The 57,671-nt window shown below is 39.7% G+C and carries 47 protein-coding genes, 3 tRNA genes, 3 rRNA genes and 1 riboswitch (1 of these 54 cut by a window edge); of the genes, 35 read left to right on the top strand and 18 right to left on the bottom strand.

Going from position 1 to position 57,671, the window contains the following annotated elements; genetic code table 11:
* The 5 genes from rpoB to ACSAMO_RS07935 all read left to right on the top strand — a co-directional run.
* Window positions 1-228, top strand: the 3' end of a protein-coding gene (gene rpoB, locus ACSAMO_RS07955) for a DNA-directed RNA polymerase subunit beta (protein WP_499209066.1). Its footprint begins 3,561 nt before the window's first position; the window shows 228 of its 3,789 coding nt (coding positions 3,562-3,789); its start codon lies off the left edge, out of view; its stop codon occupies window positions 226-228.
* Between the two features lie 34 nt (window positions 229-262).
* Window positions 263-4,066, top strand: coding sequence for a DNA-directed RNA polymerase subunit beta' (rpoC, locus tag ACSAMO_RS07950; RefSeq protein WP_499209065.1), 3,804 nt, complete (start codon window positions 263-265; stop codon window positions 4,064-4,066).
* A 240-nt stretch (window positions 4,067-4,306) separates the two neighbouring features.
* Window positions 4,307-5,320: a type I glyceraldehyde-3-phosphate dehydrogenase gene (gene gap / locus ACSAMO_RS07945; protein ID WP_022229272.1), complete on the top strand. Its 1,014-nt coding sequence runs from the start codon at window positions 4,307-4,309 to the stop codon at window positions 5,318-5,320.
* A gap of 249 nt (window positions 5,321-5,569) precedes the next feature.
* Complete coding sequence (locus tag ACSAMO_RS07940; RefSeq protein WP_499209064.1) at window positions 5,570-6,925, top strand: RsmF rRNA methyltransferase first C-terminal domain-containing protein; 1,356 nt, start codon at window positions 5,570-5,572, stop codon at window positions 6,923-6,925.
* 11 nt (window positions 6,926-6,936) lie between these two features.
* Window positions 6,937-7,290, top strand: coding sequence for a BlaI/MecI/CopY family transcriptional regulator (locus tag ACSAMO_RS07935; protein WP_022229270.1), 354 nt, complete (start codon window positions 6,937-6,939; stop codon window positions 7,288-7,290).
* A gap of 21 nt (window positions 7,291-7,311) precedes the next feature.
* On the opposite strand, the gene folE is transcribed toward ACSAMO_RS07935, so the two are convergent.
* From folE to ACSAMO_RS07905, 6 genes are read right to left on the bottom strand one after another with little or no spacing between them, the layout of a single operon-like run.
* On the bottom strand, window positions 7,312-7,890 hold the full coding sequence (folE, locus tag ACSAMO_RS07930; protein WP_022229269.1) for a GTP cyclohydrolase I FolE: 579 nt from the start codon (window positions 7,888-7,890) through the stop codon (window positions 7,312-7,314).
* The gene (locus ACSAMO_RS07925) at window positions 7,891-8,571 is read right to left on the bottom strand and encodes a radical SAM protein (protein WP_147514783.1); all 681 of its coding nucleotides are present in this window, start codon (window positions 8,569-8,571) and stop codon (window positions 7,891-7,893) included.
* 11 nt (window positions 8,572-8,582) lie between these two features.
* Window positions 8,583-8,939: a 6-carboxytetrahydropterin synthase QueD gene (queD, locus tag ACSAMO_RS07920; RefSeq protein ID WP_022229267.1), complete on the bottom strand. Its 357-nt coding sequence runs from the start codon at window positions 8,937-8,939 to the stop codon at window positions 8,583-8,585.
* Entirely contained in the window at window positions 8,927-9,598 is a 672-nt protein-coding gene (gene queC, locus ACSAMO_RS07915; RefSeq protein ID WP_308457140.1) for a 7-cyano-7-deazaguanine synthase QueC, read from the bottom strand. The genes queD and queC overlap by 13 nt, the downstream gene beginning before the upstream one ends.
* A gap of 13 nt (window positions 9,599-9,611) precedes the next feature.
* Window positions 9,612-10,082, bottom strand: a complete 471-nt coding sequence (gene queF / locus ACSAMO_RS07910) for a preQ(1) synthase (protein ID WP_022229265.1) — start codon at window positions 10,080-10,082, stop codon at window positions 9,612-9,614.
* A gap of 12 nt (window positions 10,083-10,094) precedes the next feature.
* Window positions 10,095-10,934 carry a prephenate dehydrogenase gene (locus tag ACSAMO_RS07905; RefSeq protein ID WP_337870577.1) on the bottom strand — a complete coding sequence of 280 codons (840 nt, stop codon included), beginning with the start codon at window positions 10,932-10,934 and terminating at the stop codon, window positions 10,095-10,097.
* A gap of 171 nt (window positions 10,935-11,105) precedes the next feature.
* Between ACSAMO_RS07905 and ACSAMO_RS07900 the strand changes: the two genes are divergently transcribed.
* The 24 genes from ACSAMO_RS07900 (at window position 11,106) to ACSAMO_RS07785 (ending at window position 37,852) form a co-directional block, all read left to right on the top strand.
* A complete protein-coding gene (locus ACSAMO_RS07900; protein ID WP_499209063.1) occupies window positions 11,106-11,984 on the top strand; it encodes a class I SAM-dependent methyltransferase in 879 nt (292 codons plus the stop codon).
* A 19-nt stretch (window positions 11,985-12,003) separates the two neighbouring features.
* Window positions 12,004-12,864 (top strand): energy-coupling factor transporter ATPase, encoded by an 861-nt coding sequence (locus tag ACSAMO_RS07895; protein WP_022229262.1) that lies wholly within the window; start codon window positions 12,004-12,006, stop codon window positions 12,862-12,864.
* Window positions 12,861-13,721 carry an energy-coupling factor transporter ATPase gene (locus ACSAMO_RS07890; protein WP_022229261.1) on the top strand — a complete coding sequence of 287 codons (861 nt, stop codon included), beginning with the start codon at window positions 12,861-12,863 and terminating at the stop codon, window positions 13,719-13,721. Before ACSAMO_RS07895 ends, ACSAMO_RS07890 begins: the two co-directional genes overlap by 4 nt.
* On the top strand, window positions 13,714-14,532 hold the full coding sequence (locus tag ACSAMO_RS07885) for an energy-coupling factor transporter transmembrane component T family protein (RefSeq protein WP_118446343.1): 819 nt from the start codon (window positions 13,714-13,716) through the stop codon (window positions 14,530-14,532). The genes ACSAMO_RS07890 and ACSAMO_RS07885 overlap by 8 nt, the downstream gene beginning before the upstream one ends.
* A gap of 16 nt (window positions 14,533-14,548) precedes the next feature.
* Window positions 14,549-15,283, top strand: a complete 735-nt coding sequence (gene truA / locus ACSAMO_RS07880) for a tRNA pseudouridine(38-40) synthase TruA (protein ID WP_118446342.1) — start codon at window positions 14,549-14,551, stop codon at window positions 15,281-15,283.
* Window positions 15,283-16,836: a DUF5711 family protein gene (locus ACSAMO_RS07875; protein ID WP_499209062.1), complete on the top strand. Its 1,554-nt coding sequence runs from the start codon at window positions 15,283-15,285 to the stop codon at window positions 16,834-16,836. The genes truA and ACSAMO_RS07875 overlap by 1 nt, the downstream gene beginning before the upstream one ends.
* 12 nt (window positions 16,837-16,848) lie before the next feature.
* Window positions 16,849-17,499 (top strand): CvpA family protein, encoded by a 651-nt coding sequence (locus tag ACSAMO_RS07870; protein ID WP_022229257.1) that lies wholly within the window; start codon window positions 16,849-16,851, stop codon window positions 17,497-17,499.
* Window positions 17,500-17,512: 13 nt separating this feature from the next.
* Complete coding sequence (ilvD, locus tag ACSAMO_RS07865) at window positions 17,513-19,177, top strand: dihydroxy-acid dehydratase (protein ID WP_022229256.1); 1,665 nt, start codon at window positions 17,513-17,515, stop codon at window positions 19,175-19,177.
* A gap of 119 nt (window positions 19,178-19,296) precedes the next feature.
* Entirely contained in the window at window positions 19,297-20,607 is a 1,311-nt protein-coding gene (gene rho / locus ACSAMO_RS07860; protein ID WP_412294438.1) for a transcription termination factor Rho, read from the top strand.
* A gap of 485 nt (window positions 20,608-21,092) precedes the next feature.
* Window positions 21,093-22,628 (top strand): 16S ribosomal RNA (locus ACSAMO_RS07855).
* A 295-nt stretch (window positions 22,629-22,923) separates the two neighbouring features.
* Window positions 22,924-23,000 (top strand) — tRNA-Ile (locus ACSAMO_RS07850).
* A gap of 188 nt (window positions 23,001-23,188) precedes the next feature.
* Window positions 23,189-23,264, top strand: a tRNA-Ala gene (locus tag ACSAMO_RS07845).
* A gap of 387 nt (window positions 23,265-23,651) precedes the next feature.
* A 23S ribosomal RNA gene (locus tag ACSAMO_RS07840) occupies window positions 23,652-26,504 on the top strand.
* 251 nt (window positions 26,505-26,755) lie between these two features.
* Window positions 26,756-26,872: ribosomal RNA gene (gene rrf / locus ACSAMO_RS07835) — 5S ribosomal RNA — on the top strand.
* Together the 16S, 23S and 5S rRNA genes with 3 tRNA genes alongside form the textbook arrangement of a ribosomal RNA operon.
* 78 nt (window positions 26,873-26,950) lie before the next feature.
* Window positions 26,951-27,026, top strand: a tRNA-Asn gene (locus tag ACSAMO_RS07830).
* A gap of 468 nt (window positions 27,027-27,494) precedes the next feature.
* Window positions 27,495-27,836 (top strand): arsenate reductase family protein, encoded by a 342-nt coding sequence (locus ACSAMO_RS07825; RefSeq protein ID WP_147514026.1) that lies wholly within the window; start codon window positions 27,495-27,497, stop codon window positions 27,834-27,836.
* Window positions 27,818-28,897: a flagellin lysine-N-methylase gene (gene fliB, locus ACSAMO_RS07820; protein ID WP_499209061.1), complete on the top strand. Its 1,080-nt coding sequence runs from the start codon at window positions 27,818-27,820 to the stop codon at window positions 28,895-28,897. The genes ACSAMO_RS07825 and fliB overlap by 19 nt, the downstream gene beginning before the upstream one ends.
* Window positions 28,898-28,914: 17 nt before the next feature.
* The gene (locus ACSAMO_RS07815; RefSeq protein ID WP_499209060.1) at window positions 28,915-29,082 is read left to right on the top strand and encodes a hypothetical protein; all 168 of its coding nucleotides are present in this window, start codon (window positions 28,915-28,917) and stop codon (window positions 29,080-29,082) included.
* Between the two features lie 180 nt (window positions 29,083-29,262).
* Complete coding sequence (locus tag ACSAMO_RS07810; protein ID WP_022229445.1) at window positions 29,263-30,798, top strand: amino acid adenylation domain-containing protein; 1,536 nt, start codon at window positions 29,263-29,265, stop codon at window positions 30,796-30,798.
* Window positions 30,799-30,808: 10 nt separating this feature from the next.
* Window positions 30,809-32,344: an amino acid adenylation domain-containing protein gene (locus ACSAMO_RS07805; RefSeq protein ID WP_499209059.1), complete on the top strand. Its 1,536-nt coding sequence runs from the start codon at window positions 30,809-30,811 to the stop codon at window positions 32,342-32,344.
* A gap of 76 nt (window positions 32,345-32,420) precedes the next feature.
* Window positions 32,421-32,666 carry an acyl carrier protein gene (locus tag ACSAMO_RS07800; protein ID WP_022229447.1) on the top strand — a complete coding sequence of 82 codons (246 nt, stop codon included), beginning with the start codon at window positions 32,421-32,423 and terminating at the stop codon, window positions 32,664-32,666.
* 19 nt (window positions 32,667-32,685) lie between these two features.
* A complete protein-coding gene (locus ACSAMO_RS07795) occupies window positions 32,686-33,834 on the top strand; it encodes an MBOAT family O-acyltransferase (RefSeq protein ID WP_022229448.1) in 1,149 nt (382 codons plus the stop codon).
* Window positions 33,831-34,694 carry a hypothetical protein gene (locus tag ACSAMO_RS07790; RefSeq protein ID WP_117968346.1) on the top strand — a complete coding sequence of 288 codons (864 nt, stop codon included), beginning with the start codon at window positions 33,831-33,833 and terminating at the stop codon, window positions 34,692-34,694. Before ACSAMO_RS07795 ends, ACSAMO_RS07790 begins: the two co-directional genes overlap by 4 nt.
* A gap of 260 nt (window positions 34,695-34,954) precedes the next feature.
* A complete protein-coding gene (locus tag ACSAMO_RS07785) occupies window positions 34,955-37,852 on the top strand; it encodes an FG-GAP repeat domain-containing protein (RefSeq protein ID WP_499209058.1) in 2,898 nt (965 codons plus the stop codon).
* Between the two features lie 309 nt (window positions 37,853-38,161).
* Here ACSAMO_RS07785 and ACSAMO_RS07780 read toward each other — a convergent pair whose 3' ends face one another.
* The 11 genes from ACSAMO_RS07780 to ACSAMO_RS07730 are packed head-to-tail and all read right to left on the bottom strand — an operon-like array spanning window position 38,162 to window position 47,245.
* Window positions 38,162-38,917: a sirohydrochlorin cobaltochelatase gene (locus ACSAMO_RS07780; RefSeq protein WP_022229451.1), complete on the bottom strand. Its 756-nt coding sequence runs from the start codon at window positions 38,915-38,917 to the stop codon at window positions 38,162-38,164.
* Window positions 38,914-39,501, bottom strand: a complete 588-nt coding sequence (locus ACSAMO_RS07775; RefSeq protein ID WP_499209057.1) for a precorrin-2 dehydrogenase/sirohydrochlorin ferrochelatase family protein — start codon at window positions 39,499-39,501, stop codon at window positions 38,914-38,916. Before ACSAMO_RS07775 ends, ACSAMO_RS07780 begins: the two co-directional genes overlap by 4 nt.
* Window positions 39,501-40,463 carry a porphobilinogen synthase gene (hemB, locus tag ACSAMO_RS07770; RefSeq protein ID WP_412577843.1) on the bottom strand — a complete coding sequence of 321 codons (963 nt, stop codon included), beginning with the start codon at window positions 40,461-40,463 and terminating at the stop codon, window positions 39,501-39,503. The genes ACSAMO_RS07775 and hemB overlap by 1 nt, the downstream gene beginning before the upstream one ends.
* Entirely contained in the window at window positions 40,460-41,893 is a 1,434-nt protein-coding gene (gene cobA / locus ACSAMO_RS07765) for a uroporphyrinogen-III C-methyltransferase (protein ID WP_499209056.1), read from the bottom strand. Before cobA ends, hemB begins: the two co-directional genes overlap by 4 nt.
* Before the next feature lie 5 nt (window positions 41,894-41,898).
* Window positions 41,899-42,765, bottom strand: coding sequence for a hydroxymethylbilane synthase (gene hemC / locus ACSAMO_RS07760; protein WP_499209055.1), 867 nt, complete (start codon window positions 42,763-42,765; stop codon window positions 41,899-41,901).
* Window positions 42,762-43,895: a glutamyl-tRNA reductase gene (gene hemA / locus ACSAMO_RS07755; protein ID WP_499209054.1), complete on the bottom strand. Its 1,134-nt coding sequence runs from the start codon at window positions 43,893-43,895 to the stop codon at window positions 42,762-42,764. The genes hemC and hemA overlap by 4 nt, the downstream gene beginning before the upstream one ends.
* A 19-nt stretch (window positions 43,896-43,914) precedes the next feature.
* Window positions 43,915-44,598, bottom strand: a complete 684-nt coding sequence (cobI, locus tag ACSAMO_RS07750) for a precorrin-2 C(20)-methyltransferase (RefSeq protein ID WP_499209053.1) — start codon at window positions 44,596-44,598, stop codon at window positions 43,915-43,917.
* A gap of 2 nt (window positions 44,599-44,600) precedes the next feature.
* On the bottom strand, window positions 44,601-45,443 hold the full coding sequence (locus ACSAMO_RS07745) for an ATP-binding cassette domain-containing protein (protein WP_117968337.1): 843 nt from the start codon (window positions 45,441-45,443) through the stop codon (window positions 44,601-44,603).
* The gene (cbiQ, locus tag ACSAMO_RS07740) at window positions 45,443-46,222 is read right to left on the bottom strand and encodes a cobalt ECF transporter T component CbiQ (protein WP_499209052.1); all 780 of its coding nucleotides are present in this window, start codon (window positions 46,220-46,222) and stop codon (window positions 45,443-45,445) included. The genes ACSAMO_RS07745 and cbiQ overlap by 1 nt, the downstream gene beginning before the upstream one ends.
* On the bottom strand, window positions 46,212-46,496 hold the full coding sequence (locus tag ACSAMO_RS07735) for an energy-coupling factor ABC transporter substrate-binding protein (RefSeq protein ID WP_022229460.1): 285 nt from the start codon (window positions 46,494-46,496) through the stop codon (window positions 46,212-46,214). Before ACSAMO_RS07735 ends, cbiQ begins: the two co-directional genes overlap by 11 nt.
* Before the next feature lie 14 nt (window positions 46,497-46,510).
* Complete coding sequence (locus tag ACSAMO_RS07730) at window positions 46,511-47,245, bottom strand: energy-coupling factor ABC transporter permease (protein ID WP_022229461.1); 735 nt, start codon at window positions 47,243-47,245, stop codon at window positions 46,511-46,513.
* A gap of 201 nt (window positions 47,246-47,446) precedes the next feature.
* Window positions 47,447-47,524: riboswitch (adenosylcobalamin-variant (AdoCbl-variant) riboswitch) on the bottom strand.
* A gap of 341 nt (window positions 47,525-47,865) precedes the next feature.
* Here ACSAMO_RS07730 and hemL point away from each other — a divergent pair.
* The 5 genes from hemL (at window position 47,866) to ACSAMO_RS07705 (ending at window position 53,066) form a co-directional block, all read left to right on the top strand.
* Window positions 47,866-49,155 carry a glutamate-1-semialdehyde 2,1-aminomutase gene (gene hemL / locus ACSAMO_RS07725; protein WP_499209051.1) on the top strand — a complete coding sequence of 430 codons (1,290 nt, stop codon included), beginning with the start codon at window positions 47,866-47,868 and terminating at the stop codon, window positions 49,153-49,155.
* Window positions 49,152-50,069 (top strand): radical SAM protein, encoded by a 918-nt coding sequence (locus ACSAMO_RS07720; protein WP_499209050.1) that lies wholly within the window; start codon window positions 49,152-49,154, stop codon window positions 50,067-50,069. Before hemL ends, ACSAMO_RS07720 begins: the two co-directional genes overlap by 4 nt.
* A gap of 71 nt (window positions 50,070-50,140) precedes the next feature.
* Complete coding sequence (locus tag ACSAMO_RS07715) at window positions 50,141-50,503, top strand: HIRAN domain-containing protein (protein WP_308455629.1); 363 nt, start codon at window positions 50,141-50,143, stop codon at window positions 50,501-50,503.
* Window positions 50,488-51,825, top strand: coding sequence for an MATE family efflux transporter (locus ACSAMO_RS07710; protein ID WP_308455630.1), 1,338 nt, complete (start codon window positions 50,488-50,490; stop codon window positions 51,823-51,825). Before ACSAMO_RS07715 ends, ACSAMO_RS07710 begins: the two co-directional genes overlap by 16 nt.
* 14 nt (window positions 51,826-51,839) lie before the next feature.
* Window positions 51,840-53,066, top strand: coding sequence for a hypothetical protein (locus tag ACSAMO_RS07705; RefSeq protein WP_499209049.1), 1,227 nt, complete (start codon window positions 51,840-51,842; stop codon window positions 53,064-53,066).
* A 391-nt stretch (window positions 53,067-53,457) separates the two neighbouring features.
* On the opposite strand, the gene ACSAMO_RS07700 is transcribed toward ACSAMO_RS07705, so the two are convergent.
* A complete protein-coding gene (locus tag ACSAMO_RS07700) occupies window positions 53,458-54,063 on the bottom strand; it encodes a ribonuclease H1 domain-containing protein (protein ID WP_147514011.1) in 606 nt (201 codons plus the stop codon).
* Window positions 54,064-54,601: 538 nt separating this feature from the next.
* Between ACSAMO_RS07700 and ACSAMO_RS07695 the strand changes: the two genes are divergently transcribed.
* A complete protein-coding gene (locus ACSAMO_RS07695; RefSeq protein ID WP_499209048.1) occupies window positions 54,602-57,586 on the top strand; it encodes an S-layer homology domain-containing protein in 2,985 nt (994 codons plus the stop codon).
* Window positions 57,587-57,671: the final 85 nt, after the last annotated feature.

Below are 57,671 nucleotides of genomic sequence, written 5' to 3'. Positions count from 1 at the left end.
AATCATAATATGGAAGAAATCGACCTTGACGCATCATTTGAAGATGAGGACGAAGGTGTTGTAAGCGAAGAACTTGTACAAACAATGGAGGACAAGGACGGAATTACAGATACTTTTGATGAAGATGATCTTAATGATGCAAGTATGGTTTTGGATGATTCAGACGAAAATGATTTCGGCGTTGATGATTCTGATGATATTGATTTCGGCGATGACGACGAAATATAATCATGACGTGTGAATAGACTATGGAGGTTTTTAGATGTTAGAATTTAACAGCTTTGAGGCAATTAAAATCGGTTTAGCTTCTCCCGAGACAATACTAAGTTGGTCACACGGTGAAGTTTTAAAGCCTGAAACCATAAACTACCGTACTCTTAAGCCTGAAAAGGACGGATTATTCTGTGAAAAGATTTTCGGTCCTACAAAGGATTGGGAGTGTCACTGTGGTAAATATAAGAAAATCAGATTTAAAGGAAAGGTCTGCGAACGCTGCGGAGTTGAAGTAACAAAAGCAAAAGTAAGACGTGAAAGAATGGGACATATTGCTCTTGCAACTCCTGTTTCACATATTTGGTATTTCAAAGGCGTTCCGTCATCAATGGGACTTATCATTGACCTTTCTCCAAGACAGCTTGAAAAGGTACTTTACTTTGCATCATATATTGTAACTGATCCGGGTACTTCAAACCTTATGCAAAATCAGATTCTTTCAGAGGCTGAATATCGTGAGGCATATGAAAAGTACGGCGATAAGTTCAAAGCAGGTATGGGTGCAGAGGCTATCAAGACTTTGCTTGAAAGAATTGATCTTGAAGAACTTTCAAGAGAATTAAAGGAAGAGCTTGACGCTACACAAGGACAAAAGAAAGCAAGAATTATTAAAAGACTTGAAATTGTAGAGGCATTCAGACTTTCGGGTAACAGACCTGAATGGATGATTATGACTGTTATTCCGGTAATTCCGCCGGAACTTAGACCTATGGTACAGCTTGACGGCGGACGTTTTGCAACGTCTGACCTTAATGACCTTTACAGAAGAGTTATAAACAGAAACAATCGTTTAAAAAGACTTCTTGAACTTGGTGCTCCTGATATTATTATCAGAAACGAAAAACGTATGTTACAAGAGGCTGTTGACGCACTTATCAATAACGGTCGTCGCGGAAGAACTGTAACAGGACCGGGTAACAGACCGCTAAAATCACTTTCGGATATGCTTAAAGGTAAGCAGGGACGTTTCCGTCAAAACTTGCTTGGTAAGCGTGTTGACTACTCAGGTCGTAGCGTTATCGTTGTAGGTCCGGAAATGAAGATTTATCAGTGCGGTGTGCCAAAGGAAATGGCTATCGAATTGTTTAAGCCTTTCGTAATGAAAGAACTTGTATCTCGCGGACTTGCACATAATATAAAGAGTGCAAAGAGAATGGTTGAGAGAACAAAGCCGGAGGTTTGGGACGTTCTTGAGGATGTAATTAAGGAGCATCCTGTACTTCTAAACCGTGCGCCTACACTTCACAGACTTGGTATTCAAGCATTTGAGCCAAAACTTGTTGAAGGACGTGCTCTAAAACTTCATCCGCTTGTATGTACGGCTTATAACGCCGACTTCGACGGTGACCAGATGGCTATCCACGTTCCTCTTTCACCGGAGGCACAGGCCGAGGCACGTTTCCTAATGCTTTCAGCAAATAACTTGCTTAAACCGCAGGATGGACACCCTGTAACAGTTCCTACACAGGATATGATTTTGGGTTCTTACTACTTGACAATTCAAAAGGAACATTATGACAGAATTATTGATACAATTCTTGATGATGAATCTAAAATAAATGTATTAATCGAAAGACTTTCTGATATGGAACAGGAAGAAAACGTTGTTATATACAATGAAGAAGAACCAATCAAGAGCTTTACTGATGTAAGAGAGGCTCTTAAATATATGAGAGAGTTGCCGGAAGTTGCAATGAATGAAACAGAAATTCACGCAAATCCTGTAACTTTGGTATTACCAAATAAATCACTTCAAATTTCACTAAAGAAATTAATAAGTGAGGCTAAGAAGCTTGTAATAAAGAAGTATACTACATTTGACGAGGCACTTCTTGCTTATTATAATCACGAAGTAACTCTACACGAAAGAATTCTTGTTGAAGTTACAAAGAAGATTAACGGAGTAGAAAAGTCAAAACTTATCGGTACAACTGTCGGTAGAATTATATTCAATAATAATATTCCTCAGCATATCGGTTATATTGACAGATCAAATCCTGAAAATGAATTTGACCTTGAAATCGACTTTGTTGTAGGTAAGAAACAGCTTGGTAAAATTATTGATAAGTGTATCAGAGTTTGCGGTACTTCAGAAACAGCCGAAGTGCTTGATAAGATTAAGGCTACAGGTTATAAGTATTCTACAAGAGGTGCTATAACTGTTGCCGTATCAGATATCGAAGTTCCTGAAAAGAAAAAAGTTATCCTTGCTGACGCTGAAAAGCAAGTCGAAGGAATTATGCAGAAGTATCAGATGGGTCTTCTTACAAATGAAGAACGTTATCAACAGACAATTAAAATTTGGGCAAAGGCTTCATCTGATGTCACAGACGCCATGATGGAACACCTTGGTGAGTTCAATCCAATCTTTATGATGGCTGACTCAGGTGCCCGTGGTAGCGTTAACCAAATTCGTCAGCTTGCAGCTATGCGTGGACTTATGGCGGATACACAGGGTAGAACAGTCGAAATTCCTATCCGTGCTAACTTCCGAGAAGGTCTTAACGTACTTGAATACTTTATTTCATCACACGGTGCGCGTAAAGGTCTTACAGATACGGCTCTTAGAACAGCCGACTCAGGTTATCTTACTCGTCGTCTTGTTGACGTATCACAGGATGTTATCGTTCGTGAAATCGACTGCGGTACTGATGAAGGTGAATGGGTAACTGAAATCACTGACGGTAAAGAAAGTATCGAACCGCTATATGACCGTATCGTCGGCCGTACAGCTATGCAGGATGTTATTCACCCTGAAACAGGCGAAGTTCTTGCAAAGAACGGTGAACTTATAACAGACGTACAGGCTAATAATATTGTTAATGCCGGTATCGAAAAAGTATATATCAGAAGCGTACTTACTTGTAAGTCAAAAATCGGTGTTTGTGCTAAATGTTACGGTACAAACCTTGCTACAGGTGAACTTGTTAATGTCGGTGAGGCAGTTGGTATTATTGCCGCACAGTCAATCGGTGAACCGGGTACACAGCTTACAATGCGTACTTTCCACGCCGGCGGTGTTGCGTCGGGTAGCGATATTACACAGGGTCTTCCTCGTGTCGAGGAACTTTTCGAGGCAAGACGTCCGAAGGGTCTTGCTATAATCTCAGAAATCGGCGGTACAATTACTGTAACAGAATCAAAGCGTAAGAGAGAAGTTACAGTTGCCAATGACCAGACAGGTGAGGCTAAGACTTATACAATTCCATACGGTTCAAGTATTAAAGTTCATGACGGTGATGTTATTGAGGCGGGTGACGAACTTACAATGGGTTCTGTAAATCCTAATGATATTCTTCATATCAGAGGTCCTCATGCCGTTCAGGTTTATATCGCGCGTGAAGTTCAGAGAACATACCGTATGCAGGGTGTTGACATCAACGATAAGCACGTCGAAGTTATCACACGTCAAATGTTGCGTAAGGTTAGAGTTGAAGAGGCAGGCGAAACTGATCTTCTTATCGGTTCACTTGTTGATAAGTTTGAACTTGAAGAGGCAAACGAGAGAGTTAAGGAAAAGGGCGGTACTGAATTTGCAACTGCATCTCCTGTACTTCTTGGTATCACTAAGGCTTCTCTTGCAACCGAATCATTCCTTTCAGCCGCATCATTCCAGGAAACTACAAAGGTTCTTACAGATGCAGCTATTAAGGGTAAGGTTGACCCGCTTCTTGGTCTAAAGGAAAATGTTATCATCGGTAAACTTATTCCTGCCGGTACAGGTATGAGTATGTATAAAGATATTAATATTACTATCGACGGCGAAGAAGTTGACAACGAAGAAATAGAATAAAATAATTATGAACTGCTGTGAATTTTCACAGCAGTTCATTTTGTTTAAAAAAATTATATATAAAACTGATATAAATAGGCTGCTTTTTGTGCAAAAGGAAGAATTAATCATTAAAATGATATAAATTTAACATATAGGCTTGTATATTTTATAAATTTGATGTAAAATATATATAAATGGGCATATACTATGCTCACTCAAAGATAAAAAAATATATATATTTTTTAGGAGGAATTTAAAATGGCAGTTAAAGTTGCGATTAACGGATTCGGACGTATTGGACGTCTTGCATTCAGACAGATGTTCGGCGCAGAGGGTTATGAAGTTGTTGCTATCAACGACCTTACAAGCCCAAAGATGCTTGCTCATCTACTAAAGTATGATTCATCACAAGGTAAGTATGAAAAGGCTGATACAGTTTCAGCAGGTGAAGATTCAATCACAGTTGATGGTAAGGAAATCAAAATCTACGCTTTCCCTGATGCAAATAATTGTCCATGGGGCGACCTTGACGTAGACGTAGTTCTTGAATGCTCAGGTTTCTATACATCAAAGGAAAAGGCTCAGGCTCATATCAATGCCGGTGCTAAGAAAGTTGTTATTTCAGCTCCTGCTGGCAACGACCTACCAACAATCGTTTACAACGTAAACCACGAAACACTAAAGAAGGGCGACAACATCATTTCAGCTGCTTCTTGTACAACAAACTGCTTGGCTCCTATGGCAGACGCACTTAACAAGTACGCTCCAATTCAGTCAGGTATCATGTGCACAATTCACGCTTACACAGGTGACCAAATGACTCTTGACGGTCCTCAAAGAAAGGGTGACCTAAGAAGATCAAGAGCTGCTGCTGTAAACATCGTTCCTAACTCAACAGGTGCTGCAAAGGCTATCGGTCTTGTTATTCCTGAACTAAACGGTAAGCTTATCGGCTCAGCTCAGAGAGTTCCAACTCCAACAGGTTCAACAACAATCCTTACAGCTGTTGTTAAGGGTGACGTTACAGTTGACGGTATCAACGCTGCTATGAAGGCTGCTTCAAACGAATCATTCGGTTACAACACAGATGAAATCGTTTCATCAGATATCGTTGGTATGAGATACGGTTCACTATTTGATTCAACACAAACAATGGTTGCTGAAATTGGTGACGGTCTTTATGAAGTACAAGTTGTTTCATGGTATGATAACGAAAACTCATACACATCACAGATGGTTAGAACAATTAAGTATTTCTCAGAAAATTGCTAATCACAATTTGAACTTTTTTAAACAACTGCCTTTATGGCAGTTGTTTTTTTATGCTTGAAATTTTCACAAAATTTCGTAGGGGCGATCATAGGTCGCCCTCTTATGCTTTAAGTTTGTCAAAAATAGTTTTATCACATACAAAACATCGTAGCGGAGATCATTGACCGCCACTTTTTTGTCTTTTATATTGACACGAATTAAAATTTAATTTATACTATTGTTATAGTAAAAAAGAAAAAGGGGATAAGTATGAGATTGCCTGAAAAATTTGAGGACAGAATGAAAAAAATGCTCGGAGATGAGTATGATGATTTTATAAAATCAATGGACGAAACTCCGATATTTACGGGAATACGCATAAATACATCAAAAGTCGGTGCAAAAGACGCAGTAATTAAGGAATTTGGTGAACTTCAGAATGTACCTTGGTGCAACGACGGATTTTATGCGGATAAGTCTAAAATTTCAGGTAATCACCCTTATCACCTTGCGGGACTTTTTTATTTTCAGGAGCCGTCCGCGATGTCAACCGTATCGGCTTTGAATATTGAAAGTGACGATTATGTGCTTGATTTGTGTGCCGCACCCGGCGGTAAGGCTACTCAGGCAGGTGCTTTTATCGACAAAAACGGATTGCTTGTAGCAAATGAAATTGTAAAAAATCGTGCAAATATATTGTCAGACAATATAGACAGATTTGGTTTGACTAATGCAGTAGTCACCAATGAAACACCTCAAAGGCTGGCTGAAAAATATGTGCATTTTTTTGATAAGATTATAGTTGACGCACCATGCAGCGGTGAGGGAATGTTCAGAAAAGAGCCGCAGGCAGTGGACGAATGGAGTGTTGAACATACGGTTTCGTGCGGTGTAAGACAGAAACATATACTTGATTGTGCAATGAAAATGCTTAAAGGCGGAGGATATATTGTGTATTCAACGTGCACGTTTGCACCGGAGGAAAATGAGCAGGTGTGTGCGTATATGCTTGAAAATTATAATGTGGAACTTGTAGAACCGAATAATCTTGATATGCTGTCTAAAGGCAGAGGAGAGTGGTCAAATTCCGATTATGATATGAGTAAAACACGAAGAATTTTCCCACATAAAAATAACGGCGAGGGACATTTTGTTGCACTGTTTCACAGCTTGTACAATTACGAAAGTGAAGTAAGTAAGCCTAAAAAAACAAGTATGACGGACGCCGAAAAGGTGTACAGACAATTTGAAAAAGAGTTTTTGAATACAGAACTTGACGGTGAATTTTGTCTGTTCGGAGAACAGCTTTACCTGAAACCGAAATGTATTGACGTTGATAAAATTAAGGTTGTCAGAAACGGTCTTAATCTCGGAATATATCGTAAAAACAGATTTGAGCCGTCATACGCACTTTGTCTGGCACTTAAAAAAGAAGATTTTAAGAATACCGTTGATTTTGAATGTGACAGTGAAGAACTTAAAAAGTATCTTATGGGTAATACAGTCGAATGTGATAAAAAAGGTTGGTGTGCCGTAACTGTAAACGGTTATCCGATAGGTTGGGGAAAAGCGTCAAACGGAATACTGAAAAATCATTTTCCTAAATATTTGAGATTGAAAAGATAGGGAGAAAAATTATGAATTTGTTTGAATCTGAACGTAAGGTTATGGACGTTTTGTGGCGTGAGGGCAGTATAACCGCAGGTGAAATTGCAAAAATACTGAATATTGATATTGGATGGAACAGAAACACTACATATACAGTGATAAATAAGTGCATAAAAAAGGGTTATATATCGCGTGGAGAGGATAAATTTCTTTGTACCCCTGTTATAACGAAAGATGAAGTAAAAAACGATGAATTGGAAGAATTGATGAAAAAATATTTTGATAATTCACCCGTAAAACTGTTTACTTCCGTTGTAAATCTGGCAGATAAACAGGAACTAAAGAAAATGAAGAAGATTATAAAAAATACCGCTAATCTTTAGATATTAGCGGTATTTTAATTTTTAATCTTTGATTAATTGATAAAATTCATTACGCAATTCGTGGTCGGTGTCAAAAAGACCGCGTATAGCACTTGTGCGTGTTTTAGCACCGCGAGCCTTGATACCGCGAGCTGTCATACAGCTATGCTCACCCTCAACAACAACGATTACGTCCTCAGTATCGCAAACCTTTTGGATAACTTCGGCAATATCCGAGCAGATACGTTCTTGAAGCTGAAGTCTTTTTGAAACCATATCGCATATGCGGGCAATCTTTGAAAGACCGATAACCTTGCCGTTCGGAATATATCCGACGTGGCAATGCATATTGTACATAAGTGCAAGGTGATGTTCACAGTGACTGAAAACTTCAATATCTTTAACGATTACAAGATCGTTTGAGTCAACCTCAAAGCACTTGTTAAACATTTCAGCGATTTCGTCATTGGTGTATCGCATACCCTCAAAAATTTCGTCATACATACGTGCAACGCGGTCGGGAGTATCCTTTAATCCCTCACGGTCGGGGTCGTCGCCAAGTTCTGTAAGAATTGTGCGTATAGCCTCTTTTATCTTTTCGTGATTAAATTCTTTTTTCATTTAAACACCTCTTTCTTCCGGATCCCAGATAACCTTGTGAAGTTGAATTTGAAATGTTGCGTCACAAAGCACAGGCTCTTTAAGCATTATATTGACAAGTTTTTGTGCGTCATACATTCCGTAAACCGCACCGAGATAAATATGCGGCATTTCGGTATAAACTTGTTTTAACTTCTTGACTATATCAATAGTCAAGTTCATATCTTCGTCAGAGCCTATAACGAATTTGATAACATCGCAAGGCCGTAGATTAATAAAATTATTCCAAATCATTTTGTCGGTCATACCGCTTGACGGAAGTTTGTAGTCGATAGTAAAAAACAAATTATCCGACTTTGGCACTTTGCCGAGAAAATCAACTATATCAACTGCGCCGTTCGTTTCAATATTAACATCACAGCCGATTTCGGTCAGTTTTGAAACAAGCTCCGCACTGTCGGTATGAACAAGAGGCTCACCGCCTGTAAGAGTGACACGCTTGTAAGTCATATTAACCTTTGAAATAATTTCATCAACAGTCATTTCAGTATATTCACATGGTGTTTCTTCACCAAACAGTGAATAAACCGTATCGCAGTACGAACAGCGTAGGTTACAGCCTGCAAGGCGTATAAATGTTGCACATTGTCCTGTTCGTATGCCCTCGCCGTCAATACTGTCAAAAATTTCGATTACTTTCATTTTGATTTTCCTTATAACAATTTTATTTTAACATCATCTTTGATGTAGCTTGCAATGTTGTCCTGACTTTCCTGTACGTCAACACGATAACAGAATGGTGCAAGCTCATCGCAAATGTATTTCGCCAAGTTTTCGGCAGTAGGATTGAACGGTACAACTTCATTAATAACCTTGTGGTCAAACTTGTCTTGAATTTTGCGTTTGATGTGTGTAAAATCAAGAACCATACCGTTTTTGTCAAGAGTTTCACTTTGAAGATATACGTCAATTATCCAGTTGTGACCATGAAAATTCGTGCATTTTGAGTCGTAGTCAAGGTCTAACTTGTGTGCCGCACTTATTTCAAATCTTTTCTTTACTTCGTACATTTTTTCATCTCCATATATTGTTCGTAACCGCGTCTTCTGAGCGTGCATGACGGACAGTGTCCGCAGCCTTCGCCGAGTACGCCGTTATAACAAGTAAGTGTTTCGTTGTAAATAGTGTCAAGTACACCCAAATCGTCAGCCATTTTCCAAGTTTCAGCCTTATTCAGCCACATAAGCGGTGTGTGGATAACAAAATTGTAATCCATAGCAAGATTGATTGTAACATTAAGAGATTTAACGAAAATATCACGACAATCCGGATAACCAGAAAAATCTGTTTCGCATACGCCTGTTACAAGGTCTGTTATGCCGTGAGTTTTTGCATATATAGCGGCATAGCTTAAAAACAATAAGTTTCTGCCCTCAACAAATGTATTCGGCGGTGCACCCTCCGGCTTTGTTTCCTCAACGGGAATATCTTCACGAGTAAGTGAATTTGCGGAAAGCTGATTTATAATAGGCGTCGGAACGATTTCATAAGGAATACCGACTTTTTTACAAATCTTGTCTGCACATTCAAGCTCAAGCTTGTGACGCTGACCGTAGTCAAAACCTATTGCAGATACATTTTCTTTACCAAATTTGTCTATTGCCCAGAACAGACAAGTTGTACTGTCCTGACCGCCCGATAAAACAACAAGTGCTTTTCTGTTTTTCATTTTAATCCTCCATTTATTTTAAGCTGTCAAACAATCTGTTTTCAGCGATTTTTTCATATTTAGTACCCGGTTGACCGTAGTTTGCAAACGGATAAATAGATATGCCGCCGCGCGGCGTGAAAATACCTTTAACTTCAAGATATTTCGGCTCCATAAGTTTAACAAGGTCTTTCATTATAATATTGATACAGTCCTCGTGAAAATCACCTTGATTTCTGAAACTGAAAAGATACAGCTTTAATGATTTTGATTCAACCATTTTCACGTTTGGAATATAGTTGATGGTGATTTTTGCAAAATCCGGCTGACCTGTAATCGGACAAAGCGACGTAAATTCTGGACAATCGAATGTTACCATATAATCGTTGCCTTGGTGCTTGTTTACGAATGTTTCAAGTACCTCCGGTGCGTATGTGTCCTTGTAGACTGTTTTTTTGTTACCTAAAAGTGATAAACCCTCTGTTTCTTCTTTGTTTCTCGGCATAATAAACTCCTTTTATTCCATTAACCATTTCATTTTTTGAGAGGTTGCGTGAGTCATAATTTCTTCAAGCTTTTCTCTGTCACTGTTTTCGACCGCTTCGGCAATCTTTCCGAGACTTGCCTGCATTTCGTGTATTCTGTTTACAAGCTGTTCCTTATTTTCAACGAAAAGTTCACTCCACATTTGAGCGTTTATAATCGCGACTCTCGTACAGTCACGCAAACTGCCCGCACTGAAAAACGTTGAACGCTCAATCATAGGATTGTCGCAAAGAGCAACGGCTACAACGTGCATAAGCTGACTTGTGTATGCGATTACCGCGTCATGTTCTTCCGGTGTTGTTGTGACAACGTGCTTACAGCCGATATATTCGGCAAGCTCACGAATAAGAGCAATATTTTCGGGTTTGTTTTTCTTTGTCGGCGTAATCAGAAATGACGCTTTGTTGAAAAGTGTGTCTGTCGAACTTTGATAACCGCCGACTTCACGTCCTGCCATAGGATGTGCGCCGATAAAGTCCACATTGTCGGGAAGTATTTTAGACATTTCATCAATCATAAAACCCTTAACACCGGAAACGTCTGTTATAACCGCACCCGGTTTGATGTGCGACAAGTTGTTTTTAACCATATCGACATTAAGCTGCGGATAAAGACAAAGTATTATTAAATCCGCGTTATCCATTACTTCGCCTACGTCCGAACTTCCTTCGTCTATTGCACCGTCCTGCTTTGCAAGTAAGACAGTTTCTGCTGTTCGGTTGTATGCTGAAATTGTGCAGTTGTGAAAACCGCGAAGTCTGCGTGCGATTGAACCGCCGATTAAACCCAAACCAATTATTGCTACTTTCATTTATTTTCACTCCGTTCTACCATAATTCAAACTATATTTTATCACAAAATTCGCAAATTGTGAATATATATATTAAAATTTTATATTTTTACCTGTCGGCTATTGACGATATATATGTTGAAATGATAAAATATTAAATTGAATACTTATAATTTGAAATAGGAGATTAGTATGTGGAGTGCAGATAAATGGGAACAGTACAGACTTATAGACAGTGCTGACGGAGAAAAACTTGAATATTGGGGAGATTATCTTTTAAGACGTCCCGACCCACAGGCAGTCTGGAGTTTAAAATCTGATAAAAAACTTTGGAATAAGGCTGACGCTTGGTATCACCGTTCAAAATCGGGCGGCGGAAAGTGGGAGTACTTGAATAAGAAACTTCCCGAGCGTTGGACTGTTAATTATCGCAATTTGACTTTTAATATAAAGCCTATGGGCTTTAAGCATACGGGACTTTTTCCTGAACAAGCTGTAAATTGGGATTGGTTTTCAGAGCTTATAAAAAAGGCGGACAGACCTATAAGAGTACTTAACCTTTTTGCATATACAGGCGGTGCAACAGTTGCGGCACTTGAAGCAGGTGCGGAAGTTGTACACGTTGACGCGTCAAAGGGTATGGTAACTTGGGCGAAAGAAAATGTTGTGTCGTCGGGACTTGGCGACAGACCCGTAAGATATATTGTCGATGACGTTGTTAAATTCGTACAGCGTGAAAACAGACGCGGTCGTCAGTATGACGCAATAATTATGGATCCGCCGTCATACGGCAGAGGTCCGTCGGGTGAGGTTTGGAAGATTGAAAATGAACTTTATCCGTTAATTGAAGAATGTATGAAAATTCTTTCGGATAAACCGTTATTTTTCCTTATAAATTCATATACGACAGGTCTTAGCGCACAAGTGCTTATAAATGTACTCTCTATGACCGTAGGCAGAAAATACGGCGGTAAAATCACTGCCGATGAGATTGGACTTACGATGAAATCAAATAATCTTGTTTTGCCGTATGGAATTAGTGGACGCTGGCAGGAACACAGTACAAAATAAATTTAAAGGAACAAATTAAATGATAGAAACAAAAAATCTTTCTTTTATTTACCGTGAAGAAGATATGGAAAGCGGAGAGATAAAAGAGGAAAAAGTTTTAAAGGATATTAACATTGAAATAGAAAAAGGTTCTTTTACCGCCGTACTCGGTCACAACGGCAGCGGAAAATCAACTCTTGCAAAACATTTTAATGCTATACTTTTGCCGTCGGGCGGTAAGGTATATGTAAAGGGTATGGATACGGCTGACGAAAATAATATATTTAATATACGTCAGTCGGCAGGTATGGTTTTCCAAAATCCCGATAACCAAATGGTTGCGGCACTGGTTGAGGACGAGGTGGCGTTTGCACCCGAAAATCTCGGTGTTGAGCCTAAAGAGATACGCAGACGTGTTGACGAGTGTCTTGAAATAGTCAATATGACAAAGTATGCCCAAAGTTCACCGTCAAAGCTTTCGGGCGGTCAAAAACAGAGAGTGGCGATTGCGTCGGTGCTTGCAATGAATCCCGAAATACTTATACTTGACGAGCCGACAGCAATGCTTGACCCAAAAGGCAGAAGTGAAGTTATAAAGACGATAAAAATGCTTAACGAAGAAAAAGACATTACAGTTGTGCTTATAACTCATTATATGGACGAAGCGGCACAGGCGGACAGAACCGTTGTTATTGACGACGGTGAAATTGTGCTTGACGGTACGCCGAAAGAGGTATTTAAAAATGTTGAAAAATTAAAGTCACTCGGTCTTGATGTTCCGCAGGTTACGGAACTTGCGTATGAACTTCGTAAAATGGGGATAGAAATTTCAGATGATGTGCTGACGGTTGATGAGTGTTTTGATGAAATTATAAGAATTTTGGGAGAAACAAAAAGATGATAAAAGCAGAAAACGTTAATTATATATATCAGCAGGGAATGCCTTTTGAACGTCAAGCACTTTATGATGTGAATATTGAAATTGAGGACGGTTCGCTTGTTGCACTTATCGGTCATACAGGCAGCGGAAAATCAACGCTTATTCAGCACTTCAACGCACTTGTAAAACCGACTTCGGGCAAAATTATTATTAACGGTATTGACGTTACCGCTCCGAAAGCCGATTTAAGACTTGTCAGAAAAACAGTCGGACTTGTGTTTCAATATCCCGAACATCAGCTTTTTGAAGAAACTGTATATAAAGATATTGCATTCGGTCCTAAAAATATGGGATTCAGTGATGAAGAAATTGATAAAAGAGTAAGAGAAAGTGCCGCACTTGTCGGACTTAAAGAAAAGCATTTAACGCGTTCGCCGTTCGACTTGTCGGGCGGTCAAAAAAGACGGGTTGCAATAGCCGGTGTGCTTGCAATGAATCCGAAAGTGCTTATACTTGACGAGCCGACCGCGGGACTTGATCCGAAAGGCAGAGATGAAATACTTGCAACGATAAAAAAACTTCACGAAGAAAACAAAGAAATGATAATTATATTCGTTTCACATTCAATGGAGGACGTTGCAAAAACCGCCGAACGTGTAATCGTTATGAATGACGGACACGTTGAAATGCAGGGAACGGTTGCGGAGGTGTTCGCACAAGCGGAGCATTTGCAGAAAATCGGTCTTAATGTACCGCAAGTAACATTGCTTACCGATAAACTGCGACTTGCCGGTTATGATTTGCCCGAGCATATTTATACGGTAAAATATGCCGCGGATGCAATTAAAAAATTAATCGGAGGTGGCGGCAATGTTTAAAGATATAATAATAGGACAGTACGTTCCGGGTAATTCACCGCTCCATAAAATGAATCCGCCCGTAAAAATAATAATGACGATACTTTACATAGTATTGTTGTTCATTTTAAAAAATCCGATTTCATATGTCGTATTTACGATTTACACAATAACATTAATTCTTATAAGCGGTGTACCTTTTAAAATGATATTAAAAGGCTTAAAGCCAATGCTTTGGATATTTATTTTTACGGCGGTACTTAATGTGTTTATGACGCCGGGTGATACGGTGTGGGCACTGAAGATATTTAAGTTTACTTTAAAGATTACAAAAGAGGGTATCGAATCCGGTTCACTTATGGTTATAAGGCTTTTGTATCTTGTAATGGGAACGTCACTTCTTACGCTTACAACGTCACCTTTACAGCTTACGGACGGAATAGAAAAACTGTTAAAACCTTTCAATAAAATAAAGGTTCCGTCACACGAAATTGCAATGATGATGACTATTGCAATAAGATTTATTCCGACGCTTGCCGAAGAAACGGATAAGATTATGAAAGCACAAATGGCAAGAGGTGCGGACTTTGAAACAGGAAATATAATAAGACGTGCAAAGGCTATGATACCGCTTTTGGTACCGCTTTTTGTAAATGCGTTCAGACGTGCCGACGAGCTTGCAACGGCTATGGAGGCAAGGTGCTACAACGGCGGCAATAACCGTACAAAAATGAAAGAAACGCATATGACTAAAGTCGATTTGGGAGCAAGTATCGTATTTGTTTTGGCGGCTGCTCTTATTATGGCGGTAGAATTTTTAATTGAAATTTAGTAATGGAAATGGTATAATGAGAAATATTAAACTGAAAATTCAATATGACGGTACTGATTATCACGGCTGGCAAATACAGAAAAATGACATAACAGTACAGGAAACAGTAAAAAAAGCCGTTCAGAAAATTGTGAATGAAGATGTACATTTGACAGGCTGCGGACGAACAGATACAGGTGTTCACGCCGAAAACTATGTATGCAACTTTTTCACAAATTCAAGAATACCGTCTGAAAAACTGCCGTATGCGTTAAACACATATTTACCGAATGACATTGTTTGTTTTGAGGCGGAAGATACTGACGAAAATTTTCATTCAAACAGCAGTGCGGTGAAAAAGAGATATGTTTATAAAATTTTAAACCGTGAATTTCCCGACGCGGTTATGAACAGATATTCGTGGCATTATAAATATCCTTTGGATATAGAAAAAATGCGGATTGCCGCAAAGGCGTTTATCGGTGAACATGATTTTATAGGTTTTGCGTCAAGCGGATTTTCGGTTAAAACAACTGTAAGAGAAATTTATTCGCTTGATGTTGATAAAAACGGGGATATAATAACGATTGATGTTGTCGGAAACGGATTTCTTTACAATATGGTAAGAATTATTGCGGGAACGCTTGTTTTTGTCGGCGGCGGAAAGATTAATCCGAACGATATGACAGACATAATAAATTCAAAAGACAGAGAAAGAGCAGGTATAACCGCTCCGCCACAAGGACTTTGTCTGAAGGAGGTGTATTACTGATGAAAAACGATGACGAAATAAATGAAAGTTCAATAAGTGACCTCATACATTATGCGGAGGACGAAAAACGTAATACATTTGACGATGAACCCGAAACAGATGATGAATTGGATGATGAAATAACGGAAACAGACGATGAAACTGTATCGGATAAGGAAGAACCTGTTTCGGAAGAAGTAAGTGAGGAAACCAAAAAAAACGAAGAAGAACCTGTTTCGGAAGAAGCAGAAGAAGAACCGGAAGACGAGCTTGCTTTAGAAGAAGCAGATGAAGAAAATAGTTCCGAAGAAGAAAAAACTTTAAGTAATAATGTAAATTACGATGATGATATAGATTATCCCGATTATGAAACGGATGTCGGATTTTTTGACGATTTAAAAATCGGAGACCACAAAGGTATAATTATAGGTGTGATAATAGGTATAATTGTTGTAATCGCTTTTATAACGATAGATACCGGAATAATCGGAAATTACAAAAATAATTTTTCAAACAATATATCTAAAGTGTTTAAAACGAGTAAAACAGACAAAAACCAATTACCCGACCCAACACAAAAACCTGACGAACAATATAACACAGAAATAAAGTCAAATGAAATTGTTTCTTTTGAGGGTGCGAATGAAACTGAATTTGTACCGTACAAAAACGGTGTTGTATGTGCGAAAATGAATCATATGTCGTATATTGACGGAACTGGAGCTGTCGTGTGGGAAATAGATACGGCGATAGTTGATCCGATATTAAAGGTAGACGGAAATTATATTTTGATTGCCGAAAAAGGCAGAAATAAAATTTGTTTGTACATTGACAATAAACTTCAATATGACGTAGACGATCCCGATACTGTTATGTCGGCGGAACTTTCTTCAAACGGTGATGTAGTGGTTGTTACGGATAAATCGTCATACAGAGGCGGTATATCTGTATATAATAAATCAGGCGAACAAATATTCTCGTGGGCGTCAGGAAGTGACGCGGTTATATGTGCCGATATTTCGGCGGCGTCGAGAAGTGTCGCAGTGGCGCTTTTAAATTCCGATGTAACCGCAAAAACAACCGTACAGCTTTTTAACGTAAATGAAACAGAAAGCTATGCAAAAATCGAAATGCCCGATACCGTTGTATATGAACTTCAGTTCGTGGGTGATAAGGTTAATGCGTTTGGCGACAACAGGGTTACGGGAATTTCATCAAGCGGAAAAATTGTTTATGACAACGATTTTTCAAATGTACAGCTTACACATTCGGCTATAGACTCAAACGGCAATAAACTGTTGGCATTTGACGACGGTAATATACCTATGCTGAATTTGTACAGCAAAAACGGTTTTTTAAAGAACAGTACAACCCTTATAGGCGTTACTGACTTTATAGACATAAATAAAAAATATATACTTTATAACATAGGCAGAGATATTTACTTTGGAAAAACAAATTCAAAAGTAATGTCAAAATATACTGCCGCAATGGATATAAAAAATCTGATTATAGTATCGGATACAACCTTTGTGGTGATTTATTCAAACAGCCTTGAAGTTGTAACCGTATAAAGGGGGTATGGCATGAATATAACTCTTGATATTATTTTATTGGCAGTGCTTGTCATATCGTTTGTTATCGGTTATAAAAAAGGATTTGTAAAATCGGTTTGGAAAATAGTCGCATTGGTTGTAACGATAGTGCTTGTTCTTGCACTTAAAACGCCTACGGTAAACTTTCTTGCAGGTTCGGCTTTGGCAAATAACATAAGCACAAAGATTGCGGAAAATGTCAATATTCCGCAGGGCGGAGGTGTTGATATTGCCGAAACACTGAATTTGCCGGAGTTTATTCAAAGTGATATGACAAATCAAATTGACAGCACTAACAATGCGGTTAATTCGATAAACGAAAAAACCGTAATGTGGCTTACAAATCTTTGCTTGACGGTTATCGCCTGCGTGGCACTGTTTATCATAATACGTCTTATACTTATGGCGGTGTATATGATAATAAACGGTATTACGGAAGCACCGATTATAAAAGGTGTAAATAAATTTATGGGTGGAATTTTTGCAACGATAAATATAATTTTTATTATATTTTTGTTGCTTGCACTTGTATCAATGTTTGCACCGGCAGAGAGCAATCTGTATGAAATGATTGACAAAACATATGCAGTAAAATATTTATATAATTATAATATATTACTTCAACTATTTATGAAAATCTAAGGAGGAAAAAGAAATGTACAGTGATATAGTAAAAAAAGGATTAGAGAAAACACCTCATCGTTCGCTTTTCAAAGCGTCCGGATTTACAGATGAGGAAATCGAAAGACCGCTTATAGGTGTTGTAAGTGCGAAGAATGAAATCATTCCCGGACACATTCACCTTGATAAAATCGCAGAGGCGGTAAAGACAGGTGTAAGAATTGCCGGCGGTACACCGTTGGAATTTCCTGCAATCGGTGTTTGCGACGGTATCGCAATGGGACATAAGGGAATGAAGTATTCTCTTGCAAGCCGTGAGCTTATTGCAGATTCAATCGAATCAATGACTATTGCACACGGTCTTGACGCTCTTGTACTTATTCCAAACTGTGATAAAATCGTTCCGGGTATGCTTATTGCGGCGGCAAGATTAAATATTCCTGCTATCATAGTAAGCGGCGGCCCGATGCTTTCAATTAATTATAAAGACAAGTATCGTGACCTTAATACTGCATTCGAGGCAGTCGGTGCATTTAAAGCAGGTAATATCGATGAGGACGAACTTCTAAGACTTGAAAATGCGGCTTGTCCGTCATGCGGTTCATGTTCGGGTATGTTTACTGCAAACTCAATGAACTGTCTGTGTGAAGTCCTCGGTATGGCTTTACCGGGTAACGGCACAATTCCTGCTGTTTATTCTGAAAGAATACGTCTTGCAAAGCATGCAGGTATGAAGATTATGGAACTTCTTGAAAAGAACATTAAGCCGAGAGATATTATCACTCCGGATTCAATTTATAATGCACTTCGTGTTGATATGGCACTTGGCTGCAGTACAAACTCAATGCTGCACCTTCCTGCAATAGCACATGAGGCAAAAGCACCTATAACACTTGATTACGCAAATGAAATCAGTAAAGAAACACCGAACCTATGTCACCTTGCTCCTGCAGGTGAACATCACGTTCAGGATTTGTATGCGGCAGGCGGTGTTCAGGCACTTATGAACGAGCTTTCAAAGAAGAACTTGTTAAAGCTTGATACAATTACCGCAACAGGTAAGACTTTGGGCGAAAATATTAAGGACTGCACTGTACTTGATTATAACGTAATCCGTCCGATAGATAATCCGTACAGCCAAACAGGCGGTATTGCCGTATTAAAGGGTAATCTTGCTCCTGACGGCTCTGTTGTTAAGAGAAGCGCCGTTGCAAAAGAAATGTTGCAGCACGAAGGCCCTGCAAAGGTTTATAACAGTGAGGAAGAGGCTATTGAGGCTATTTATACAGGTAAGATTGTAAAGGGTGACGTTGTTGTTATCCGTTACGAAGGTCCAAAGGGCGGACCGGGTATGAGAGAAATGCTTTCTCCTACATCTGCAATCTGCGGTATGGGACTTGATAAGGACGTTGCTCTTATTACAGACGGACGTTTCTCAGGCGCTACAAGAGGTGCGGCTATCGGTCACGTTTCACCGGAGGCTGTTGAAGGCGGTCCTATCGCATTTGTACAAGACGGCGATATTATTTCTATTGATATAGATAAATGCCAGATTAACTTTAAGGTCAGCGAAGAAGAATTGGCTAAGCGTAAAGAAAATTGGACTCCGCTTGAACCAAAGGTTAAGACAGGTTATCTAAGAAGATACTCAAAGATGGTTTCTTCTGCAATTCAAGGTGCAGTTATGTTAGACGACTAAAGAACAAATGATTATACAAAAAACGCATTTCTTATATGGAATGCGTTTTTTGTAAGGTTGACAAATCAAATCATTTAAAATATAATGTAGGTAATATATAATAGAAAGAGAGCAAGTATATGCAAGACGGAGTTAAACTTGAACGTAAGACTAAAGATGAACTGAAACAAATAGCGCAAGGTCTTGGAATAGAAAAAATTTCAGCTTTAAAAAAAGATGAAATAATTGTATTGATTCGCGAAAAACGTGAACAGATTGCAAATGAGGAAAAACAGAAAGTGCAACCGAAAAAACGTGAACGTCCGGCAGACGCAGTTGAAGTAAAGGGTGTGCTTGACGTAATGACAGACGGTTTTGGTTTTCTTCGTATGGAGAACTATATGTCGGGCAAAAACGATATATATGTGTCACCTACACAAATAAGAAGATTTAATTTAAAGACCGGTGATGAAATTGTCGGTGATTGCCGACCGTCACAAGATGAAGATAAGTTTTCTCCGTTACTGTTTGTAAAGACTATAAACGGCGACCCGCTTGAAATTGCTTTAAAACGCAGACCGTTTGAACGTCTTACACCGATATATCCGAAAGAAAAAATAAGCCTTGATACAGGTGACAGAACAAGAACCGCATCAAGACTTATAGATTTAATCGCACCAATCGGAAAAGGTCAGAGAGGTATGATAGTTGCACCGCCCAAGGCAGGTAAAACTACTATATTAAAACAAATTGCTCAATCTATATCCGAAAATTATCCCGATATTAAATTGATAGTACTTTTAATAGATGAAAGACCGGAAGAAGTTACTGATATAAAACGTTCAATAGACGGTGAAGTTATATATTCTACATTTGACCAAATGCCCGAAAATCATTGTAAGGTTGCGGAAATGGTGCTTGAAAGAGCGTCAAGACTTGTGGAGCAGAAAAAAGATGTAGTAATTTTGCTTGATTCAATCACAAGACTTGCAAGAGCATATAACTTGACGGTTCAGCCGACAGGAAGAACTTTGTCCGGCGGTCTTGATCCGGACGCATTGTATAAGCCAAAAAAGTTTTTCGGTGCGGCTCGTAATATAGAAGAGGGCGGAAGTCTTACAATTTTGGCAACCGCACTTGTTGAAACGGGCAGCAGAATGGATGATGTTATTTTTGAAGAATTTAAGGGTACGGGTAATATGGAATTGAAACTCGACAGAAATCTTCAGGAAAAACGAATTTTCCCTGCTATTGATATTTTGAAATCAGGTACAAGACGTGAAGAAGATTTGCTTAATGACCGTGAAAAAGAGGCTTGCTGGATTATAAGACGTGAGCTTGGCAGAAATTCAAATACCGAAACTATTGTCAGCTTTTTGCAGTATATGAGAAGTACAAGCAGCAATAAAGATTTTGTTGAGTTGATTATTAATAATTACGGAAGAAAATAATTTTTTGAGAACTGTAACGATTTGTTACAGTTCTTTTTTTGTTGTGATCGACGCAAATAGTGTATGTAATAAGAAATAATCCACAATATATAGTATAATGAAAAAAACTTCAAAAAAAATGAAAAAAAGTGTTGACAAAAGGGGTAATAGAGTGTATAATAATCAAGTCGTCAGTTGAGAGGACTAAAGGACACGGGAAGAGAAGTGTTCGGGGTTGAGAAGAAGTTAAAAACTTTTTCAAAAAACTTTTAAAAAAGTCTTGACAAACTGAAAACGATGTGATAGAATAAACAAGCTGTCGCAAGAGAGCATGTACATTGAAAGATAAATAGTGCAGGTTTTTGTCGAGCATTTGCTTTGCAAATGCAAAACTATTGAGTTTTTTATGACAGAAATTCGGATAAAAATTACGAAGAGAAGTCAGTTAGTAATTAAGAGCTAACAAACAATCGAGTATATAAGAGCGAAAGCTTAAATATAACCATTTAAACGAGAGTTTGATCCTGGCTCAGGACGAACGCTGGCGGCGTGCCTAACACATGCAAGTCGAACGAGAATCTTTGAACAGATCTTTTCGGAGTGACGTTCAAAGAGGAAAGTGGCGGACGGGCGAGTAACGCGTGAGTAACCTGCCCATAAGAGGGGGATAATCCATGGAAACGTGGACTAATACCGCATATTGTAGTTAAGTTGCATGACTTGATTATGAAAGATTTATCGCTTATGGATGGACTCGCGTCAGATTAGATAGTTGGTGAGGTAACGGCTCACCAAGTCAACGATCTGTAGCCGAACTGAGAGGTTGATCGGCCGCATTGGGACTGAGACACGGCCCAGACTCCTACGGGAGGCAGCAGTGGGGAATATTGCGCAATGGGGGCAACCCTGACGCAGCAACGCCGCGTGCAGGAAGAAGGTCTTCGGATTGTAAACTGTTGTCGCAAGGGAAGAAGACAGTGACGGTACCTTGTGAGAAAGTCACGGCTAACTACGTGCCAGCAGCCGCGGTAATACGTAGGTGACAAGCGTTGTCCGGATTTACTGGGTGTAAAGGGCGCGTAGGCGGACTGTCAAGTCAGTCGTGAAATACCGGGGCTTAACCCCGGGGCTGCGATTGAAACTGACAGCCTTGAGTATCGGAGAGGAAAGCGGAATTCCTAGTGTAGCGGTGAAATGCGTAGATATTAGGAGGAACACCAGTGGCGAAGGCGGCTTTCTGGACGACAACTGACGCTGAGGCGCGAAAGTGTGGGGAGCAAACAGGATTAGATACCCTGGTAGTCCACACCGTAAACGATGGATACTAGGTGTAGGAGGTATCGACCCCTTCTGTGCCGCAGTTAACACAATAAGTATCCCACCTGGGGAGTACGACCGCAAGGTTGAAACTCAAAGGAATTGACGGGGGCCCGCACAAGCAGTGGAGTATGTGGTTTAATTCGAAGCAACGCGAAGAACCTTACCTGGGCTTGACATCCCTGGAATCGAGTAGAGATACTTGAGTGCCTTCGGGAATCAGGTGACAGGTGGTGCATGGTTGTCGTCAGCTCGTGTCGTGAGATGTTGGGTTAAGTCCCGCAACGAGCGCAACCCCTATTGTCAGTTGCCATCATTAAGTTGGGCACTCTGGCGAGACTGCCGGTGACAAATCGGAGGAAGGTGGGGACGACGTCAAATCATCATGCCCCTTATGCCCAGGGCTACACACGTACTACAATGGCCGATAACAAAGTGCAGCGAAACCGTGAGGTGGAGCGAATCACAAAACTCGGTCTCAGTTCAGATTGCAGGCTGCAACTCGCCTGCATGAAGTTGGAATTGCTAGTAATCGCGGATCAGAATGCCGCGGTGAATACGTTCCCGGGCCTTGTACACACCGCCCGTCACACCATGAGAGTCGATAACACCCGAAGCCTGTGAGCTAACCTTTTAGGAGGCAGCAGTCGAAGGTGGGGTTGATGATTGGGGTGAAGTCGTAACAAGGTAGCCGTATCGGAAGGTGCGGCTGGATCACCTCCTTTCTAAGGAGAACCGATTGAGCGAATAGCTTAGTCAAAATTCCTAAGGTCGAACGATAGAAATATCGTCAGAGACAGAACTTGTACTGTTTATCTTTGAGTGGACACGTTATTTTGCGAAGCAAAAAACGTGAAGCGCTTTGAAAATTTTAATTTTCGAAGGCTCAGCGGTAGCTGACATCCCTGATATGTAAGGAATGAGCTTTACGCTTTAAAATGTAGAATAATATGAACATTCACAACACAAAATATTGATATAAGTGGGAAAAGGAAACTGAACCCAATAGAAACCCTGCATGGGCCTATAGCTCAGCCGGTTAGAGCGCACGCCTGATAAGCGTGAGGTCGGTGGTTCGAGTCCACTTAGGCCCACCACTAGCATTGCGTAGCAATGCGAAACATCGTATGAGCGTGCCGGTGTGAAATCGTGAAGCGAAGCGGAGCGATAGGCAACAAAGTTGCCGTAACAAGGAGGCACATAGGCGAATATGATGCCAACCGTAGGTTGGACATTCGTGACATACGAAAAATTAATGCCAAATATTAAGTATTAACTAAAATTTGGGGGTGTAGCTCAGCTGGGAGAGCACCTGCCTTGCAAGCAGGGGGTCAGGAGTTCGATTCTCCTCATCTCCACCAGCGTTTACGTAGTAAACGCGAGCATTCACGTAATGCTAACAACGTCCCGCAGGCTTTTTAGACAAGGGGCAACTTTTTACGGCAGTAAAAAGTGCAGTTGTTAAAAGCATAGTGAATCTGACCGGAGGTCAGCCAAAGCGCTAACTGAAAGTCAAATATATCAATATAAAAGATTGTACCTTGAAAACTAAACAATGTAACAAACGATGATAGAGAGAAACGAGGAAAGCATTTGTTTACAAAGTAATCAAATGACAAACCCCGATAACTAAATTAGTTATCAAACTAATGTGGAAAGGTTTTTTCGATATACGAGAGTATATGGGTAAAAACTTCAATTTCAAACAAATCTCTAATTCTTATGTAATTCAAGAACCAAACCAAGTTGGTCAAGCTATAAAGAGCGTAGGGAGAATGACTTGGCATCAGGAGCCGAAGAAGGACGTGACAAGCTGCGAAAAGCTGCGGTTAGGAGCAAATATCCATAGACCCGCAGATATCCGAATGGGGAAACCCGGTACGGCAATACCGTATCACTGCATGGTAAATACATAGCCATGTGGAGGAAACCCTCTGAACTGAAACATCTAAGTAGGAGGAGGAAGAGAAAGAAACATCGATTTCCTAAGTAGCGGCGAGCGAAAGGGAAAGAGGCCAAACCAGAGATAGCAATATCTTTGGGGTTGCGGACTGCATAATTGATTTAACATCTTTAGCAGAAGTGTATGGGAAGACACACCATAGTAGGTAATAGTCCTGTAAGCGAAAGGGATGTTAACATGGCAGTATCCAGAGTACCACCGGACACGAGGAACCCGGTGGGAAGCCGGGGGGACCACCCCCCAAGCCTAAATACTACCTGATGACCGATAGTGAAAAGTACAGTGATGGAAAGTTGAAAAGAACCCCGGAAGGGGAGTGAAAAAGAATCTGAAACCCTATGTTTACAAGCTGCTAAAGCACTATATATGTGCGATAGCGTACTTTTTGTAGAACGGTCCGGCGAGTGTATGTTGCAAGCGAGGTTAAGGTGTTAAGCACTGAAGCCGAAGGAAGACCGAGTGTGAATAGCGCGTACAGTTTGCAGTATACGACCCGAAACCGGGTGACCTAACCATGGACAGGTTGAAGTGGAAGTAAAATTCCATGGAGGACCGAACCCACGTCTGTTGAAAAAGGCGGGGATGAGCTGTGGTTAGCGGTGAAATTCCAATCGAACTCGGATATAGCTGGTTCTCATCGAAATAGCTTTAGGGCTAGCCTCAGGATAGTTTAGCGGAGGTAAAGCACTGAATGGGCTAGGGGGCTTCACGGCTTACCGAACCCTATCAAACTCTGAATGCCGCATAAATGTTTCCTGGGAGTCAGACTGCGTGAGATAAGTTTCGTAGTCAAAAGGGAAAGAGCCCAGACCTACAGCTAAGGTCCCTAAATGAATTTAAGTGGAAAAGGATGTGCAGTTGCGTAGACAACTAGGACGTTGGCTTAGAAGCAGCCACTCATTTAAAGAGTGCGTAATAGCTCACTAGTCGAGTGATTGTGCGCCGAAAATGTAACGGGGCTAAAATTCATACCGAAGCTTAGGCTTTGCACACTTTGTGTGCGAGGGGTAGATGAGCGTTGTGTAAGTCTGCGAAGCTACACCGAAAGGAGTAGTGGAGATATCACAAGTGAGAATGCCGGAATGAGTAGCGAGAATTATGTGAGAATCATAATGGTCGAAAATCTAAGGTTTCTTGAGGAAGGTTCGTCCGCTCAAGGTAAGCCGGGAGCTAAGGCGAGGCCGAGAGGCGTAGTCGATGCACATACGGTAAAGATTCCGTAGCCACCGAAGTCGTTAAATACAGGGACACAGGAACATAGCCTAACCCCACCGTTGGTTGAGTGGGGCGTAAGGGAGCGAAAATTAGTAGCGAAGTGGGTGATTGTACACTGGCGAGAAAAGCTGTATGAATTGACAAGGTGCCCGTACCGCAAACCGACACAGGTAGATGAGGAGAGAATCCTAAGACCAGCGGGAGAAGTGTTGTTAAGGAACTCGGCAAAATGACCCCGTAACTTCGGGATAAGGGGAGCCTACGCGAGTAGGCCGCAGAGAATAGTCTCAAGCGACTGTTTAGCAAAAACACAGGTCTATGCTAAATCGAAAGATGATGTATATGGGCTGACGCCTGCCCGGTGCTGGAAGGTTAAGGGGAAGTGTTAGAGCAATCGAAGCACTGAACTTAAGCCCCAGTAAACGGCGGCCGTAACTATAACGGTCCTAAGGTAGCGAAATTCCTTGTCAGGTAAGTTCTGACCCGCACGAATGGCGTAACGACTTGAGAGCTGTCTCAACAACATACCCGGCGAAATTGAAGTACTGGTAAAGATGCCAGTTACCCGTGATAAGACGGAAAGACCCCATGGAGCTTTACTGTAACTTGATATTGAATTTTTGTATTACATGTACAGGATAGGTGGGAGACAGAGAACCAATGCCGCCAGGTGTTGGGGAGTCGATGTTGGGATACCACTCTTGTAATATGAAGGTTCTAACCTGCACCCGTGAATCCGGGTGGGGGACACTGTCAGGTGGACAGTTTGACTGGGGCGGTCGCCTCCTAAAAGGTAACGGAGGCGTTCAAAGGTTGGTTCAGCACGGACGGAAATCGTGCAACGAGTGCAAACGCATAAACCAGCCTAACTGCGAGACCGACAAGTCGAGCAGTAACGAAAGTTGGAGTTAGTGATCCGGCGGTATGAGAGTGGAATTGCCGTCGCTCAACGGATAAAAGCTACCCTGGGGATAACAGGCTGATCTCCCCCAAGAGTCCACATCGACGGGGAGGTTTGGCACCTCGATGTCGGCTCATCGCATCCTGGAGCTGTAGTCGGTTCCAAGGGTTGGGCTGTTCGCCCATTAAAGCGGTACGCGAGCTGGGTTCAGAACGTCGCGAGACAGTTCGGTCCCTATCTATCACGGGCGTAGGAAATTTGAGGAGAGCTGACCTTAGTACGAGAGGACCGGGTTGGACGTACCGCTGGTGCACCTGTTGTTCTGCCAAGGGCATAGCAGGGTAGCTAAGTACGGACGGGATAAACGCTGAAGGCATCTAAGCGTGAAGCCCCCTTCGAGATAAGATTTCCCATAGCGTAGGCTAGTAAGGACCCATGAAGACTACATGGTTGATAGGCCGGAGGTGGAAGTGCAGTAATGTATGTAGCTGACCGGTACTAATAGTCCGAGGGCTTGACCAAGCATTTACAAAGTAAATGCGGAAATATACGGAAGCAAGTGAGCAGATACAATTCAAAGAATTGTGTAGAGCGAGCGGTTGCCAAAGGCAATGCGAAGTATATACAAGCGTAAGCTTGAGAAACCGCAAAGAAAAGTAAATACAGATGTATCGCTACATCAAAGGTTAGGAACGAGAAAGATAAGAAATTAGAGAAAACGCATTGTGAAGTTATGTTGTTTAGTTTTGAGGGTATGACCTCAAAAGAGAAGATCCGGTGACGATAGCAAGGAGGAACCACCTGTTCCCATGCCGAACACAGAAGTTAAGCTCCTTAACGTCGATGATACTTGGTGGGTGACTGCCTGGGAAAGTAGAAAGTTGCCGGAACGAAGGATGCTGAAGATAACGACAAAAGTCGTTATCTTTGGTGTTTAAAGAAAAAGTTAGCGAAAGCTAAAGAGATATTCCTCTATAGCTCAGTTGGCAGAGCGCATGACTGTTAATCATGATGTCGCTGGTTCGAGCCCAGCTGGAGGAGCCATAAACGGAACAAGATATTTGTTCCGTTTTTTTGTTGTTATGATACGAAATTCCTAAATGAGCCGGTAGGACTTGAGTAATCCTTTTGGAAAAGACTCATTTGGTTTACAAGTTCGCTTGTATTTTGTATTAGAAACATATTTGTTGAGATAGGAAACAGTAGTGTTAAAGCTACTTTTTTAAATTTTTTATTTAATGATTTTATTTCTTATATCCAAGTATAGTATCTTTCTTCTGTTTCAGAATTGTATTGTACTGCCAATTTAATTTTGAATAGTTACTTCCGATAACTATTGGTAATTTATACTCGAAATACACCGTTTTTTGGTATATAATGAAGACAGCAATAAAAATTGCAGGGGAATATGATATTTATTTGATATAACAGACTCTAACACAGAGTCATTTTTTGATTTGCTTTTTTATTATAAATATGATATTCTAATAAAAAAATTGAATGGAGAAAGTTATGAACATACAGATATTTGGAAAATCGAAGTGTTTTGATACGAAAAAGGCGGAGAGATATTTTAAGGAGAGAAAAATAAAATATCAGCTAATCAATATGACTGAAAAGGGCATGAGCAAGGGTGAATACAACAGCGTCAAGCAAGCTGTCGGCGGATATGAAAACTTAATTGACGAAAAGGCAAAGGACAAAGACACTCTTATGCTTATAAAATATCTTGCGGACGAGGCAAAAGAGGACAAACTGCTTGAAAATCCTCAACTGTTCAAAACACCTATTGTCAGAAACGGCAGACAGGCGACTGTCGGCTACAAACCGGAGGTATGGAAAACATGGGAATAAAGCGAGTTCCGACGTATTTCAATGAATTTGCCTGTATCGGCGGTGCGTGTGAAGATAACTGCTGTATCGGCTGGGAGGTTGATATTGATGATGAAAGTCTTGAAGTTTATAACTCGGTCGGCGGTGAGTTTGGCGATAGGCTACGCCGTTATATGAATGACGAAAATAGTTTTACGCTTAAAAACAACCGTTGTCCATTTTTGAACGACAAAAATTTATGCGATATTTTTATAAACATCGGCGAGGACAAGCTCTGCACCGTTTGTACGGAATATCCGCGATTTACCGAAACATACGGCAGTTTAACGGAAAAAGGTCTTGGAATGTCGTGCGAAAGTGCGGCGGAATTTATCTTTAAAAGTGACAAGCCGACTGGTTTTGAAACTGAAAAATTTGATTATGAAGAAGAATGTGACGAAGATTTTTTAAGGATACTTTTAAATGTGCGTGAAAATATTTTTGACGTGCTTAAAAATCGAAAAATGAACATTTCGGACAGAGTTAAAACGATTTTGAATTATGCATATGACGTGCAGGATAAAATCAATAATAACAACGTTGACAAAGTACCTCAAAGTGTGGATAACTGTGATTTTTCACAAAGTGAAAAGTGTATAAACGACATAAAAGAGTGCGTCAAGCTATGTCTTAGCCTTGAAATTATGGAGGACAGTTGGACGGGTGTAATTGAAAACACGCTCGGAATTTTTGACAATTACGATAATTTGAGCGGTGAGTTTGATTTATACATAAGCGGACGCGAATACGAATATGAAAATTTGCTTGTGTACTTCATATACAGATATTTGCTGAAAGCGGTGTTTGACTGTGACGTGCTTACAAAGGTACGTTTTGCGGCGGTGTCGTATGTGATTATACGTCAGCTTGATATTGCACGTTGGCTTAGAAACGGAAAGGAATTTTCGCTTAAAGACAGAATAAAAAATTGTGTACTGTATTCAAAGGAGGTTGAACATTGTCAGGATAATATTGATTTCTTTGACGAGGAATTTTTGTTCAATTCAATCTTTGAACACAACAGATTTTTGAATTTAATTTAAATTTTTTCGATTTTGTATTGCAAAATATAATAATTGACGAAAAGGAGCCGAGCGTTTTTGTTGCCGGTTTACTTCCGTTTTATTCTCCGATATGTCTGCCTGTTAAAACGGTACAACCCATTGAACAGCCGATTACAAAGCTTGTAACAATTCTGCATAAGCTGATTGCCTATGTTTACGGCTGAAATCGACGACGTGCCGTTATACGCACCGACAACGGTATTACGGTATTATTATATATTCCTTATTCGGTTTTGCCAATGCCTTTTGTAAAATCGGTCAAACTTGACACATTATAAGTAAAATGCTATAATTAGAATAGATTACTATATACAAAATACGGTGTTTTCAGTATGGAGGAAATTATGACGCATTTGAATTCTGCGGTAAAATTACTTGACAGAGCCGCTGAAAAGTTTAACGATAAAATTGCAATATCAGATGAATGGAGCGAGATTAGTTTCAGTGAATTGCAGAGAAAGGGAAAGGCTGTCGGAACGGCACTTGCAAAGACAACTCCGCAAGGATATATGCCTGCACCTGTTATGGTGTATTTGAAGAAAAGCATATCGTGTTTGGTTTGTTTTATGGGTGCGATGTACAGTGCAAATCCGTATGTGCCTACCGCTTACGATATGCCTGCGAACAGAATACAGAAAATTGTTGACTCACTTCAAGGCAGAGGTCATATAATCACAGACGCACAGGGTATGGAAACTTTAAAGACTATGAACATACCCGAGTCAATGAGTATTCATATATATGAGGAAATCGTTGAGACCGAAACGGACGGGGAACTTATCGAAAAAACACTTAATTCGGTAATTGATACAGACCCGATTTATATAATGTTCACATCTGGTTCGACAGGTGCACCGAAAGGCGTTACAGTGCCGCACAGAGGCGTTATAGATTATGCAATTTGGGTTGCAAAGACATTTAATATCAATGAAAATTCTATACTTGGAAATCAAGCACCGTTCTATTTTGATAATTCGATATTTGATATATACAGCTGTCTTTTGACAGGTGCAAAAATGGTGATAATTCCTGAGACATTGTTTATGTTCCCTGTAAAGTTGCCAGAATTTGTGCGTGATAATGATATTACGACAATATTCTGGGTACCGACCGTTATGATTAATGTGGCAAATTCGGGAGTGCTTTCGGAGATTGAATTGCCGAAACTTAAAAATGTGGTGTTCTGCGGTGAAGTAATGCCGAATACTCAACTTAATATATGGCGTAAGGCACAACCGCAATGCACATACGCAAACCTTTACGGTCCGACGGAAATTTCGGACGTATGTACTTATTATATTGTCGACAGACCTTTCAAGGACAGCGATTCACTTCCGATTGGTAAGGCTTGCGAGAATATGCGTATTATAATTCTTAACGAAAAGAATGAAATTGCAAAGACGAATGAACAAGGCGAAATATGCGTTATAGGTACAGGCGTATCGCTTGGATATTGGAATAATCCCGAAATTACGCAAAAGGCATTTATTCAAAATCCCGTTAATCCGTATTACGAGGAAAGAATTTATCGTACAGGCGATTTGGCATATGTTAATGATGAAGGCCTTATTATCTACTTGGGAAGAATGGATAATCAGGTTAAGGTAAAAGGTAACAGAATTGAGCTTGGCGAAATCGAAAATGCCGCAATGTGTGTTGGCGGAGTTAAAGGTGCTTGTGCGGTGTTTGACGAGAAAAATCAGAAGATTGTATTGTTTATAGAAAGCTGCGAGGCATTTAGGCTTAGAAAACTTAATCTTGAACTTAAAAAATATATACCTAATTATATGTTGCCGGGCGACCTTGTTGTTATGGAAAAATTCCCGCATACCGCAAATGACAAGATTGACAGAGTTACACTAAAGAAATCTTTGGGATAAAGGAAAAGCTATGGAAACAATGATGCAAAGTGCCGTATGCCTTTTGGAGCAGGCGGCGGAAAAGTTTAAAAATAAGACAGTATTTGAAGATAAGGACGGAAGTATTTCTTTTGAGGAATTGAGAGAAAAAAGCCGTATAATAGGAAGTGAACTTATTAAAAGAGTTGAAACAGGCAGAAAATGTCCTGTAATCGTATATTTGCCGAAAAGCATAAAATCAATAATCAGCTTTATGGGTTCGCTTTACAGTGCGTCACCGTATGTGCCGATTGATTACGCAATACCGATGGCGAGAATGGAAAAGACCGTTGAAAATCTTCATCCGACCGCGATAATAACAGATACGGACGGCAAGGCAAAACTTGAAAGTCTTAATCTTGACACAGAGATACTTATATTTGATGAGCTTGCAGACGGACAAGCCGATGATGCGGCGGTTGATAAGTCGCTGGGCGGTGTGTGCGATCTTGACCCTGCGTATATTATGTACACATCAGGCTCAACAGGTGTGCCGAAAGGCGTTACAATTTCAAACAGAGGTGTTATAGATTATATTGAATGGATTGTCGAAACATTCCCGATTGACGAAAACAGCGTAATCGGTATGCAGTCGGCGTTCCATTTTGACAATTCTGTTTTTGATATGTATACCGCTTTTTATACGGGTGCAAAAACTATGATAATTCCAGAGATACTTTTTATGTATCCCGAAAAACTTATGGATTATATGACGGAAAACAAAATTTCCGTTATCTTCTGGGTACCAACCGTTATGATAAGCGTTGCAAACGGCGGTGTGCTTGAAAATGCCGATTTGAGTGCATTAAAACTGATATTGTTTGCAGGCGAAGTAATGCCGAATACTCAGCTTAATATATGGAGAAAATATTTGCCCGACTGTATGTATGTAAATATGTATGGTCCGACAGAAGCAACGGATATTGCAACGTATTATATTGTTGACAGAGAATATGAAAATCACGAAACTTTACCGATAGGTAAGGTTTGCAGAAATATGCGTGCATTGATTTTGAACGATGATGATAAGCAATGTGCTGTCGGTGAACAAGGTGAACTTTGCATAAGCGGTACGGGTATTGCACTCGGATATTGGAATTCACCGGAGATTACGGCAAAAGCATTTGTTCAAAATCCGCTTAATACAAAATATCACGACAGAATTTACCGTACAGGCGACCTTGTTTATGAAAATGAAGAAGGCAATATAATTTTCATAGGCAGAAAGGACAGCCAAATTAAATTGAGAGGTAACAGAATTGAACTCGGTGACCTTGAAAGTGCGGCGGCGGCTATTGAAAATGTCGCAAGTGCATGCGCATTGTTTGACGCAGATAAACAGGAGATTGTATTGTTTATCGAAACAACAGCAGAAATTGTCGCAAGAAAGTTTAAGATGGAGCTTAAAAAATATGTTCCGGCATATATGGTACCAGGCAAAATCGTAACTATGGAAAAGTTCCCTCACACACCGAGCGGAAAGATAGACAGAGTCGGTTTAAGAAAAACTTATATTACGGCTGAGTAAAATTGCCCACAGCACTGTGAACAATTTTCTTTCAGCCGAAACAAGGAAATTAAAATCAAAAAAGGAGATAATTAAAATGGAAGAAATCAAAGAAAAACTAAGAGCATTCATACAGGAGAAATTTGAAATTGATGATGATCCTGATTTTACAGATGATGTACATTTGTTCAATGAAGGTTTTGTCGATTCATTCGGCGCGGTTGAAATAATCCACTTTATCGAACAGACATACAACATCGAAATCACACAAAAGGATATAACACTTTATCCGATGAACACAATCGAAGAAATAGCTGAGGTTGTCGAAAATAAATTATCATAATCAGAAAGGTAACGGATAAATGTGGTATCTTCAGACAGATGTACTTTTAAGACTTTTTATAGCCTGCGGTGCAATGATACTGATTTCAGGACTTTCAAGGCTGATTTTCAAAAAAGATTTCGGACCTAAAGTTCTTGTATTTGCAAGTATAGCAGTTATAGCATATGTTTCGTGGCAGCTTGCCATAGCGATTGTATGCTATACACTTATAACATTTATTTTCGCACGAATACTGAAACCGCTGAAAAAAACACGGCGGTTTTTCTTCGTACTGTTCAGTATTTTGTGTACAGTGCCGTTTTTCTACGGACGAATGACGGAGTTTTTTCCGCAACTTCCTGTAATAATTACATTTGTGGGAATAGCGTATCATATGCTAAAAGCGGTTGACGTTATGTACTTCGTGTACTATACGGATATGGATATTCCGTTTTTGACGTATGTGAATTATATGTTGTTTTTCCCGACGTTTACGGCAGGCCCGATTTTCAGATACAGAGATTTTCAAAAGGTATATAATAAACCCGTACCGCTAACGACAGACAGATTTATAACTTGCGTAAAGCGATTTATAAAGGGTATGTTTAAGAAAATGGTTGTACTTTATTTTGTAAGTACATTCTTTAACTTCCTTGTCGCAAGCGAAAAACATTGGTATGTAAGCCTTGCGATAGTGGTTTTCAGCTATCTGTTCCTGTTCTTCGACTTGTCGGGTTACAGCGATATGGCGATAGCCGTAGGCTCGGTTATGGGATATACAGTGCCCGAAAACTTCAGAAAGCCTTGGGCGGCGGCGTCATTTACGCAGTTCTGGCGTAACTGGCACATAACTCTTTCCGATTGGGTCAGAGAACATATTTTTGTTGTATTAAACGGTAAAAAACTCGGAAAACTTGCTTCAGCCGGAATGGGCTTTCTTGTAATGTACGTTATGGAAATGTGGCACGGTTTTACTTGGGTGTACGTTATCGGCGGTATTTATAACGGCTTGTGTCTTGGTCTTGAAAACCTTTTGGGACTTACAAAGGCGGAAAAACGTAAGATGAAAAAGCCTGTCTATATTGCAAGATGTATTATAGTAAATATGCTTTTTGCATTTAATACATTGATGTTTACCGTAACACCTGCACAGTTTTTTGAGATACTTAAAGGATTTATAAGAATATGAAAAAGATTGTAACAATAATTGCGATTGTACTTGCAATAGCGGTCGGTGATTTGGCACTGACTTATAACAATTTCATAGTGAACAGTGATTATTTTGTGAAAAACGATTTTGAAATAACGCAGTATAAACACCCCGAAAAAGTTTGGGATAAGGTGTTTTTCGGAAACAGCGTTGTTATTTCGGCATATATGGAGGACAAGAGCAGTAAAGGATATGTCAATCTCGGTCTTGACTACGGTGTTGTTACCGACTTGTGGGAAATGATTGAGAAGAAGCATATAAATATCGGCTCTGAACTTGTTATCGGACTGAATTATTTAACGTTGTATGATGAGTTTGAAACCAATCCGACATATATATGGCATAAAAAGTTGTATGAGCCGTATGCGTATTTTGAGCGTGACAGATTTTATCCTATGATAACAGACGGCTTTGATAAGCTGTTAAACGGCGAAAGTCCTTTGCCGTATAAATATCTTCCGCAGGAAAAGCATATTTATCATGGCGCAATGTCGGATAAAATGCTTGAAAAGACTATGGAAAATTATCAAGACGAATTTTTCAATCTTCCGACGGAGAAGTTTTCAAAGAATGTGGCCGCACTTGAGAAGATTATAAATTACTGTAATGATAATAATATAAGGGTTAGGGCGGTTTGGATGCCGTGGAATACGAAACTTGAACAGCCTGAATTGTTGGGTGAAGTCAAGGCTATGGCAAACGAAGTATTTGATAAGTATAACGTGGAAGTGCTTGATATGGAAACTGCTTTGTCACCCGAATGTTTTTACGATACGGGACATTTGAATTATGACGTGGGTTCAGCTATCTTCACTCAAATGATAGATGAATGGTTGTAGAAAAATCGCCCACAGCACTACTTTTTGCTTGGGCTGGTCGCAGACTGATAGTCTGCTGCTCGCCCATGCAACCGGGGGCAGTACATATGTACAGCACCGCAAGTTGGCTGTGAACAATTTTTGGAAGGATCTTTATATGAAACAAAAATTAAAAACAATAGGAACATTTTTAATATACCTTGCAATGTTCATTTTAATATGTATATTCTTTACCGGTCACGGTACATTTATATATGAGGCATTTTAAAAGGAGAAAGTTTATGAAAAAACTTATACCAATATTTCTTGCAGTGCTTTGTCTTACGGCGTGCGGAAATGAACAGGTAAAAAATCCCGATACATTGTCTACAGCGGTAATTTCGTCCTCGGACAGTGTTACGGCAAAAAACACTTTAAACAGTTTAAATGAATCAACCGTTGCAACATTGACCGCCGATAAAATCGACGCGTCAAACATCGGTGATTTGTCGGATTATGATGTTTTGTACATTGATAAAAGCGTTGTTGAAACAGGCGGTTTTAATGCAAGTGCAGTTGAGGAATATGTATCAAACGGCGGAAGTGTTTTCCTTGACAATGATGTGTATAACGTATTTGATAAGGAATTTATCGGTGCGGAGGACTTTGTAACGATTGATTCTTGTCCGGTTGATATGATTTATCCCGAGAACAGCGATAAAGGAATAAAGAAAATTCAGTCGCTTTTGTCTGATTTTTCGATGTTGTACAGAAATTATGCCGATTATAATGATGTGCTTGTAAATCAAAATTACGGAGTCGGCGTTGTTCCGTCAACAGCGGAATGTATTGCGTCAAAGGATAATGTGGGAATTTATACGGTAAATCAGTACGGAAACGGTTATGTGTTCTTCACCAATCCGCTTTTACCGAATTCATTTTCCGTAAACAATCTTTCTCCCGATGATACCGGCGAATACCTTTCAGCAACAACGGTCGGTGCAAATAAATTGCTCAGAGATTATTTTGCGGAATTTGTTTCGCTTAAAAATTACGGATATGCCGTTGAACACGTTTTGGGCAGCTTTGCAAAGCCTGTTGCCTCGTGGGAGCTTCACTATGAGGATATTACGGGTATAGATAACGGCTCGGCGGAAATTTTTGAGGAAATGTGTGAAAGATACGGTCAAGTACCGTCATTCACGCTTGCAAGAAATCCGTATATTTGGTTCAGACGTGCCGAAAGTGTGACGTATGCACTGAATAATAACGGTCAATTTGCAATGGATCCGTATGAAAATGCGTATTCATCGGGAACGCACTTTGTAACCGCAAAGGAATGGCTGTCACTTGATTATGACGATAACACAATCAGCTATTTTGAGGACAGCCACGATTATATAAAACGTGCTTATCCGTGTCCGACGGACTTTAACGGTGACGGCAAGATGGACTTGATTTGCGGAAGTGCAGACGGAAAACTGTACTATTTCGAGGGTACGGGAATGAAATCGAATTACGAACTTGACGTTGCGACTATGTTTACCGATATGGACGGAAATCAAATTTCGGTCGGTGCATATTCATCACCTACAACTGCCGATATTGATAATGACGGTGTTGATGAAATAATTACAGGTGATGAAAACGGAAGTATCCATTGCTTTAAAAGATCTGACGGTATGGTGCTTGACGATCAAGGCATCATTCTTGAAACAGGACTTACCGACGCAATGCCGTCAATCGGTGATTTGAACGGTGACGGCGTGCTTGATATGGCGGTCGGCTCACGAAACGGCGAAATGAGAATATATTACGGCGATATGGGTGAGTACAGTGTTTTGTTTAATGCTTACGAAACCGTTGATACAGGTCAAAGTTGGTGTTCGCCTTGTATAGCCGACGCAGACGGTGACGGCGTGAATGAGCTTTACGCAGGTACGTTTGAGGGATATATCGCGAAGTTTGAAAATAATGTTTTTAACGGTTATATTGAAGGCAATGAAAGCAATTATAAGGGTAATAATAATCTGAAATTCGGTGCGAACAGTGTACCGCGATTTTATGATATTGACGGTGACGGCAACAAAGATTTGGTTGTCGGCTCACTTGAATACGGTATGGCTGTTCCTATAGACAGCGATTATTTTCCGTATCGTGAAAAATTGCAGAAACAGCTTGACGGTTTTAAGGACAGAGGAATCTATGTCGGTGTACACGCACTTTCAAATGAATATGCCGACAGTACGCATGACCAAAGGGAGCTTGAATATCAAAAAAATGCGTTTGAGTCATACGGACTTCCATGGACAGGAAGCGGTGTAAATCAGCATACATGGAGAACAAGTAAAATCGGTTATGACACGCATTTTGATAATATGAGCGGTTATGACGGAACATACAAGAGTCAGTTTGATGCGGGACTTTATTGGAACAGCGGTTCGCAGACTCCGAACAGTATCGCCGTACCGGAAGTAAGCGCGGAAAATTCAATTCTTGTTCCGTTCTATCTCGATAACGGTCAGCTTATGCTTCAACCGTCAAATACACCGAACGGAAATAGCGAATTTTCGGCGATTTCCGCAAAGTATGAAGTGCCTATTCTTTTCTACAATCACTGCGATTACGTTTACCGTGAGCAGGACAGCGAGGAGGAGAAGATTAAAAAGGTTGATACGCTTGTAGATGATTACGGCTATAATTTCGTACAGGAAAATCAGCTTGCAAAGATGACTGCGGCGGCATATAACAACAGGGTCAGTGCAAAGTGGGATAATGATACTTTGTATTTGTCGGCGGCGGCAAAAAACGAGGATATTCCGCTGTATGATAAGAATTATCAAAATTCTACCGGTGTAAAAGTGATTTTTGCCGACGGTGTTACGGTTGATGAATTTAATATAGACGCAAGTGTTGCATATAAAAAAGATAACTGCATTTATGCGTCACTTGATAAGGGCGTAAAGATTTCAAAGAACGGTGAAAATAAAGATATAAATATCACTTCGGTGAATGTACCTGCAAAAATTTCAAAGAATGATAAGGGTGCAACGATTAAATTCTGTGACGGCGGTATGATGACGGTTGAAGTTGCCGGTAATGCGCGTACAACGTCAAAAGGCTGGGAAACAACTCAACAAGAGGGTAAAACACTGTTTAGAAAATACGGAAAAGCAGAAACTTTGAAAATAACAAAATAAAAAAGTGCCGAAAGGCACTTTTTTTTAGTTTAAGACAAAACCGTTATGGTTTTGTCTACTTTGTTCTTGGGAGTTTGAGGTCGTATCGGAAAGACATCCAACGCTCGAAGAGCGGTTTTGCCGTAGGCAAAACTACTGAAAAAAACCTCAATAAAAATCATTTCTGGCGACCTGCGCGGCAGAAATGACTTAAAATCTAAAGTTTCGACTTTGGAGGAACTTTATGATTTTTTCTATAACAATACTCAAAAATTACATCGTACGATGTGATTTTTGGAGCTGTCGACATTTTGTCGACAGGCTCTTTTATTACTGTCCCCAAACATTTCTTAAATGCTCGGCGTACATATCTTGCATTTCTTTAATTTCGCCAAGTCCTGTAAGGTCACACTCGACATTGAAACCGTTATTTTCAAATTCTTCTTTCCATTCGACAGCCATATCATTTTTCGCGTGGTCGCCGCATACAAGCATAAACGGGAGTAGTGTTACATTCTTTATATCGGTTTTAATTGCGTGGGAGATGACTGTTTCAAGGTCGGGAAAGCCCTCAACAGTACCGACAAATACGTTGTTCATATCGGCATTTTTAAAGTGATAATCAAGGGCAGGGTAGGCGGCATTCGCAAAATGGTCGCTGCCGTGTCCCATAAAAACGTAAAGTCTGTTTTTGTCGGTAAGTCTGTGTTTGAAAATATCAACAATGTTGTAATAGTCACTCGTTTCGGTAACAAGCGGACGAGAAATTCTGATTTTCATTTTGTCGTTAAATTTCTCAATCATTCTGCAAGCTTTGTCGTATTCAATACCGCACATAATGTGAGTAGGGACACAAAAAATATCTGTGTAACCGCTTTTATATAATTTTTCAAGTGCTTTATCTACAGTATCAATTTCTATTCCGTCACGTTCACGGAGCTTTTTAATAATCATACCGCTTGTAAATGCACGGAAAACATCTGTTTTAAATTCATATTTAAGCTTTTTTTCGACAGCACCGATTGTTTTTTCAAGCGTATCGCGGTGGCTTGTGCCAAAGCTTATGACAAGTATTGCAGTTTTCATATTTTCTCCTTTATTTTCTGTTCATATAATTCTAAACTTTCTTTTGCAATTTCAAGCATTTCATCTGAAACCATAAAATTTAATATTTCTTTTTTAGTGTCCCTGCTTTCGCTTATTAAAATACTTCTGTATTTCTCTATTATAGGTAAAATGCTTGCGTAAAATTCTAAATCGTTTGATTTAATTTGTCTGATTTTTTTCGCAAGTGCCGGTGATTTGCCGTTTGTCGAAACAGAAATCGTTATGTCATCGTAGTTTTTTGATGACGGTAATATAAAATCGGAATGCTCTGTGTCATCAGATAGGGTCACTAAAATATTGTGTTTTTTTGCGTCATTGTAAATCGTTTGATTTACTTCTTTGTTGTCTGTTGCGGCTATGACAAGAAAAGAATTTTCTATGTCACTTGAAGAATATTCTTTTTCAAGTCGTTTGACGTTTGGAAATCCGTCTTTAAAAACAGGACTTACTGCGGTTATGTCTGCACCATATTTTAAAAGCGTTTTAACCTTTCTTTCCGCAACATTTCCACCGCCTGCAACGGTACATTTTCTTCCGCGTATATTCAGCATTATCGGAAACATCAGTTTTCCTCCAACCACTTTGCAGCCTCGACCGCGTAGTAGGTTATAAGCATTTTTGCACCGGCACGTTTCATTGCGGTAAGGCTTTCAAGGACGATTGACTTTTCGTCAATCCAACCGTTTTGTGCGGCGGCTTTAATCATTGAGTATTCACCGCTTACATGATATATTGCAAGAGGGACACTAAAAGTATCGCTGACCGTTTTTGCGATGTCAAGATACGGCATACCGGGTTTCACCATGATTATGTCCGCACCTTCGTCAATGTCAAGCTGTGTTTCGATAATTGCCTCTTTTTTATTTCTGAAATCCATTTGATAACTTTTTCTGTCCCCAAATGACGGAGCACTGTCAGCTGCATCGCGGAACGGTCCGTAAAATGATGATGAATATTTGACGCTGTATGCCATTATAAGTACGTTCTCAAAGCGGTTTTCGTCAAGTGCCTGACGTATTGCGCCTACTCGTCCGTCCATCATATCCGACGGTGCAACAATATCCGCACCTGCTTTTGCACAAGCCACCGACGCTTTTGCTAAAAGCGGTAAAGTCTTGTCGTTGACGATACAGTCGTGTTCGATAACACCGCAGTGACCGTGCGAAGTGTACTCGCAAAGACAAATATCGGCAATTACGATTAAATCGGGATACAGTTCTTTTGTAAGGCGGATTGCACGTTGAACAATGCCAAATTCATTGTATGCCTCACTGCCGAATTCATCTTTTGTTTTCGGAATACCAAAGTAAAGCACCGCACCGACACCTGCCGAAACCACTTCGTCAAGTGCGGACGGCAGGTCGGTAAGCGAGTATCGCTTGATGTTCGGCATTGACGGAATATCTTCTGTTTCGCCGTCAATTATGAACATCGGATATATTAAGTCTGTTTTGTCAATCGAAGTTTCGTGTACAAGGTCGCGAATTTGTTTTGTCACACGAAGTCGTCTTGGTCGTCTGATCATTTAGTGTCCCTCCTGATACAGTCGATAATGCTTTCTGCGGTTGCATTGTCGGCTGTTTTATAAATTTTAAGCCCGCATTTTTCGGCGGATTTTGTTGTTTCGTTTCCTATTGAAATCAGCTTTACATTTGACGTGTCTGCCATTTCGGAAAATGCCTTTGCGGCAGAACCGCTTGATAATATAACATAGTCAGTATCGTTTAGACATAAATTTAAAAGTTCCTGTTTTGAGTTGTCGGTTTCTGTTCTGTAAAGGTGCATATCGGTGAAATTAATATTATTTTCACTTAAAATATTCAGTATGGTGCTTGCACCGTTTTCGGCTCGAATTAAAAGAATATTGTCGTTTTTACTGCACTTTTCGCACATTAGGCGAGCAAGCTCAAGTCCCGAATGAATTTGAGGAACCATGTCGGCATATATGCCGTAACTTGCAAGTGCGTCGGCTGTTTTTTTGCCGACAACAGCGAATTTAGTGTCCCTTAAAGTGCGTATATCGGTTTTTGATTTTTGTAAATATTCAAAAAATATTTTAACACCGTTTGCACTTGTAAATACTATATGTGAAAAGTGTGCTATATCCGCTTTTGAAAACAAGTCGAAATTAATCGGAACTGTTTTGATTAAAGAAAGCTCCGTTATGTCAAAATCGGTCGCCGCATTTTTTATGCTTTTGTTCATTAACGGTGTTGCGGTTGTGAGTATTTTTGTATTTTTTTGTTTAAACCAATCTTGCTTTAAATTCACCACATCACCGACAAGAATTATCGCCGGAGAAGTCATTTGTTTTGCCAATGCAGATAAATTATTTAGTGTCCCCGTAACACATTTTTGACGCGGCGTTGTGCCGCTTGAAATTACGGCAACAGGTGTATTTTCCGATTTACCGTTTTCAATAAGCTTATTGCTTATATTTTCGGCAGACGAAAGCCCCATAAGAAAAACAAGCGTTCCGCTGAGTTTTGCAAGCGCACTGTAATTAACCGTTTCATTTCCGACTTTTTCGTGACCTGTTATAACGTGAAACGAAGTTGCAACTCCGCGGTGAGTGACTGGAATACCGCAATATTCGGCGGCACTGTAACAAGAAGAAATACCGGGTACAATTTCGTAGTCAATATTATTTTCGATTAGTGCGATAATTTCTTCACCTCCGCGACCAAAAATAAACGGATCGCCGCCTTTCAGACGTACAACATTTCCGAAACGGCTGTGTTCAACAAGGGTTTTGTTGATTTCCTCCTGTACCATGTGATGATTGCCTGCGATTTTTCCGGCATAAATCAATTTACAGTCGTTTTTTGCATAGCTCAATAAAGTCGGATTTGCAAGGTGGTCGTAAATTATGACATCCGCTTTTTTTATACATTCAAGACCTTTCTGCGTAATTAATCTGCTGTCACCGGGTCCTGCACCTACAAGATATACCATTTGATTTACTCCTTAATTTTATCAAGCGTTATTTCAGCCATTTTTTTGCCGAGTAATATCGGATCGTTTCCGAACATTTCAAGATAAATTTCTTTGTCGTTTTCTTTGAAAAACGTACACATTTTAATTTCTTTACCGTTAAATTCAGCCGACGCACCGCACGGTGCATGACAGCCACCGCCTGTGTACTGCAAAAATGCACGTTCGCATTTTAATTCGGTCATTGCGACTTTATCATTTATCGCCTGTGCGTATTTATCGGCTTTGCCGACGGCAGTTTCAATGGCAAGAATTCCCTGACCTGCGGCGCATATGAAATTATCGCCGAGATTTTCGATTTTAACGTCGGAAACGGCAAGACGGTTTATTGCGGCACGAGCCATAATGACCGCATCGTATTCACCGTTTTTGACTTTTTCAAGACGAGTGCCGATATTACCTCTGATTGGTTTAAAAACAACGTTCGGGAACAGTTTTTCAGCCTGTGACTGGCGTCTTGCACTGCCTGTACCGATTATTTTTATATCGGATAATTTAGTGTCCCCAAAATGAACAAGCACATCACTTCTGTCGTCGCGAAGAAGTGCGGCACTTATCGTAAGACCATCGCAAATTTCTGTCGGCATATCTTTTGCACTATGCACCGCCATATCTATTTCACCGCTTAAAAGTGCGGTTTCGATTTCTTTTATAAAAACACCTTTTCCGCCGAAACTTTGGAGCGACTTATCAAGCTGACGGTCACCCTTTGTTGAAATGCCGGCAATTTCAAAAGTGTCGTTTGGAAAATGCTCTTTCAATTTTTTGATTACAGCCTCTGTTTGTTTGATTGCAAGCTGGCTTTTTCTTGAGCCGATTTTTATTATACTCACGTTAATTTCTCCCTAAGCAAAATAATAAATTCACTGAATTTTGCATAATTGTTGTCTGATTTCAGATTATATATTTTATGGCGAAAAGTGTTCTTTTCGCTCTCGTTTTCAATTTTATTCTCTGCCGATTTGAATAATGTTTCGCTTTCGGAAAAAAGTTTCCATATACGAAATTCATCAATATATTTTTGAAGAATTTTTTCGGCTTTCATAATTTCCTGTTGTTTAATTCTGTTGTTGTTGTCCACGATTTCGGTTAAATCGTCAATATTTTTGTAAACTGTGTATTCATCCTCACATATCTCAATGTCACGAGGTACTGCAAGGTCGATAAAAACTCGCTTTTTACAAGTCTTTATTGCCTTTTTTGTTCTGCTTTTTTCAAGTACGATATGCGGACTGGACGTGGCACTGATTACGGCGTCATACATATCAAGATTATCATAACGCTTGTCGTAATCAACGGTAATCGCACCGTCAATGTGGTTTATAATGCCGTCATGCGTACGCGAAGTGGCATAAATATTTACACCGTCAAGGGACAGTAAATCTTTAAGAACGATAGAGCCTGTTTTTCCGCTTGCACCGATAATTAATATGTTTTTGCTATTTAGTGTCCCCAAAATATTTTGACACTGTTTTATTGCAATGGTTGCCGCGGAAACAGGAGTTTTCGATAAAAGCGTTTCCGTTTTAACTTTTTTTGCACCCGTTACGGAAATACGGAAAAGAGTGTTGAGATATTTTCCGCAGCACAAATGTTCTTTTGCAAATTCGTGCGCGTCTTTAACCTGACCTAAAATCTGATCCTCACCGAGAATCATTGATTTAAGCCCCGACGCGGTAAGTGCAAGATGACGCGAACAATCGTCGCCCTCATATATGCTTATGTACTTTTTAACAAATTCGTCGGTTAGGGACACTAAACAGTCAATGAATTTATCTTTCATATTATACCCCGCAAGATAAAATTCACAACGGTTGCAAGTGGACAAAAGCACACATTCTTCAGCGATATTCTGTTTTATATACTTTAAAATTTCAGCCTGTTTTTTCTTTGTAAAAGATACTTTCTCACGAATTGATATTGGAGTATTTTCGTGGCTGATACTCACTGCAAGCAGTTCCATTATCCCATAACCTTTCTGATTATTTTCTTACAATAACGGTTGTAAAATAACCGTATGATTTGCCTTTTTGTATTTTTTCGATAATTTCGTTTTCCATACCGATACAGCTTGAAACGATTGCGTTGTTTTCAAGTCCGTACTTTTTTAAAATGTCGTATATTACATCTGTATCGTTGCCCGATTTCATAATCACAACCGTATCAAAATCGGCAATATATTTTTCAAGTAAATTTGATTTAAGCGAGGGAATAATCGCAACCGATTCGTTTCCCTCGCAAAGACTTATCTGTGCCTTGTCCGCAGCGGCACAAAATGAAGTTATACCGGGTATAATTTCAAGTTCAAAGCCTGCATTTTTCACTGCGTTGTGAACGTATGTGCAGGTACTGTAAACCGAAACGTCACCGAGAGTAACCATTGCAACATCCTTTCCGTCTTTTAAAGCCGATATAATTTTTTCGGCTGAATTTCTGCGGGACTCCTCTCTGATTTTAGTGTCCCCACTCATACGAAATTCGAGTTCTGAAATTTCTTTTTTATCCGTATCAAATTCCTTGCGGATTATTTCAAGTGCAGTTGATTTTTCTTCGTATTTTTTAACGGGAACGGCGATTATATCAGCCTGTTCCAATGCACGAAGCGCACCGAGAGTTATATATGAACCGTCACCTGCACCGACTCCGACGGAATAGAATTTTGCCATAGTTATTTACCCCTTATAAGATTTAAAATTTCTTCTCTTGCTTTGCCGATAGTGGCTTTTGAGAAGTCTACATTAAGTTTATCACATTTATTCAAAATTTCAAGTAGATGTGCAATTCTCGGCAATCTTAAATTATGTTCACGCAAAAGCGTCGGATTTGAGAATACTTCTTCGGGAGTACCGTCTGTAAGTAACTTACCGTGATTTATAACGTAAACATAGTCCGAATAAATCGGCACAACGTCAATATCATGCGTTGACATTATAATTGTCGTACCCTCATTTTCGCATATGTCGCGAAGAAGGTGCATAAGCTCACTTACGCCCATTGGGTCAAGACCTGCCGTCGGCTCGTCAAGAATGATTACCTCCGGCGACATAACAAGTATGCCGGCTATTGCGGCACGTTTTTTCTGACCGAAACTTAATGCATGGGTAGGTTTGTCTTTTAAATCAAAAATACCTGTGCGTTTAAGTGCATTTTCGGTAAGACGAACAACTTCGTCCTGCGGTAATTTCAAATTCATTGCACCGAAAGACACATCTTGAAAAACAGACGCGGAAAAAAGCTGGTCGTCGGGGTCTTGAAAAACTATTCCGACACTTTTTCTTAATTCTCTGATTTCCTTTTTTGAATAACCTATCGGTTTACCCATAAATTTTACTGTCCCCGAATGCGGTTTTAAAATTCCGTTCATATTCAGAAACAATGTTGATTTGCCTGCTCCGTTTGCACCAAGAATTGTTGTGATTTTCCCTTTTTCAAAGCCAATGCTCAAATCCGAAAGAGCAAAATGGCTTTCATCATATTTATATGAAAGGTTTTCTGTTTCGATAATATTCATCAAATTCCCGCCTTTCTTGAAAATATCGCAATCGCTGTTGTAATTACGACAAATATAACCGCAAATACGTTAAATTTGACCGAATGATTAATCTTCGGCATAATAACGTTGATTTCGCCGTCATAACCGCGTGACTCCATAGCGGTATACGTTTTTTCGGCTTGATTAAAGGAACGTATAAAAAGGTTTGACGCAAGCTGTGCCGTTGAGTGGTAGCTTACACGAAGATTGCTGTACCCCAAACGTGCGTCTTGAGCGGTGTGTATTCTGTGCGATACGTCAAACAGCACAAAAATGTATCTGTAAATCAGTTCCGCAATTTCGATTATAAAATTCGGTATAATGCTTTTTCTGAGCAAAGTGAATAAATCGACCATAGGCGTGGTAAGTGAAAGAAAATACATACAGCTTACCGCACCGAAACACTTAATCATAACGCGAACAGCCGATAAAAGACTTGTATGGCTCACGCCGAAATAAGTATTGCCGAAATGCAGTGAAAAAAGCATATCGCCTGAATTTTGACCGATTGAAATTGCTATTGCGGCCGCACCCATAATAATAAAAACTATCGGGACAGTCATAAGATGAAATACGTTTTTATACGATGTTTTTCCTATAAAAATAATAAGAAACAGCATAGTAAGCGCAGTAAATACGCTTACCAAAAAGCTGTTTGCCCATATGCAGATAACAAGCACCGACATTGAAAACAGAAGTTTTGCAATAGGTGCAATATTTCTGAGTTTTGAATTATATGCTAATTTATCAATTATCATTTTTCTTTTTAGCTGTTACTCTGCCAAGTACAAAGCCGACAATACCGGCGCCCACTCCTGCCTGAAGACAGAAGAAAAGTGACTCGATTTCACCTGACGGCGGCTCCCAGAACGGCTCAAACCATGGCTCGTAACTTTCGTCCAATTCACTTATGGCGTCTGATGCTTGGTCGTCAGAACCGCCAAATTCGTGACCGCCCATAAACAGTAGCGGTACGGCAATTATAAGAACAAGTATAACTGCTAATATTGTATTTTTAACCCAAAGTTTCATTAATATATACCCCCTTATATAACATTAAGCTGCTTAAGTTCGTTTGTACAGTTCTTAGCCAATACATTGAATATCATAACAGACAGAATACCCTCTGCAATGGCAATCGGAACTTGTGTAACCGCGAAGATTCCCATAAACTTTACAAGTGACGCAAAGAAGTTTTGGTCAGGGAATGCAAGCGCAAGCTGGCATGATGTTACCACATAAGTGAATATATCACCTATTGTTGCGGCAAGAAATACTGCAAGACCTTTCGGTGCGTTAAGCTTTTGGCAAAGCTTGTATATACCGAATGAAACGAACGGTCCGGCAATCGCCATTGAAAATGTGTTTGCACCAAGTGTTGTAAGTCCGCCGTGTGCAAGAAGAAGTGCCTGGAACAAAAGCACGATTATACCGAGTAAAGACATAATCGACGGTCCGAAAAGAATTGCACCGAGTCCTGTACCTGTCGGATGTGAACAACTTCCTGTAACTGAAGGGATTTTTAGCGATGAAAGAATGAAAACGAAAGCTCCTGCAAGTGCAAGAAGTATTTTTGTTTTGTTGTTCTTCTTTGCTTGTTTTTGCATACTGATACCGCCTGCGATAAGGAACGGTATACATACAACTCCCCATATAATACAGTAGTTCGGAGGAAGATAACCCTCCATAATGTGCATTGCGAATGCGTTTGTCATAGGAATGACAAGCAGTAGTGAAAGCATTGCCACCAATAGTTTTGTTTTCCTGTTTGCTAAAGACATAAATTTTTCTCCTTTTCTTCTTATGAAATATGTTTTAGCACACAAGTGACCACTTAAATCAGTTATGAAACTTTTTGGGAGTGTAGAAAACTTGTGATTTTCACATACCAAAAAAAGCCGTAGGGATTGGGTAAATCCTATGGCTTAAAATCTGAATGATTCCGCCATTGACCCATCGTTCGTAGGCACAAATGCGCTCGATTTTCGGCAGGCGATCCGACTGTACGGTAGCGTGACTGTGAGGGAATTTCACCCTGCTTCTCCTTTTGAAAACAAAAATAAATAAATATTTGTTTACCGAAAACGGATATATTGTACATCTCATCAGATTTCAAGAAATTAGTTCGGATTTTGCGAAAATGAACTCGTCGGCGTACGTTTGTACGTTAGAGTTTATTTTCACAAAAAGTGCATAGGTAAGCCGTAGGCTTGCCTATCATTTACTGTGTTTATCAATTTATGAAATATAATAATTATTTTGCACGTTCCGGACAATTTATTGGAATCTGAAATATATCTTGTCTATTTTAACACTATTATATCGAAAAATCAAGGGAATTGACAATAAATTAAGTAGGGTGTATAATTTTTTTATCTGTTTAGAAAAGGAATGATATATTGTGGATACATCAAAAAGCAAAACAGCCTTTGACGAGGCTAAAAAATATATACCCGGCGGAGTTAATTCGCCTGTAAGAGCGTTTAAGAATGTCGGAACTTATCCGCTTTTTATAGAATGTGCAAACGGAAGTAAGATATATGATATTGACGGAAACGAATATATAGATTATGTCGGCTCATGGGGACCTATGTTTTTGGGACACTGTAAGGAAATCGTTTTGGAGGCGGTTAAGGAGGCTTGCGATAAAGGTATGTCTTTCGGTGCACCTTGCCTTGCCGAAACGGAGCTTGCAAAGAGAATTTGTTCGCTTGTTCCTTGTGTAGATGTTGTGAGAATGGTTAATTCGGGTACGGAGGCAACTATGTCTGCGATACGTCTGGCAAGAGGTTACACAGGCAGAAATATAATAGTAAAGTTTGAGGGCTGTTATCACGGACACAGTGACTCGCTCCTTATAAAAGCCGGTTCGGGTGCGGCAACTTTCGGAAGTGCGTCATCGGCAGGCGTGCCTGAAGATTTTGCAAAATACACGCTTGTTTTACCGTACAATGATATTGACGCAATAGAGGACGCATTTGAAAAAATGGGTAATGAAATTGCCGGAGTTATAATTGAGCCTGTAGCAGGAAATATGGGTGTTGTACCGCCTAAAGACGGATATTTGCAGAAAATTCGCGAGATAACGAAAAAGTACGGAAGCGTGTTTATTGTGGACGAGGTTATGACGGGATTTAGATTATCTGCGTCGGGTGCAATAGGCAGATTTGGTTTGGACGCAGATATTGTCACATTCGGAAAAATTATCGGCGGCGGTATGCCTGTCGGCGCATACGGCGGTAAACGTGAGATTATGGAATTTGTTTCGCCGACAGGTCCTGTTTATCAAGCAGGTACATTGTCGGGTAATCCGCTTGCAATGGCGGCGGGTAACGCACAGATTAAATATTTGCAGGAAAACCCCTATATATATGAAGAAATTGAACAAAAGGGTGCATATCTTGAGGGTGAATTTAAAAAGTCGGCTGAAAAATATGGCGTGAATGTTCGTGTAAACAGAGTAGGCTCAATGATGAGTGTATTCTTTACGGACAATGACGTAACAAATTTTGAAACCGCGTCAAAGTCGGACACCGAAAAATTCAAAGTATACTTTAACGAAATGCTTAAACAGGGTATTTATCTTGCACCGTCACAATTTGAGTCGCTGTTCTTGTCTGACGCACATACTAAGGCTGATTTGGAAAAGACAGCGGCGGCATTTGACAAGGTTATGGAAATATTGCGATGAATTATTACAGAGAATGTAGACTTTGTCCGAGAAACTGCGGTGTTGACAGAAACAGGACAGTCGGTGTATGCGGTCAGAGTGATAAGCTTTATGTGGCACGTGCCGCACTGCATATGTGGGAAGAACCGTGTATTTCAGGTGAGAGCGGTTCGGGAACGGTGTTCTTTTCGGGGTGTAATCTTGGGTGCGTGTATTGTCAGAACAGAGAAATATCTTCGGAGCATAAAGGCTTTGAAATAACATCGGACAGGTTGGCGGAAATATTTCTTGAACTTCAGAATAAAGGCGCAAACAATATAAATCTTGTAACACCAACTCATTATGTACCGCATATTATAAAGGCACTCGATACGGCAAAAGGACTTGATATTCCGATTGTGTATAACTGCGGCGGCTATGAAAGCGTTGATACACTGAAAATGCTTGACGGTTATATAGATATTTATTTGCCGGATTTTAAATATGCCGACAGCGTACTTGCAAAAAAGTATTCAAAAGCAGAGGATTATCCGATACACGTAAAAAGAGCGATAGATGAAATGGTAAGACAAGTCGGAGGTTGTGAATTTGACGAAAACGGTATGATGAAACGCGGAATAATCGTAAGACATCTTGTTTTGCCGTCATATACCGACAATTCAAAAAGAGTGATTGAATATCTGTATAACACATACGGTGATGATATTTATATGAGTATAATGAATCAGTACACACCTCTTGAAAGTGTTTTAAAATATCCCGAAATAAACAGAAAAGTTACGGAAAGCGAATATGACGAAGTGCTTGACTTTGCGGTTGAAATCGGTGTCGAAAATGCTTTTGTGCAGGAGGGCGGTACGGTTTCGGAAAGCTTTATTCCTTTATTTGACGGTGAAGGAGTAGTAAAAAAAGTAGACAAAACAAATATAAAATGATATAATAACAAATATGATTTTTGAACCTGTTTACAGGTTCGGATAATATATTGATGATTGGGGGCGGATTTATGGAAGATTTGTATGTAACGGTAACGGGCTTTGCGAATTATTATCATAAAAAGCCTTTTGCAATAGGAAACGTGCTTATCTGCGTAAAAGAGCCGTCAAACAAATATGATTCAGAGGCGATAACCGTAAAATTGCCGATTATCGGCAAGGTCGGATATATCGCAAACAGTCCGGCGAGTATTGCCGGCGGTACACTCAGTGCCGGAAGAATATACGATAAAGTCGAGGATAAGTTTTTTGTCCGAGTGATGTTTACGACTCAAAGTAAAGTGATTTGTAAGGTCGAAGAAAATTCGGACGGAATACTTGAAAAAGAAATACAAACACAAATTGAGGCGGCGGAAGAATGGCTAAACAAGTAGTAAACGATTTTTCAAAGGGAAGTATAATATCCAATATATTAAGACTTTCTATTCCGATGACGCTTGCACAGCTTATCAATGTACTTTACAGTATAGTAGACCGAATTTATATAGGAAGAATGGGCGAAAATTCGTCACTTGCATTGACAGGCGTCGGAGTTTGTCTGCCGATTATAACTATTGTAATTGCTTTCGCAAACCTTATCGGTATGGGCGGTGCACCGTTGTTTTCGATAAAACGCGGTGAGGGCAACGAAAAAGAGGCTGAGGCGATACTCGGCAACAGCGTGACACTGCTTGTAATATTCGGTTTGTGTCTTACGGTTGTCGGATTAATCGTAAAAAGACCGCTTTTGTATCTTTTGGGTGCAAGTGAAAATACGATTGAATATGCAAATTCATATATAACGATTTACCTTTTGGGTAACGTGTTTGTTATGATGAGTTTGGGACTTAATTCGTTCATAAATGCACAGGGCTTCGGTAAAACGGGTATGCTTACCGTCGTAATCGGAGCGGTGCTGAATATTATTTTAGACCCGATATTTATATATATAATGGGCGTACAGGGTGCGGCACTTGCGACAGTCTTGTCACAGCTTGCCGCATCGGTTTGGACGTTTAAATTTTTAACCGGCAAAAATACGATTATAAAAATAAAACTTTCCGCAATGCGCTGTCAGGCAAAACGTGTAAAGAAGATACTTGTTTTAGGGCTTTCGGGATTTACAATGTCAGTGACAAACAGCGCAGTACAGATTGCGTGTAACGTAAGTTTGCAGAATTACGGCTCAGACGTGTATGTCGGAGTTATGACTATAATCAATTCTATAAGAGAAGTTTTGCAAATGCCTGTAACAGGTTTGGGAAACGGCGCACAGCCGATAATCGGATTTAACTACGGTGCAGGTGAAAACGGACGGGTTAAAGAGGCGATACGGTATTTGGCGGCAATGCTTATTATATACAGTACAGTGGCATGGTTTATAATTTTGCTGATTCCGAAATTCCTTATAGGAATATTCACTGCCGATGCGGCACTTATAACTGCCGGTGTACCGTCATTGCATATATATTTTTTCGGATTTTTCCTTATGGCGTTTATGTTTACGGGACAGACGGTGTTTGTCGGAATAGGGAAAGCGAAGTTTGCGATATTCTTTTCTATATTGAGAAAGGGAATAGTGGTAATACCGCTTATACTTCTTCTTCCGATATGGTTCGGAGTAAACGGAGTATTTTTGGCAGAGCCGATTTCAAATTTGATAGGCGGTTTGGCGTGCTTTACAACAATGTATTTTGCGGTTTACAGAAAATTATAATTTGAGGTGCAGTTTTGAAAAAAAATAATTTGAAAAAAATAAATTTACAAAAGATTAAGAAAAAATTGGGAAATATATTTTCGTCAATCGGCTCAAAATTTAAGAAAATAAAACCGGTTGAATTCGGTGTCGGAGCGGTTATAATTGTTTTGTCGTGCGTGGTAATAGTACCGTCACTTGTGCAGTGCGTTATAAATCGTAATAAGGCAAAGTGCAGTACGCATATGAGCATAATGCTGAATATGCTTTCGGACGAGCTTACGGACGAAATGAAAACAGGCGAAACATATTGGCACGACCTTATCCAAAACGGAAATTATCAAAAATTGATTTCAAGCCTTAATGAAAAGACCGGATTAAGTAAAAAATATCCGTCGACAAATTATTATATCAGAACAGGTGAAGAAAAACTTGCGCTTATGTGTAAAAAGCATAAGGATATATCGGATAAAGAGATTAAGTTCGCGCTTATGAAAGACGTGTCGGTTGAAGTGGCGGAAAAACCGCAAATCGGCGAAAAAATCGCATATTTGACGGTAAGCGGACCTGATACGTATTATGAGGACGATATGCTTGACGAAAATAATCCGACTAAAATGGTGTTCATAGGCAGAGAAGTTGATAAGGTTATAAAGAACTTGACTGTAACGGCAGTATATGCAGGCGGTGCAAGGGAAGAACTTCCGAGAAGTAAGTATACCGTAACGGCGGATAAGCTTAATATGAAAAAATCGGGACAGACACATCTTACGGTTAAGTCAAACTCAAGTTCGCTTTGGGATAACAGCGCATATGCACAGTTTGTAATTGATGTTGTCGGAGATGATGACATTGCACCGCTTATAGTTGACAGCGGCACAAATGGAAGATTTGAACTTGCATCATGGGAATGGAATGACTTTGTAACCGAGGCGGCACAGGAGGACGGTAAAAAATCGTTCGGTGCGTCAATAATCAGATATAACGGCAATTATTATTATTATCCTGACGGTTTGACGATAGTAAATGACAATAAAAATAATAATATGTTCAAATTCGCACTTGATGTTGGCGATGAAACAAAACCGGCATATTATATCCAATTTGATACATCGTCGGTTGTGATAAACGATAATGACAGTAAAATCCATAACGGCAGCGTTAAGATTGAAAATGATTTAATCTATATTTGGCAGGAAAAGAGCAGTAAAGAACTTGACACCGGTTGGATAAGAGTGTATTGTGATTTGAAAAAGTATTAAAAGAAAAACAGACAAGTCTGAAAATGACTTGTCTGTTTTGACGTTATCGACATTTTTTGTTGATTTTACTTGAAATGTATAAGTAAATAGTATATAATGTCGAAGTCGGAGCAATCCGATAAAGGTAAGATTTGAAACAGTGTAAAAGCTGGGCGGTTATGCCATCATCTCCGAGAAAGGAGGTGACAGCTATGGATAATGAATACATAATTTGTTTTATGATAGTTCTGTTACTTTTAGTAATTTCCATAAAAAAATAACGCCCACTCAGCCATAAGTCAGCGTTATTTTTCATAAATAATACACTAATGGCATAACCGTTTAAAGTCTTGCCTTTTTCTATTATCATTATATATCCGAAACAAGATTTTGTCAATATAAAAGCAAAAAACTATTTAATTCCCAAAGCGTCTTTGGCAAGCCTGTCGGCGACATCGTTGTACTTGTCGCCGGAGTGACCTTTTACCTTGTTAAATGAAACTTTTACCGATTTTTTTATTTCGTCATAAAATTGCTTGTAAGAAATTGTGCCGGATTTGTTGGTTTTCCAAACACCCGTACACCATTTTTCGACACCTTCGTAATCGTAATAAATGTCTATTTCTTCTATATGATTGTCAATGCAAAACTGCATTGCGAGTTTTGCACCCTCAATTTCACCCGCAACATTTCTCATTGAGGCGTTTTCGGGATTTGAAAATTTTCGGCTGAATGTCGTTTCTTTCCCCTCATAAAAAATAATAACTCCGCACGCATATTCTTTTGTGGAGATGTTGTAGCTTCCGTCAACATATGCAACGGCGGTGCTTTTTCTTTCTTTCGGTTCATCGAATAAACTGATTTGTTCGTTTTCGCCTAAAAAAGCTTTTGCGTCCTCAAGCTTTGTGAAACTTTTATATTCCGCACCCGAAAAACCGGAAACCTCCTTTTTACATTCGTCCCAAGTGTTAAAAATTCCTGTATGATAGCCGTTTCTGACGGCATAATATTTAGCCATATGTGTAGTCCTTTCAGTTTGTTTACACTATTATATTAAGAAAAAATAATGATTTCAATAAATTTTTTAAAATTTTTTCAAAAAAAGCGGAACTTTTTCGGAAAACATACGTCTAATCTATTGTAAAACATAAAAGCATTGGTTGACATAATCAATTTGACCAAAAAGTCCGTGAATTGGACATAGATTTTGTGCTAATTATAAAATTTTGTGAAAAAGATCGGGTTGGCAGAAAAAAGTAGTTGACAACAGCTTTATGAAAGAGTAAAATATTCAGTAGCAGTTTTCGAATAATAGGGTAGAAGCGTTAGTTGAAAATTGTTACCGTAATATGAGTCACAAAAAGGCAAAGCAGGTTGTAGCCGAGATGTGACAAGAATTACAGTTTTTTTACAACTGTAATACGTCATTGACTTATACACAGTTTGCGTGGTATAATCAATGTGTAATGTAGTTTTGTAATGCAAAGAAGGGTGCATACAAAACATCTAAGGAAACCCTTCACAAACAAAGAATCAAAAAGGGAGGATTTGAGACTATGAATAAGAATCTCAAAAAGGTAATTTCATCAGTTGCTGCTCTTACTATGGTAGCATCTTCAGTTGCCGCTTTCGCAGTTGATTTCCCTGACGTAGAATCTACAGCAAGCTACGCACAGGCTGTTCAAGAACTTTCAGCTCTTGACGTAATCAGCGGTTACGATGACGGCACATTCGGTCCGGATAAGCTTGTAACAAGAGCTGAAATCACAAAGATGATCGTTGACGCTCTTGCAGAACGTTCATCAGCAGAGGCATCAACAGAATCAACAAAGTTCGCTGATGTTTCAGCAGATCACTGGGCTAAAGGCTACATCAACCAAGGTGTTGCTGACGGTTTCATCGCAGGTATGAGCGATACAGAATTTGATCCTGACGCTAACGTTACATATGTACAGGCTCAAAAGATGCTTGTAAGTGCTATCGGTTACGAAACATTTGCACAAGGTCAAGGCGGATGGCCAACAGGCTACAAGACATACGCTGCATCACTTGATATCACAAAGGGTATCTCAGGTATCAAAGACAGCACAGAACTTACAAGAGCTCAGGTTGCTCAAATGATCGACAACGCTATGGACGCTCCTCTTTGCGTAATTGCAGGCTGGAAGCCAGAGTGGAACGGTACACAGACACCTAATCTTGAAGTAAGAGACGGTAAAGAAGGCAGAGCATACGAAACTCTATTCACAGAAAAGCATGACGCATACAAAGTATACGGTCGTGTAGTAGAAACAAGCAAGACTAGCCCAGGAATGGATTCAGATAAGGTATCATTCAGAGTTGAAAAGGCTGATAACTTTGACGGTAACGAAGTTAAGTCTGCAAATGTATCAGATACTGATGCTGGCGAAGATATGTACATCGGCGATTCAAAGGCTGATAACTACCTAAAGACATACGCTCAGGCACTTATCCAGAAGAATGACGATGATGAATACACAATTCTTTCAATCGCTGCTGCTGCTGCAAACAAGAGCGTAACAGTTGCTTCAGAAGATTTTGATGAAAACAAGTCAACAGACGAAGCTCTTTACTTCTTCCCGGCAGGTACAACAAAGGGTTCAACAAAGTATCAACTTGATACAACAGGCGGCGTTACAATCTATGTAAACGGTGTTAAACAAGATGGTATGTCAATTGAAGACCTAAGAAAAATGTTAGATGAAAACGAAACAGCATCTGTAACACTTCAAAAGGAAACAGAAGTTGGTTCAACAAGCACATCAGCTAAGTATAACACAATTATGGTATCTTCATATGTAACAGCTATTGTTGATGAAGTTGTCGACAAGACAAACGAAACATCAGTAAACTTCGATACATATTCAACAGGTATCGGTGCTAAGATGACAGTAAACAAGGATGATGATAACTTCACATATTCATTCAAACTTGACGGTAAAGATATCGAAGCTACAGATCTTCAACAAAACGACGTACTTAACATTGCATACGATACAACAGGTTCATTCAGAGATTCAAGCTTCTATGATGTAATCGTTACAAGAAACGTTGTTGACGGCGTTAAGTGCACAAGCATTAACGATTCAAAGGGTGAATACACAATCGGCGGTACAAAGTATAAGGCTGCTGAAGGTATGGGTATCGACGTTGAAACATCAACAGAATACAGCCTATACCTTGATCACTTCGGCAGAATCGCTAAGGCTGACGAAAACTCAGTATCAAAGAACTACGGCGTATTGAAGAACATCTACAAGAAGGCCGGCGGCGACTACATGGCTCAAATCATTACTAAGAAAGGTACTGAAGAAGAGTACAAAGTAGATAGCGATAAGGTTAATGAATATGCAACATACTTGAAGTATGCTACATTCTATTCAGATGCTAAAAAGGAAAATAAGATAGATACAACAACAAAAGATTGGCAATCAAAGGTAGTAGCTTTTGATGGACCTGAATATAGCACATCACAACCTAAGTCAGTTGCTTATCCGGAACAGGTTGTTGAATATTCAGTAAGCTCATCTTCAAATAAGATTACAATTAAGAGTGTTTACGTTGATCCAACATCAGCGGTTGATACAGAATATAAAGAATCAGGCAACAAGATTGGTTCAGTTAAGATGGCTGACTCAACAGTAATCCTTGACCTATCAGAAGTTGATACAAAGGATTCATATTCAGTTGTTTCATCTCTAAACGATGGTAGCCCATACACAGCTTATGGTTATGATAAGTCTAAGTCAGACAACACATACAGATTCGTAATCATTACAAAGGGTACATCAAGCGTATTCAATTCAGAAACACAGCTTGCTATCTTCAACGGTAGTGAAGTAGTCGACGATGACGGCGATAAGACAGCTTACAACTTGGTTGTAAACGGTGAAGAAAAGCAATTTATACTTGATGATGACGTTGTAATCACAGGTAACGCTGGTGAAACAGTTGCAGAAGACGCATTTGACGAAGGTGACGTGCTTGTTTACGCTACTAACTCAGAAGGCTACATCTCAAGAATCTACTCAGTATTCGCTGGTCAGAATGTTCTAAACGGTTCATCATTTGAAAAATTCAGAACTAACGCATTCAAGAATCAATCATCAGTTCTTGCAAATACAAAGTTCGCTGATCTTCTATCAGATGATGACAACGATGTAAACGTTGTATTCGGTCCTGTTGTTGATAAGAGCGGTAGCAATATCACAATCGGTACAGTTACAACAAATGCTGACGGTAAGTATGTAGTAAACTATGACAAAGGTCTTGAAGTAAACTACAGCAAAGCTAAGATTTACACATATGACTTCGCAGCAGGCTCAAAGAAATCAAGAGTTCTTCTTGACGAAGGTATTGCATCAACACCTGACGTTAAGGCTGCTAAGACAACAGTAGGTGGTCAAGATATTCTTAACCTTGAACACGAAGATGTTATCGACGATGTAGTATTCGCAGTAGTTAGAACTACAGATAAGGACGAAGCTCAAGAAATCTACCTAATCGTTAATAACGACTAATTCTTAAATAAGAATTTTAGAAGAAGCGGTTTATGCCGCTTCTTTTTTTGTGCTCAAATCTTGCATATAACATTAATGAATGATA

The organism is Ructibacterium sp. SJQ-7 (assembly GCF_054696575.1).
The sequence above is the reverse complement of the archived record's forward strand: the minus strand, read 5'-3'. Positions and strand labels throughout refer to the sequence as shown.

Coding starts and splice junctions, on each gene's coding strand:
- ACSAMO_RS07695 (WP_499209048.1), top strand. CDS start 54,602: ATGAATAAGAATCTCAAAAAGGTAATTTCATCAGTTGCTGCTCTTACT.
- ACSAMO_RS07935 (WP_022229270.1), top strand. CDS start 6,937: ATGAATTTGTTTGAATCTGAACGTAAGGTTATGGACGTTTTGTGGCGT.
- queF (WP_022229265.1), bottom strand. CDS start 10,082: ATGCCGAGAAACAAAGAAGAAACAGAGGGTTTATCACTTTTAGGTAAC.
- queC (WP_308457140.1), bottom strand. CDS start 9,598: ATGAAAAACAGAAAAGCACTTGTTGTTTTATCGGGCGGTCAGGACAGT.
- cobI (WP_499209053.1), bottom strand. CDS start 44,598: ATGGCAAAATTCTATTCCGTCGGAGTCGGTGCAGGTGACGGTTCATAT.
- rpoC (WP_499209065.1), top strand. CDS start 263: ATGTTAGAATTTAACAGCTTTGAGGCAATTAAAATCGGTTTAGCTTCT.
- cbiQ (WP_499209052.1), bottom strand. CDS start 46,222: ATGATAATTGATAAATTAGCATATAATTCAAAACTCAGAAATATTGCA.
- ACSAMO_RS07875 (WP_499209062.1), top strand. CDS start 15,283: ATGAAAAACGATGACGAAATAAATGAAAGTTCAATAAGTGACCTCATA.
- hemB (WP_412577843.1), bottom strand. CDS start 40,463: ATGATCAGACGACCAAGACGACTTCGTGTGACAAAACAAATTCGCGAC.
- queD (WP_022229267.1), bottom strand. CDS start 8,939: ATGTACGAAGTAAAGAAAAGATTTGAAATAAGTGCGGCACACAAGTTA.
- cobA (WP_499209056.1), bottom strand. CDS start 41,893: ATGGTATATCTTGTAGGTGCAGGACCCGGTGACAGCAGATTAATTACG.
- ACSAMO_RS07715 (WP_308455629.1), top strand. CDS start 50,141: ATGGAAGATTTGTATGTAACGGTAACGGGCTTTGCGAATTATTATCAT.
- ACSAMO_RS07800 (WP_022229447.1), top strand. CDS start 32,421: ATGGAAGAAATCAAAGAAAAACTAAGAGCATTCATACAGGAGAAATTT.
- truA (WP_118446342.1), top strand. CDS start 14,549: ATGAGAAATATTAAACTGAAAATTCAATATGACGGTACTGATTATCAC.
- ACSAMO_RS07895 (WP_022229262.1), top strand. CDS start 12,004: ATGATAGAAACAAAAAATCTTTCTTTTATTTACCGTGAAGAAGATATG.
- ACSAMO_RS07730 (WP_022229461.1), bottom strand. CDS start 47,245: ATGTCTTTAGCAAACAGGAAAACAAAACTATTGGTGGCAATGCTTTCA.
- ACSAMO_RS07710 (WP_308455630.1), top strand. CDS start 50,488: ATGGCTAAACAAGTAGTAAACGATTTTTCAAAGGGAAGTATAATATCC.
- ACSAMO_RS07790 (WP_117968346.1), top strand. CDS start 33,831: ATGAAAAAGATTGTAACAATAATTGCGATTGTACTTGCAATAGCGGTC.
- folE (WP_022229269.1), bottom strand. CDS start 7,890: ATGAAAAAAGAATTTAATCACGAAAAGATAAAAGAGGCTATACGCACA.
- ACSAMO_RS07745 (WP_117968337.1), bottom strand. CDS start 45,443: ATGAATATTATCGAAACAGAAAACCTTTCATATAAATATGATGAAAGC.
- ACSAMO_RS07870 (WP_022229257.1), top strand. CDS start 16,849: ATGAATATAACTCTTGATATTATTTTATTGGCAGTGCTTGTCATATCG.
- ACSAMO_RS07890 (WP_022229261.1), top strand. CDS start 12,861: ATGATAAAAGCAGAAAACGTTAATTATATATATCAGCAGGGAATGCCT.
- fliB (WP_499209061.1), top strand. CDS start 27,818: ATGGAAAACATGGGAATAAAGCGAGTTCCGACGTATTTCAATGAATTT.
- ACSAMO_RS07720 (WP_499209050.1), top strand. CDS start 49,152: ATGAATTATTACAGAGAATGTAGACTTTGTCCGAGAAACTGCGGTGTT.
- gap (WP_022229272.1), top strand. CDS start 4,307: ATGGCAGTTAAAGTTGCGATTAACGGATTCGGACGTATTGGACGTCTT.
- ACSAMO_RS07940 (WP_499209064.1), top strand. CDS start 5,570: ATGAGATTGCCTGAAAAATTTGAGGACAGAATGAAAAAAATGCTCGGA.
- ACSAMO_RS07925 (WP_147514783.1), bottom strand. CDS start 8,571: ATGAAAGTAATCGAAATTTTTGACAGTATTGACGGCGAGGGCATACGA.
- hemA (WP_499209054.1), bottom strand. CDS start 43,895: ATGGAACTGCTTGCAGTGAGTATCAGCCACGAAAATACTCCAATATCA.
- ACSAMO_RS07905 (WP_337870577.1), bottom strand. CDS start 10,934: ATGAAAGTAGCAATAATTGGTTTGGGTTTAATCGGCGGTTCAATCGCA.
- rho (WP_412294438.1), top strand. CDS start 19,297: ATGCAAGACGGAGTTAAACTTGAACGTAAGACTAAAGATGAACTGAAA.
- ACSAMO_RS07810 (WP_022229445.1), top strand. CDS start 29,263: ATGACGCATTTGAATTCTGCGGTAAAATTACTTGACAGAGCCGCTGAA.
- ACSAMO_RS07700 (WP_147514011.1), bottom strand. CDS start 54,063: ATGGCTAAATATTATGCCGTCAGAAACGGCTATCATACAGGAATTTTT.
- ACSAMO_RS07775 (WP_499209057.1), bottom strand. CDS start 39,501: ATGTTTCCGATAATGCTGAATATACGCGGAAGAAAATGTACCGTTGCA.
- ACSAMO_RS07825 (WP_147514026.1), top strand. CDS start 27,495: ATGAACATACAGATATTTGGAAAATCGAAGTGTTTTGATACGAAAAAG.
- ACSAMO_RS07785 (WP_499209058.1), top strand. CDS start 34,955: ATGAAAAAACTTATACCAATATTTCTTGCAGTGCTTTGTCTTACGGCG.
- ACSAMO_RS07735 (WP_022229460.1), bottom strand. CDS start 46,496: ATGAAACTTTGGGTTAAAAATACAATATTAGCAGTTATACTTGTTCTT.
- ACSAMO_RS07795 (WP_022229448.1), top strand. CDS start 32,686: ATGTGGTATCTTCAGACAGATGTACTTTTAAGACTTTTTATAGCCTGC.
- ACSAMO_RS07805 (WP_499209059.1), top strand. CDS start 30,809: ATGGAAACAATGATGCAAAGTGCCGTATGCCTTTTGGAGCAGGCGGCG.
- ACSAMO_RS07885 (WP_118446343.1), top strand. CDS start 13,714: ATGTTTAAAGATATAATAATAGGACAGTACGTTCCGGGTAATTCACCG.
- ACSAMO_RS07900 (WP_499209063.1), top strand. CDS start 11,106: ATGTGGAGTGCAGATAAATGGGAACAGTACAGACTTATAGACAGTGCT.
- ACSAMO_RS07780 (WP_022229451.1), bottom strand. CDS start 38,917: ATGAAAACTGCAATACTTGTCATAAGCTTTGGCACAAGCCACCGCGAT.
- ilvD (WP_022229256.1), top strand. CDS start 17,513: ATGTACAGTGATATAGTAAAAAAAGGATTAGAGAAAACACCTCATCGT.